This window comes from Flammeovirga sp. EKP202, assembly GCF_014534745.1.
In the GTDB taxonomy this organism is placed as follows: Bacteria; Bacteroidota; Bacteroidia; order Cytophagales; family Flammeovirgaceae; genus Flammeovirga.
Genome location: NZ_JACVVP010000005.1, coordinates 1 through 57671, shown reverse-complemented (window position 1 = coordinate 57671; position 57671 = coordinate 1). Strand labels below are relative to the sequence as shown.

Below are 57671 nucleotides of genomic sequence, written 5' to 3'. Positions count from 1 at the left end.
TTCTTCAGCAATTTCTCCACTTGTTTCGAATAGTCTTGTGCACACATCACCTGACTAATCAATAAGCCTACTACCGTAATTAATAATTTTCTCATGCTGTTACCATTAATAAAGTTGTACTGCTAGTTCGTTTGTTGGTTTACCGTCAATTTTCATAATGATTTTTCCCTTAGTGCCCGAAAGGAATTGTCCCTTGTTAAAGACCAATTGATGCATTCCTTTTGATTTAGATTTAGAGGGAAATAAAGTAGTCACTACACCATTTAAATTTTCAAATTCAAAGCTTACTTCGCCCTTATTCTCTAGAAAATAATCTAGATGGTAAGCTTTCAATTCAGGATGTCGAATTAATTGTACTCTTTGTGATATATTCTCTTTTACTGCTAGTGGAAATCCTGTTTTGTGGTCTGGAGAGTGAATCTCCATCTTTTCTTTAGCGACTTGTAACTCAGGAATTTTCTTTGATAATTCCCAAAACAAACCACTGCGGTAGTTTTCCATCATAATGACCGTTCTACCTTGATCCAAACCTAAGTAACGATCTGAATACCAATCATCTTTGATAGAATAGGCATCTTTGAACCCATACTTGTCCCAAAGTCCTTCTTTATGATTTTCATAGAAGTTTCTCAATGCCATCATGGACTGATACGGCACATAAGGAAATACGCCTAAAGCACCCGATGGCGCAATCACACCTTTGTCTTTGGAAGGCCCTGCTCTATTATTATAGCCTCCTGGAATTTGTGAAGCCGTCAGTCCCCAATCCTCTTGAGAGTAACCGTATTCCTCCGGAGCAAACTTGAAACAATACGTCCAGTTGATCAATGAATGAGCGATACTTCTTGTCCAATAAAATGTGTATTGGTCTTGCATATCTCTAGGGTCCATGGTCACAAAAGGCGTCTGTGCCAAGTACAACGGTCCACCTTTTGGCTTTCCTAAATCCAACGTATAGCCGAAGTATTTTCTACCATTGACAAAGTTCTTTCCGTTGACATACGCTTGGTACGAAGACTTTTTGATGGCATGCTTAGGATGACCTAAAGCAAGCGCATAACTCGTCATTGCCTCATTGTAGCCTTTCATCAACAGCTTCAAACCGTTATTTTCTTCCTGATTATCAGAGTGATTCCACCATAAACCATCTTGATATTCATGTACGGTATAATCTACTGCTTCCCAAAGTTTCGTAATGTTTTCTCTTAACTGCTTCTCCTTTGGTGTATTTTTATCAAAATAAGCTCTTGCTACCAAAAGGCCCATCATCATGTTGGAAGTCTCCTGAATATCAGCACCATCCTGACCAGCAAATTTGATCAGCTGTCCTGTTTCCCCATGAATCAAATGAGGAAATACTCCATGATACCTAACGGCTTTATTTTCTAAGAAATCCGTCACTTTCAAAAGGTGATCCACCACTTCTTCCCTTGTCACCCAACCTCTGTGAGCCCCAACGATAATTGCCTGAATACCAAAGCCTGAAGCTCCAATACCAATATCGTAGCGTCTATTTTTCAATGACCTTCTCGGTGTCAAGCCCGATACAGGGTGTGCCCATTCCCAAAAATAGCGGAAGGTGGCTTCATGTGTTTCATTAAAGATTCTTACGTCTTCTTCAAAACGTTTTTCTTCTTCTTTTAACTTTTTGTCTTTATCTGTGGCAGGTTCCCCCACAAACGTAAATAATGTTATCAGTAGAGTTAAGTAAGATAGTATCATCATATAATAGTGTGTCAGTAATGTATGGTTGTCAATTAGGAATGATTAAGTTCCAAAAGTTTATTTCATCTTTTTTGATTGTTGTTTCGCCTTCTTCTCCTTCAACCTCCTCATTCTAGCCTCTTTACGGTAATCCGTGTTTTTCCATGTCTCATAAGGCGGTTCCTCAGCTTCTTCCATCAAGCGAGCCAATTCTACTCTCAATGAAGCTATTTCATCTTGATACTCAGGAGCATCAATCAGGTTATTCATTTCCGAAGGATCTTTCTTTAGATCATAAAATTCGTAAGTGTCAATGTTGTTATAAAAGTGGATTAATTTATATCTGTCCGTTCTTACACCGTACTGTCTTTTGACCATGTGAAAGCCCGGATATTCGTAATAATGGTAATATACCGATTTTCTCCAATCCTTTGGTGTTTTCCCTTTCTCAGCCACTGCTTTCAACGATTTCCCTTGCATATCTTCCGGGATTGCAACACCTGCATAGTCAAGGAAGGTTGGTCCGTAATCAATGTTCTGTACCATAGCTTGAGCCGTATTTCCCGCCTTAATGGCTTTTGGATAACGCATTACTAATGGTGTTTTAAACGACTCTTCGTACATAAATCGCTTATCGAACCAACCGTGTTCACCTAAGTAAAATCCTTGATCAGAAGTATACACTACAATGGTATTCTCCGTCAAACCTTGTTCATCTAAGTAGTCTAACACACGACCGACATTTTCGTCGACTGCCTTTACAGTCGCACAATAATCTTGTAAATATCTTTGGTATTTCCACAATGCCATCTCTTTTTCCGTCATTTGAGCAGCATTCATTTTGTCATTTTTAGCACGGTATGCCTTAAACCAAGCCTCTTTCTGTTCAGCGGTTAACCTATCAAATAGATGAGGCCAGATGTCTTTTCTCCACTCGTCTGATCCTACAGCCACTGACATCTTCAAGTCATGTCCTTCTTGAGCATCTTTATAAACTACCATCTCCTGCTCTGCTGCCGCTTGACGTCCTTCATAATCATCAAAGTAGTTGTCCGGCACTGGAAACTCTACATTGTCAAATTCATTCGCATAGCGAATCGGTGGCATCCAGTTTCTGTGCGGTGCTTTATGATGAATTAATAAAGCAAACGGCTTATCTGTATCTTTCTGTTCTTTGATCCAATCTAAAGAAAAATCCGTCACTAAATCCGTTGTATACCCCTCTACATAAGTAGTATCACCATTTGAAATAAAATCAGGATTGTAGTACTCTCCTTGATCGTTTAAGATATTCCAGTGATCAAAACCCTTCGGTGTACTCTTTAAATGCCACTTTCCAATCACTCCTGTTGTATATCCCGCATCATGCAATAAGCTAATCCATGTCTGCTGAGAAGAATCAAACTTATCTGTATTGGCTCTGAAACCATTCTTATGACTGTATTTTCCTGTCAACATAGTAGCTCTTGAAGGGCCACATAAAGAATTAGTCACAAAACTCTGGTTGAACTTAATTCCTTCATTGGCAATACGATCAATGTTAGGAGTAGGTGCAACTTTTGAAACTTCATGTCCATATGTACTCACCGCCTGTAATGCGTGGTCATCAGACATGATAAAAATAATATTAGGTCTGTCTACTTTCTGGGCGAATAAACTCGCCGATAAGCCTGTAAATAGTAAGTATAGTATATATTTCATTTCAATAACGTCAGATTAGAAAAAGTGCCTTAATAAACTGAATAGAATTAGATTTTTTAAAAGCGTCTCAGTGACAATTCAAATGTATGGGGTTAAAAAATAAATTTTTAAAAAAATTATTAAAAATGTGTAAATAACATGCATTTTAAGCCAATAAAAAACACACTTTTGCATAGATTGATAACAATAATAACAGCTGTTTTACAGCTATATAGCCAAATGTAACATTATAAACGACAACTTCAATAACAGTAGTTTGTGAAAAGCAAAATTTCATTAAAAACAACCCAAATTTTAACAAACATCACCTCTTAACATTAGACACATCAAACAGCAAGACATTAGCTTTAAAGAACTTTTAGAAATGAGATTATACGACAGCATGTACTTTGAATTGAAGCAATGAATCATAGTGTGGAGTGTGGGATATTGTAAGATTCTAGTTTGTACTAGGGTATACTACGTAAAATGCAAATTACCACAAACTTCAAATCAATTATTCTACAGGCTTTTATGTCCAACTTTCAAGCTTCCTTCTTCTTCATTTTTCCATTGATGAAAAACGAAGCAAAAAATCTAGGCTTAGAAGTCAAAAGCTAAATTCCATTCCTTTCGCCTAAATGATTTTAATCTCGCTTTGCTCGAACAAGAAAATCATTTTTAACGGCTCAATACATGAAATTCTTGACGCTTTTCCCTTCAAGGCCGTGGAAAGCAGTACCAAACGAATTGCGTAGATAGTTCACTGGTGCAAATGTTAAGCAATAGCGTCGTTCGTATCCTTCAGATCATCAGAAATCTCCTGATTACTAAATACTATAAATAACGAAGACTTAGTTTACAATTAAGTAAGTACGTTCTGTAAAGCCACAATGCCTTGTGGCTCACGAACCACCACTCCATCACAAAACCATTATTTTTCAAACTACTATGATACTCCAAAATCAACACTGAAGTGATATAATGAATAAAACAATTTCGGTAATTATTCAACCTAAACCATAACTACAAAACAACTTGATAAAGCCTCTGTAAAGTGCTCTAATCACTTCAATCTCATCCAATCATACATTTATCATTTAATGCACGAAAATCGCTTAAATCGCATTCTACAAGGTCATTAACTGACCTGTTCCAAAATCAACATAATAAATTTATTAGTTTATTTTTTTAACATTTTATTGTTTATTTTTTAATCATTAATTATATTTGAGACGTAAACATCTATCTCCCTTATTGACGTACTTTAAAGAATACTTACCCACAGTCATTGCACTGTCAAATTGAAAATTGTTAAAGAGATGGGAGAAATTGAAGAACTGCAATTCGATAGAGAAGGAGAAAAGTTTAAAGAAGAATACTTGGAAGCTACAGGCTTCCCTAGTCCAGCGAAAGATTTTGCTGAAAGCGATATTTCAGCAGATGATATTATAGAAAGGGGATATAATACTTTTTTCTGTAAAATGAGTAGAGATATTCCCGAATGGAGATTAGCCACTGGAGATTATCTAGTTGTAGCCAAAGGAGAAGATTTAAAATCAGGGGATTTGTTTATAGCCTATATCAATAATGATTTTAGGATTTTCAGAATGGCAAGTGATGGTTATTGGTCTACCCCCTATTCTATCTCTAAGAAAGAAATAAAGGTATGGGGTAAAGTAACGCACAGTATTGTAAAGTTGAAAAGATAATTTTTGATGAAGAGTGAAGATTTCTTGTGGTTCGTTGTAGGGATCTAGCATTGCAACGTCTACACTGAACAACAATAGCTATTAAAATAAAAATTGGAGAAGCCTCTCGGTTTCGAAATATAAACGGCATTTATATCACATTTCGAATATCGGGAGACTTCTCCAATTATTTTGAATAAGGTTAGAACAACTCTTCATTCTTATCTAATGAACTCTATCCTACAAAATATTTACTATTTGGAAGGTAAGATAATAACTTCACTAAAATATAACTTGCAATCCAAGTCAAGGCTGTCACTAGCAAAATAGAAACAGGGGTAGATAAATTCATTGGCTGTACAACATAAGTCCACGAAAGTCCTATAAAGAACATATGAGACAAATACACACCATAACTTAATCTAGAAAGTTCTTTGACTACCTTATATACTTTTTCATTTTGATAATCGATTGTTCGGATCATTAAGAACAAACCAATCGTCATTAAAATTACATTAGGTGTACAGAAACGGAAAGGTAACTCTACAAAGTAGATAACATTGGTATGAGCCAACATTTCTCTGAATACCGTAAAAGTAATAACATAGCCAATAAGAAAAATGATCAGTCCTAAAATTCTACTTTTAGCTTTACCCAAAGTCACAAACTTTCTAAAATAAAAAGCTAGAACAATAAAACCTAAATGACCTGAGAAATAAAATAGAGAATGGAATTCATTCCAGAATACTTCACCATAAACACCTTCTGGAAAAGCAAGTTTTGCAAAGTGATGAAAACTTGTGATAAACCATAATACAAGGTAAAACTCTATAAATCGTTTAGAGGCTGTTTTTAACCATGGAGAAATAATCGGTAAAAATAAATAAACGCCCACTAACATATACACGAACCAAAGATGCCCTGATTCTAAGTTAAAGTTGTGTAGTAAGGTGGTCATTTTTCTTTGCATCACATCAAACTGATCCGCTCCCAAAAGATAAGGAACAAAGGCATAAAGTACTGACCAAATAATAAAAGGGTATAAAATCCTGGTAAACCTTCTTTTGTAAAAAACACTTGGGCTATCTTTTACAGGAACCAATAAATAGCCTGAAGCCATTACAAAAAGAGGAACACATGCTCTCATAGGGCTACTCATTAAAGCTACCCAAAAATCATCTCCGGGCTTGAATGAGATATGATCCACGGCAAGGTAAAAAATTTCAATAGCGTGTACCATCAAAACCATTGTGATGGCTATCACCCTTAAGTAATCCAGAAATACAATTCTATTCGAGGATGTGTTAATTGTTTTTGTAGTCAAATCCATTTTCATTTAATTATAAGTAATTATTTATCTAGAATTACTTATACCAACGGATATCAAAACAAAGAGTATAACAATGTATAACCTAAAAGGAAATATTAACGACTCAAACGGAAAATTTACATTCTAAAACTAATGTAAGCTCAATTTTCGAATATTTATAATATTTAGAAATCAGGAGATTTCTGATGATCTGTAGGACACGAATGACGCTAACGCTTAACATTCGCGCCAGTGAGCTTTCTACCATTTTAGTTTGGTAGTACTCCCCCGGCCTTGAAGAGAAAAGCGTGAAGAATTTCATGTATTGAGCCGTTAAAAATGATTTTCTTGTTTGAGCTTTAGCGAGTTTTAAATCATTTAGGCGAGAGAAATGAAATTTAGCTTTTGACTTCTAAGCCTTGACTTTTTTGCTTCGTTTTTGTGTTAAGACAAAAATGAAGAAGAAGGAAGCTTGAAAGTAGACTCTATAAAAGCTGGTAGAAAGATCTATTGGAAGTTAAGGCCAAAACTCTAACTTTCTGTGTCTTGCTGCTGACGCTTTACTTGAAGCAAATATTCTAAATCTTCTACAGAAGTTTCCATTGACTGAAAATACTCTAATGCTTCTGGCTCTTTCTCGTAAGTGAATTTCCCTTCTAACTCTTCTCCTATTTCAACAATTTTTTCTAATGGTACAGCAAAGAAGTCTTTTTCTAAGTTGACTTTATTGACAGAATATTTTTGTAATTTCTCTTTTAAAGTTTGATATAAGTGCTCAGCATTCGAAGCATTGATCAAAGCATGAACATCAAAAGGGAAAGGTAATGTTTCACTTAAAGCATTGATTTCTGATTGCGGATCGTCAGATTGTGTATAACCTATTTTGAAAACTTCTTCTCCAAAAGAACCATAATTTGAAAGTACATAAACAAATCCAGAAGTGGTTGAAGTAGACGATTGTTCTGTAGCTCTCTGAATATGTTCTTCTACTCTGTCTAATTTGAATTGTAATTGCTGTACTTGCTTTTCATTAGCAGCATGAATGGCATTGTGTAAATCTCTTTGCAAGGCTATTTTTTCCTGTTCCAAACGTTCCAATTCTCCTTTTACTTTTTCTTGAAAAGTACGTTCTTCTCTCATTTGATCCTTCAACTCATTCTGAGATTGTTGTTCTAGATCCTTTCTGACTAAGTCTTCAAACTTACGCTGCAAAGATTTTTGAGCTTGCTTTAATGCTTCTTTATTTTCGTAATCGTGAGCCAAACAGAAATCAAATACCTCTTCTAATTTATTTTTGGTCTCCACATAATTACTTGCTGTCACTTGCGTCGCTAAGAAATCAGTGTGGTCTTTTAGTAACCTTTCTGCTGTTTGAATTAGATTTTTCCCTTTGTGATCTCTTTCACTTTCTACTTTCTTTAATCGCTCTTCAAGCGTAAAGTATCTTTCCTTTGCTTCTTTTTGGGTTTGTTCCAATGTTTCTTCAAGGGCTTTATAACGCTCTTCTGAATCATCTCTTTTATTTAATAACGTAGTTTGACTCTTTATTTTCTTTCCTCTCTTTATACTCAAAAATAATAAGATTAAGGTCAGACAAAAAAGTGCTAGAAAAGCGGAGGCGATGTAAATAAATTCGTTCATCATAACAGGAAAAGATAATATTAAAAAGTAAAATAACCTGTACAAAAATAGTATTTCAAGTTTTGTTTTCAACCTAAAAAAAAGAAAAAAAGAGATTCATTTCAACTTAGTTTTTGAGTAATCGTATAATTAATTGGTAAGAAGTTTTACAAAATATATATTCGTAACCGATACAATGTGGAACACCACATAACTGAAAAACAAACTCTGCAGAAAGTGTCAAATTAAAATTATCAAAATGGAAATTAACGCAAAGAAAATTAAGCAAGAAGGAAAAAGTACCATTAAAGATTTCTTTCAAGTGCTCATCTTGGTATCGCTCTTCTCTTGGCTGATTGGTTGGAGAAGTGTAGTGCCCACTAGTTCACTAGAGCCTACCATACAAGCAGGAGATCACATTATTATTTCAAAATTAAGTTATGGAGCTATTACTCCTGCCACACCTTTTCAGCTACCATTAATTCATGGTTATGGATTAGATTGGATTTCACTTCCTACATTTCGTTTGCCTGGTTTTTCTGAAGTACAGAAAGGTGATATTGTAGGATTCTTTTTTCCTCCGGAAGACAAGCCTGTAGACCTTAAGACAATTTATCTAAAGCGCTGTATTGCCACTCCCGGAGATACTGTAGAACTTAAAAATGCAGATGTTTATATCAATGGTCAATTAATGTTTGATGATGTAGAAACACAACATCAGTTTGAAGTCATCACTGAAAATGGACTTTCAAAAAAGAAGTTGGAACAATTAGATCTTTATCATTATGATCATAACAACGATAAAACGTATCCTTCAGGACAACGAAATTTTGTTGTTCATATCTCAGAAAAGAAGGCTGAAGCGATCCGAAAAGATCCACATATAAAAGCCGTAAAGAGTTTAGTAAGTAGAGAAGCGGACTTTTATCCTGCTACAAGAGTTCCTAAAAAAGGAGATGTTGTCACATTAACTCCAAGTAACCGTCAGCTGTATTTACCTATCATTTTAAAGTATGAGGACAATAATGCAACTTTTGAAAACGGGAAAATTTTCATTAATGGAAAAGAAGTCAATGAATATACCGTTCAACAAGACTATTATTTTATGATGGGTGATAACCGACACAATTCATTAGACTCAAGGTTTTGGGGTTTCGTTCCAGCTGATCATATCTATGGAAAAGGAACAGTTGTACTTTTCAACTTAAAAGAATTTGATAGTAGTCGATTATTTAAATCGCTTTAATTTCTTTCATTTATATAATTCTCTAAATGAAAAAAGCACTGAAGTTTATCACAACTTCAGTGCTTTTTTATAATGCATCTTTATACACCCAATGCCCATTTTCCTTTTCAAAAGTAGACTTCTCATGAATTACCGAGGGTTTTCCTCTCTCCATGAAATAGGCTTTAAATTCTACCACTCCAAAATTATCACCTTCTAGTCCTTGTTGTTTTTGAATAATTTCAAGTCCTTTCCAATCTACTGCTTTTGCCCACTTTATAGTCTCCCTCCTTTCTCCTCTTGATTTAGGTCTTGTCTTAGAATGATGGCTTTTATGTAAATATTCGCTATCTGCTAATACATATGCAGAATAACGAGACCGCATTAATTGTTCAGCGGTAACTACATCATTGATATCATCATGAGCAATTTTACAACAATCTTTATATTGTTTTCCTGATCCACAAGGACAGTTCATATCTTTTTCCATAGAGGGCAAATTAGACTATTTTCGTTTTTGGCAAATTTACCAAAATCGTTTTCGAATAGCATTATTATTATCAATAAATCGTAGTAAACTAAGTTCTCGTCAACTTTCAACCGGCCTTTCTGCAAGCATTTAGAGGATCTAACTTTCAAGCTTTTTTCCTCTTCGTTTTTGTCTTGAAACAAAAAGAAGCAAAAAATTCAAAGCTTAGAAGTCAAAAGCTAAATTCCATTCCTCTCGCCTAAATGATTTTAAACTCGCTAAAGCTCAAACAACAAAATCATTTTTAACGGCTCATTCCATAAAATTCTTAACGCTTTTCCCTTCAAGGCCGAGGGAGATACTACTAAATGATTGTCTGATTACAGATCAAAAGACAAAGGTATTATAATTATCTTCTAAATTGCAGTTCTGTAGGGTCGTTGCATTGCAACGACCTCACGAACCACAATACACTACCATTGATCCTTTATTAAAGGAGTTACATTAATTAACGAAAGTTTATTTTACAGTGTAGTAAACTTACCCAATAAATACAATTACTATCTTAGTAGAAAGTTGGTTTATATTAAAAGAAAGGAACTTTGGCGTTTTTGGCAAAATTGCCAAAAACGAAAAAAGTGGTCTCTCAACCACTTTTTACTTATATATTTTTTTAAAACCTAACCGTTTTTTGATCTCTTCTTGAGTAACCCCCATGCGAATTAAATCTCCTAAAGATACTCCTTTTCTGAATTTTGTCTTTACATTTTTATTCGGTGATGTCGATAACATAATGATGTAATTTTAAATTCAACATACTTTTTATACGTGATGTATAGTCCTGTTGTTTTAAAACCTCACCTAATAAAATATAATGCAATGTTATAATGATCTAAAAAACGACTCTCTTAGTACCTGTAATTCTTGGTGTTCATTGAGCTCAATGTAATGACTTTCCAAGGCTACATCTACTTTTGGAGAAGGGTTAGTAGTGATAATTCCTACTTTCAGATTCTGTTTCTCTACCTGAAGTTTTGCCTCTTCTAATAAAGAATCATCTACAACAATATAAAATTTATGACAAGAAGCAGATAAATCTATTAAACTATTTAGATTCTGTAGATCATCAAAAGTAGAAACGATTTGATAACCGACCACCAAAGGAGACAGTTCTGAATCATTTAATTTGACCACTTGAACTACATCTACAAACTTACTTTGTTTTACTTCCGTATTGTTCTCTACAAAACGAATTGTAAAATCATTATAATGTTGATGAGAAGGGTTGACATTTTGAGCTTCAAAAGAAGTATCGGGATACCTAAAAGCTAAAGCTACTCTACTTACTTTTTCTACTAAAGAAGTATCATTGATTAATGCTTGTACTTGCTTTGGCGTAAGGTCTTTCTCTACTTTCTTTGTTTTTCTAGCTTTCTTTTTCTTTTCTTCAAGCTCTACCGCTCTAAGTTCAGTCCAAGCTTTATGAATTGAAAGGTAACCATCCATCACTGCATTAAGCATATCAGCAGGGCCTTTTTCAATAACCTTTTTCATTTTGGTTACATTCTTTGTAGACACGCCTGCAATCTTTGCCGCCTCCTCTGCTCTATTGATTCTTCCTTTAGGATCAATATTCAATGACTTTTTCAGATCATCCAACTCATTTTGCTCTTCAGAAACTTCAACAGGAGTAGTATCAACTTTTTTCTCTGCCGCTGCATTGAAACCTTGAACTTGACGTTTTTTCCTTTCTTTTGCTTCAATACCTAAAAACTCCGTCAACTGAAGTGCAATACGAATTTTTTCAGCATCACCAATGTTACGTCTCCCCAATTGGTTTCTCAACATCCAAATACGAACGTCATTGTGCGTACTGAATTTTAATTCCTTACAAGGGATATATTCTAAACCCAACTTTATGGCTGCTTCACAACGGTGGTGACCATCCACAACAGTATGAACTACTCTTGCACCTGTATTATCTCTTAGTGTATGGGTCCAGTATAATATAGGTTCACGAACACCTTCAGCTTTAATTGACTCCTCAAAGTTGCGAGCTTCATCCTCTGTTTGTTTACGAATCAGTTCTCTGTATTCAGGTTCAATATGAAATGCACCTGGAGATTTATAATCCACATTTGTCAACTTTTCCTGTGACTCTTTCTCTCTAAGAGAAGTTTTACCTTCTTTTAATTTTTCTTCTTCTTTCTTCTTAAATTTATCTAGGTTCAGCATAGTTCATATTTGTTCTAATACAGTGTGCGTAAAACAGGGCTTTTTTTAATCTAAAACAGGCAACAATTCATGTATTAATGAACGCACCTCTTTTGTAATATTAGTATTACTGAAATTAGTATCTCTTTGGTATTGGATTGAATCAGGAATAAAAGTATCCAATAGCTTTAATCCCATATAGCCGTCCAACTCAAAAGGCATTCTTGATTCTTTCACTGTTCTATTGACTCTATTTCTGATACCAATAATTTTGGTTGGTAGATCTAAAGAGTCCCTTACATCAGCAATATTACTGATACTTGAAATAGTTGGTCCTAATGCCGTTTCGTTGAGCGTGATAGGTACAATCACATCCGAATTTGCAATTATACTTGTCAATAGATCTGTTACTGCGACGTAACCTGCCGTATCAACTAAGATATAGTCATAAGTATATTGACTGTCTTCGATCAGCTTTCTATACTTCTCAGAAACTGCAATAGTATTCGAATCAAAACTGATGACTTCAATATTTTCGTGTCTACCATTTTCAGCATACATTGCAAGTGTTTGCTGTGGGTCAGTATCAATACAAAGAACTTTTAGGTCTGGGCATTCAGTGACAATACCCATAGTAATTTGTCTAAGTAATGAAGACTTTGTGTTTCCTCCTTTTGAATTAATAAGAGACACTACCTTTGCAGGAGGTCCTTTTACGATGTAATCCAGAGGTACTTTAAAAATGTCGGCAATCTTAGAAAGACCAGAATAAGGAATTTCTACTTTTCCCTTTTCCCATTTAATTAAGCCTTGAACAGAAATATCAATCAGCTGAGCCAATTCTTTCTGTTGCATATTATTTTTTTTTCGAAGTTTAACTATATTTTCTCCGATCATGTCTATGAAGTTATATTATTGTATAATTACAAACCTAATATAATTCTGATAAAGGTCAAAACAACACCTTAAATTATACCTTAGATTAACTTAAAAGCATTGATTCTCTAAATAAATCAGTGTGATGTTCTTACCAGTCGTTGATCATCTTCGCAAAAGTGCCTTTGTTAGGGAAAATTTCATTTCTCTGTACAGCATTTCTTAAATCTCTGATCTCTTTCTTCAAAGGTTTCATTACCTGATACTCTTCTAAGTCATTGACAAACACCTCAATAGCTTTTCGAATGATTGAATTACCAAGCCCCAATGATTTCATATCCTTATAAAATACAAAAAGTTGGTTATTGAGTTCATCCAAGTACACTTGATGCCATTCTCCAAACTTCTTTGTCGAGAAATCATAAGTACCGAAATGAGTTAGTTTCTTTGCCAATTTAGTTGAAAGTTCCTTGAACAAGGCCTGATCTGTACCATATTCAGGACAAGGAATAGCTACTGGCTCAAATTTATAAGCGGCAGTAGGTTTTGCAGGTTGAGCAACTTCTTCCTCGTTGATAATGATTTCGATATTACCAAATGCACTCTCAGCAGGCGTTTCTTTGATCGAAGAAGCCGCAGAGGCAGGAGTTGTATCAATATTCAATGATGTTTTACCATTCATAATGTAAGACAACATGTTGTTCTGTACACCAATGATAAACTTCTCTCTTGATCCACCCGCATGTTCGGTAATGATTTCACTTAGCCACTTCCCTAATATCTTCTCATTCATGACCGGGTCAACAATTTTTGCTTCTACATCCTTGTAGCAATTATTATTTAAACGATAAAGGTGAATGAAATTATCGAACGTATTTTTTAGGGTAGCATCTTGGCTAAATTCAGTATTTAGGAGCTCCATTGAAGAAGCAAAGTCATTTTCTCTTTGTTGATGATCCACCTTTCCTGAGAAAAAGAACTCCAATACTTTAATCGTTCTCCCTTGCTTATATTCTTTTAATGATACTTCAATATCTGCATTCTTATTGATGTCCTTGATAGAAGGCGTAATAACCGACTGCTTCAATCGACCATAAGATTGATACGTTTTATGTTTTTCTAAACCAAAGACAGACCTGAAGTCATCTACAGTAATTTTTCTACTCTCGTAAAAACCGATTCCTCGAGACAATAAATCGTATAGTTTTGGTCCATATTTAGAACGCATCTGACGAATATTGCCGTAAATGTAAGTCGTATAGTTACTCTTTGCATTGAGGTAAGGAAGCAAGTTATCGGAGTATTCAAAGGTCACTTTTGTCTTATCCAGCACAATTCTATCAAAAATAGAAACATACTCCTTTCGATATCCCTTGCTCAAAAGGCTCACATCGCCATCTTTACCAATAATGACCGGTAGACCGGAATCTTTATCGATAGGCGTGTAGAACATGATCATAGACGATTTAAGAAGCTGACAGGCTTTGTCTACGTCCTTTAAGTTCTGCCCTCCAACATAACGTCCATAAAAACTCGAAAGCTTAAAAGTAATTGGCTTCGAGTAGTCTTCGTTATGGAAGGTATTGGTATAAATAAATAACTTTTGTGCTAAACCAGGAATAGGAAGCTGTGTATTCGCTTCTATAATCTGATTGGGTCGCTTTACCAATTCAGCACGGGTAGTGATGTTATTTATTAAATCCATGATAGATAAAATTATTCCAAAAAATGAAGTCCACCTTAAAAATTGCGGTGCACTTAGTATATTTAAAAGTCTAATTTATAGCAAAAATTGTAAAAACAAACATTTTTTACGGTGTAAATAGTATTTTTAACTTTCGATTGCGGTTAAGATAGTATTTAAAGTCAAAAAGTGCGGTTAAGATGATATTTTTAAAAATCGAATTTCAATAATTTATTCACATTTTAAGCTGGAGAGGATTCGTAGGAAATATCAATGAATCGGTACCCTTTTCATTCTATATATACTAAATAAGACGTAAAATGAGTGATCATCAGCCTAAAAACACGAAAAAAACGTAAACCTTCATCAAAATTGCGGTTAAGATGGTATTTATAAGAAAACAGTTGCGGTTAAAACAGTATATATAAGTAGAAATACGGTTAAAATGGTATACATAACAGAGGAAAATACTGGTATTAGAGCATTATTATGGTTGAATTGATATTTTAATCTAAAAATTGCGGTTAAGATGGTATAATTAAAAAGCAACTATGGTGGTAAATGCTATGAAGTACGGTTGAAATGGTATTTATAATATGGTGTAATATCATTCCAATTACGGTTAAGATGGTATTTAAACATCCGTAAAATATTAATTATCAATAAATTACATACCCTATAAAGAATAAATAGAGATAAATAAAAGAATAAAACGCATTTTCTATTATTCTAGCGATTAAGGTTAAATAGTGGTTATACCTCAACATTTAGTGCTAAAACAGTCTGATATACGAATACTCCGCAGTGATTTATGGTTAAGTGAATACTTAAGTAGTCAAAATTGTGGTTCTAGGTGTGATTTTAGGCCATTTTTACGGTTAAATGAGGGTATTTAAATTTGTCATACGGTTAAGTAGATATATTACTATGGTTAAGGAAATATCCATACTGCGGTTGATTTGGTATCTAATTACGGTTAGTTTAGTATTTATAAGTGCCTCTTTTTTCTGATAATCAATTAGTTATGTTACCCTATAAATAATAAGTATATAAAATAATTAAATAAATAGATCTTATTATATCCTTTTAGAGATGGAATTTATATTAAAAGTTAGCATTAAGAATGCTATTAGAATTATGATGAGCTCCAATTGAAAACTTACTGATTAACGGTAAAACAGTATTTATAATTAAAAAATAAGGATAAAACAGTTTTCTCCGTAAAAATTGCGGTTAAGATGGTATATAAATAGATTTTATTACGGTTGAAACAGTATATGTGATATAAAATTACGGTTAAGTCAGTATAGATGTTGATTCAACCGTATTCATGAATAGTTTCCCTTTTAGCAATCAATCCTATAAAACCCCAGATTAATATACTAAAACTCCACTATGACTTATTTATCTCAATATTATTACGGTTAAGATGGTATTTAAAGACTAGAATTATGGTTGAGAAATGATATGTAAGTAGAAAAAAGGAAATATTTACGGTTAAGGTAGTATATAAGAAGGAATATTATGGTTTAAATGGTATTTAATCTAGAGAAATGGCTTTAAATATACTAAAACAACCGTAATCTAAAGTGATGTCAGTCTTTCTCCTTTAAAATCAGGATTATAGGTACTTTAAACACCCTTCTGATAGGAAATATTTTGTACTAAATAGACCATTCATATTTATTATTAGTGAAAAAAATACCTTTATAAGTAAAATATTACTATTCAAAGTGAAAAAAATATCTTTTTTTGTTTTTTACCTCACTTTTTTTGTGTTGATTTGTTGAGAAATTATGAAAATATCACATCATGACGCAAAAAGACATTCTAGATTTTATCAAAGACAATGATATGCTTAAGGTTTCAGTGGTCGAAAAGAAAGCTGGAATCCCTACAAGGTCTCTTCACAAAGCATTGAATGGAGAGCAGAACTTAAAAGCAGAGTATATCGAAAAACTAACACAAGTTTTAACTCCTCTTGGATTAAAGTTGAAAGACAAGTTTAAAGTGATTTCAATTATAAACAACAAAGGTGGAGTAGCAAAGACAACAACTGCTTGTAACCTTGGTGCAGCATTATCAAGATTAGGTAAAAAAGTATTGTTGATTGATGCCGATCCTCAAGGGAACTTAACTCAACATTTGGGGTATAAGGATCCTCAGTTTTATGAAGGAAAGGAATTGTCAGATATCATTGAAGGAAAGTGTGATGTCAATAATGCCATCATTCAGTATCAGGAGAATCTTCATATTATCCCTTCTACTACAAACCTGGATTTTACAAATAAAACGCTAAACAGAAACTCTGGTCCTTCTTCATACAAACTTGTGAAGAGATATGTTATTGAAAAAATTGAAGGAGAATATGATTATATTTTCTTCGATTTATCCCCTTCATTTGCTTTAATAACAAATGATTCTTGCTTGATTGCCTCTAATAGAGCCTTGATTCCAGTGGATGCTTCTGAATTTGCATTTAGAGGAATCAACAACGTATTAAGCCACATTAATGACTATAAAGAGGAAAATCCTAACTTAGAAGTATTGGGCTTCTTGTTTACTAAAACAGGTAGAACCAAAGATATGCACAAGTACAAAGAGGCATTGAGATCTACACATTATAGAGTTTTTGAAACAGAAATTGCCGTAAGAGATATGGCATATAACAAAGGTCCATTGATCGGAAAAGATATTTTCTCATTGTTTGAAGATGAATCCTTGAAGAAACAGGAAAAGGAAGGGATCAAAAAAGCAATGGATGAACACACTTATTTAGCACAAGAAATTATAGCACATGCCTAACGAAATTAATATTGGAGATTTTTTACCAGGGAGTGATCAGAAAGCTTCAAAACTGATTGATTCAAAGAAAGAAGAGATGTCGTCTGGTAAAATTCACATCATCGATGAATTAAAAAAGTGGATCAGACCACTGACAGAATCAGAAAGAAATACCCTTGAAGAGAGTATTAAAAACGAGGGCGTTAGAGATCCTTTGACTTTTTTCTATCTAGATAATGGTCAGAAAGTATTGTTGGATGGTCACAACAGATATGAAATTTGTCAGTCTTTAGGTGGTGAAGACAACGGTTATGATTTTGAAGAAGTTATTGTAGACATTGATAATATTGATGATGCAAAGCTTTGGATGATTAAAAACCAGGTCGGTAAACGTAACTTATCGAAGCGAGAAATGTCGTATTACAGAGGGCATCATTACCTTACTCACAAAGGAAAACAAGGAGAAAAAACAGGTGATGGTAAATTGTATAACCTTTTGGCAGAGGAATACAACGTAGGGAAGAATACCATTTTGAGAGATGCAAAAACAGCAGAAGTGCTAGATCAAGTTTCTGATACATTCAAGCATTCTTATTTTGATGGTGAAGTAAACGTTTCTCAAGCTAAGTTTGAGGAGGCTTTAAAAGCGATCAAAGAAGGTTTGATTGAGACAGAAGAACTAGAAGATTTTCTGCAGAACAAGTTGGCAAAGCCTGTAGAAGCTCCACAAAATACAACTTCTAGAGCTGCAGCGAATACTCCAAAACCTTTTACTTTTAATAAAATCAATAAAACGATCCGTACGCTTATTGATGCTCCAATAGATAAGGAATTAGGAAAAGTAGAAAAGCTAGCCATGGAAGAATCAGTTAAAGAATTGATTCAGAAGTTTGGTTTAGATCTATAAAACATTGATAATTTTTGGGGGCTAAGAGGTTTTTTATCTTGTACTTCTACCCTTTCAGATGATCAAACAAAGTATTGATAGACGCTCAATCTATCAAAAAAAATCAGGGTATGTATTGGCGTACATACCCTGAGAAAACATTTTTAATATCGTAGTTGGAGTATCTCACCTCTGCCAACTATGAAATGTTCAATCCAAAGATAATTAAAATAATGAAACCGTTAAAACTGATAGATTACTCTTTAGTAGTAGTATCTATGATGTACAGTTCGTACGTAACCTTTTGGTTCGTCAAGGAATACTTCCAAAACACTCCTATTGCTTTATCCATTTCGATTTTCATCGTCTTTTTATCACATCATTACACCCTTCAAACCATCTCTTTTTATCAGCATTTTAAGTCCATTAACCAATATGCAATTCTAGCAACATTACTAACCTCAATGATTTTTTATGCAGAATGGAATGGGCAATTGTTACATGCAAAAGATCAAATTGTTTCTACAAATACTTCTAGTATTGATGATCAAATCGATCAAGTACAGAATGTGATTTTAGAGAATGCGAAGCATACGGTTAACGGGAAAACAAATTGGGCCAAGTATCAAACCTTTCTAGATGCACAAAAAAATCTAAAACTGTTAGAGGAGCGAAGAGTAGTTTTAATGAAAGAAATTGCTGAACAAGAAACAGAAGCGGAGACAACAGCCAATTCGTTTAGAGCTTTTTCTGTTTTACTTTTCGTTTTAGCATTCTTAGCATCGTCAGTCCAGATGAAAGGAAACAATGTACCAAAAATCCAAAAGGTGATTGATCAGAAGACACAAAAGATCATTGGTTTGATTAAAAATGGAGAGATAAAAAGTACTGAAGTTTTGGTTAATTATTTTAATCTAACAAAAGAAGAAGCATCCTTTTTATTGAGAAAACATAGCCCATCGCAACAGATTGGGTTTTGATAGATTATTGAATTTTATATTGTATTAAGGTCCCACTTTGGGACCTTTTTTTATGGATAAGAAATGAGCACATATTATTTATTTAATGCATTGTAAACTAAGCTTTCATTACCTTATAATCGATCTTTCAACAAAATTTTATGATATCTACTTTCAAACTTCTTTCCTCTTCGTTTTTGTCTTGAAACAAAAAGAAGTAAAAAATTCAAGGCTTAGAAGTCAAAAGCTAAATTCCATTTCTTTCGCCTAAATGATTTTAAACTCGCTAAAGCTCAAACAGCAAAATCATTTTTAACGGCTCAATACATGAAATTCTTAACGCTTTTCCCTTCAAGGCCAAGTAAAGAACTGCTATCCTAGAAGAATGGAAATTCCACTGGCGTGAACGTTAAGCAATAGAGTCATCTGTGTCCAACAAATCAGAAGAAAAGTAGCAATCAAATGTGAAGTTTATAGAATAGAGAATAAAAAAACAAAGGTCCCAATTTAGGACCTTTGTAGCTTAAAGAATGGAATGTAAATATATGGAATGAGTTTTTGACAGATGTAGAACTTATTTTCTAAGACGATTTTGGGAACATTGAATATTTAATCGAGTAGCATTACCTTCAATTACCGTAAAACGTTGTTTTCCTTTTAGGGTTAATTCGCTGTTTTCTTCGGTTCCAGAAGAATAGGCGTAGACATCATACTGCCCTTGTTTTAACTTAAGAGTAGAAGGAATATCATGAAGATGAGAGAACGTAATCACCTCTTCCCTATCAGTGGCGCTTTCAATTCGTAGGGCAAATAGATCAGTGTTGGTGATACTCAAATCCGTTGTAAAAAGATTGGGTTGTGTGACTTCAATAATAAAAGAAACATCTCCAAAATGCTGCGGACGTTGATAGTAATCTTCACACCCAATAAGTAATAGTAGTAATGAAACTAGTAGAGTTTTTAAGCCAAAATTCATCTTCCTGAGATAATTGATTCAAAGGCAATTTACAAAATCAGATCAACTATCGTGAACCATCAAATAATACAATATGTAACCAATACAGAAAGTTTTACCTAATAAGTTGAAAAAGAATTGTAACAACAGAAACCTTACATTTACTTTGGGGGTAAAGAAGAAAGAAGAAACATCACTCTCGAAAAGAAGTGGAAAGGAATGATGATTTTAAAGAACAAATATTACATACTCTAACAAATAGAGAAATGTACATCTTTCGGAAAACTAAAAATGGGCACAATTGACTTTTGTCCTAATAGTTATAATAACATAGACCATAATTTCATGTTGAATATTGTAATCGTATTCATTTTATCTTTTATCACGCTGACAGGTTTTGCTCAAAATAATATAGAGAGTGATTCCATTTTAAAACAAGGAGATTTTCTTGAACCAATAATGGTGAGGGATTTAAAAAACAACGACCATATTACCCCATTGATTGGAGAAAAAGTGGTCATGATTTTTTATGCTGATCCAGATACACCGGATGCAAATGAAAACTTTGTCAAGCAAGTAAAGCAATGGAAGTTCAATTTGGATGAGTTTAAAGCGTATGGAATTGTTAACCTAAAAGATTCAAAATATCCTAATGGAATTGTTAGATTTATGATAAGAATGATCAGGAAAAGATCTAAAAGAGAAGCCAACGCTTTGATACTAACAGATCCAAAAGGAACTGTAACAAAAAAATGGAATACGGGTGATTGTAATAACAGCATCGGTATTTTACTGGTAGATAAGACAGGTGAAGTTCTTTTTTGGAAAGCAGGAGAATTGACAGAAGAGGAAACGGCTTTTGTCATTCAGCAAATATGTGATCATACAACCAATTACAAGAAACTGACATCGGAGGAATTAAAAGAGTTTGATCTTTAATTCGTTCATAACGATAAATAATAAAGAAGAGGATAACTATTTCGGAATGTAAATGAATTTGACTAAAAACATTCAGAATAGGGATCCTCTTTTTATTTTACCCTTTTGATAAAAAAACTCCTTGAAAGGCTCCATATATAAACAAGATAATGAACATATCAGAGAAAGAACAACAACAGATTTATACTATTCTTCAAGAAGAAATTGTACCCGCGGAGGGTTGTACTGAACCAATTGCAATAGCATTTGCGGCAGCGAAAGCAGTAGAGATACTAGAACGTAAGCCAGAAGCAATTAGAATTTATGTTTCTGGGAACATATTGAAAAACGCTAAAAGTGTGATCGTTCCGAATAGCGGAGGGATGGCAGGCATAGAAGTAGCGGCAGCTATGGGTGCACTGGCTGGTGATGCTTCTAAGGATTTGTTGGTGATCAGTAATGTGTCAGCCCAAGATATGTTGGGAGTTCGTGAACTGATAGCAACAGGAAATGTGACATTGGAGGTAGTTCCAAATAATATCACCTTGTATGTGATGATCGAAGTGCAAGCAGGAAATGAAACGGCAAGTGTAGAAATCAAACATACGCATACTAACATTACCAAAGTAACAAAGAACAAGGAAGTTCTGATTGATCAACCTTGTAACGATACAGATTTTAATTCCTCTTTGACCGATCGAAGTGTTTTGACCATTAAGAAAATTGTCGAAATGGCCAATCAAATTGACATAGAATTAGTCGCTCCCCTATTCGAAAAAGTCTATCAGTTTAATTCGAGAATTGCAGAGGAAGGATTGACCCAAAAATACGGTGTAAATATAGGTGCCTGTATACAGGAAAATATCAAAAAAGGTATTTACGGAGATGACCAAAGAAACCGATCCGCAAGTTATGCTGCAGCAGGAAGTGATGCCAGAATGGGAGGATGTGCTTTGCCAGTCATGACAACTAGTGGTAGTGGAAATCAAGGAATGACAGCTTCTCTTCCAATCATCCGTTATTGTATTGATCAGAATAGAACCAAAGAAGAAATGTACAGAGCATTGATGGTCTCACATCTTTCAACAGTACATATTAAAACTAATGTGGGTAGGTTATCGGCTTATTGTGGAGTGATGACGGCTTCGGCTGCAGTTAGCGGAGCTTTGGTATATTTAGATGGAGGAAGTGTAGAGCAGATTCAAAATGGCATCATAAATACACTTGGAAATGTTTCAGGTGTAATTTGTGACGGTGCAAATGCTTCATGTGCTTCTAAAATTGCTTCAGGAATTTATGCTGCTTTTGATGGAGCAATGCTTTCCCAAATTGGAAATGTATTTACAAGTAATGATGGTATTGTAGATACGTGTTGCGAGGAAACAATCCAAAATGTAGGAACATTAGCCCAACAAGGAATGAAAGGAACGGATAAAACGATTTTGGATATCATGACCAAATAAGTAAATGTAGTATTCCTCAAATTCCTACCAGCATTTATAGGATCGACTTTCAAGCAGCTTTCTTCTTCATTTTTGTCTTAACACAAAAACGAAGCAAAAAAGTCAAGGCTTTGAAGTTAAAAGCTAAATTCCATTCCTTGAGCCTAAATGATTTTAAACTCGCTACGCTCAAACAGCAAAATCATTTTAACGACTCAATCCATGGAATTCTTAACGCTTTTCCCTTCAAGGCCGAAGGAGTTACTACTAAATGATTGTCTTATTATAGACTAATAGAATAGTGTTTTGTAATCATCTTCTAAGATGTAATGCTGTTTTACTAAAACGTTCTCACGAACCATAATACAAAAACATCTACTCTACACTTCATTACAAAACGAGATATCAATAGAATGAAATGGCAGTACGGTAGAAATTACTTGTACTGCTTTTTTATTAAAAAAGAGTAGAACTGATATGAAATCTATAAAATACGGTTGAGTTGGTATATTTCATTTTGCTGTAGTTCTTGATAAATCTTCCAATAAAATAAAAACAACGATTTTCTCTTTTACGGTTAAGTAGGTATTTTAAAAAACGATATAAAGGTTAAACTCTATTCCTATTCCCTATCGACACTATCTAAGTGCAAGAAATGCATTCATAAAAAATTTATATAAAATCACTCGCTTTTGACCTTTTGATTTACTCTGTAATACTTTAAATACCAACTTAACCGCAAATTATGAAATATACCAAAACTCCGTAAATAGAAAATATATTGCCTATTTCGTTAACAAACTAGAATGGACTGAGACCTGAATATAGTTACAACGTTAACAAAACAGACATTACCTTTAGTCCTGAGAAAATGAAAATGATATTTAGCCTGCTCTTCCTACTATTCAATTATCAATCTATGGTTTCAACACCCTTTGATACATCGACTGAGATCACAAGTTTTATCTTGGAGCAAGAGACCATACAGTGGACCACTTCTAAGGAAGTTGATAACAAAGCTTTCATGATAGAATCATCTATTGACGGAAAGAATTGGACCATGGTAAATTATCAGGAAGGTGAGCACTATTCAGATATAGAAAGACAATACAGTTTTGCGTTAGAACAACCTAAAGTCACCACTTATTTCAGATTGAAAAGAGAAGATATGGAAGGTACTAAGCAGACGTATGAAAAAGTATTAATTTATAAAGTCAAGAAGGTTCCTCCATTCCTGAAATATACAGTGGATGGAACAAAGGTGTCTTTCAAGACGAATGATGGAAAAATCAATGTAAGTATACTTGATGCCTTAGGAAATGAAGAACATCAAGTCTATACAAAAGATGGAGATACCATTGAGTTGAATGAAGGCGTACATTTTATAAAAATGACCTCAGCTCATCAAAATCTCTTTGAACAAGTGAAAATTGAACAAAGAGATTAGAAAAAGCATTAAACCGTTATTATCAATCAGCTACAACGATTCTACTATGATAATGCCACACTTTGGATAGTGTGGTATTTTTTTTGTCGAGATAAAAAAGTACTGGTGCGAGTACTAAAGACAAAAGCAAGGTTAAAAGATAAACGCTGTTTTCATACTACTTGGAGATCATGATGTGATTGTGATCCCTTTATTTATTGATTTAAAATTATCCTCTTACTTTTTTTCTAGTACTTAATATATTTTTATTTTTGCATCAGCGACTGTTATGTTTCTAGTAAATTGAAAATTACCTCAATGTTCGTTGACAACGAATAGAAACTATTAACTTGACACTTTTAGACCAAACTTTTTTATCAGGTTCTTCACTTAATAATTAAATCTGTAAAACTCAGTTTTTATGAATACTTTAATACGGACTTTATTCATCGGTTTCATTAGCTTGCTTTCTATTACAACAACAACCTTTGCACAAGGACAATACAGAGGTGGATTGAAAACAAGTGCGAGTACACAAAAAAAACTTCCTGTACAGTCAGAAGCTTATGCATTAATTGTAGCTACTGACGAATACGATAACTTCGAGGATCTTAACAACCCTATTTTTGATGGTAAAGGGGTGGCAGAGGTGCTTAAAAACGATTATGACTTTCATGTGGAACTATTACTCTCTCCTACGAAAGAAGAGCTACTAGACGCATTGAGAGGCTATCATAGCAAACTACGTAAGAATGACCGCTTCTTGTTATACTTAGCAGGTCATGGTGATTACGAAGACAAATATTACGAAGAGGGCTTCTTGATCCTAAAGAATACAAAATCAAGAGGAATGGACCCAAGTCTTATTTCTTACCTTCCATTTCATAGATTAAAATCGTTGACAGAAAACTTACCTTCGCAACAAGCATTAGTAGTAGTAGATGTTTGTTTTGGAGGTTCTTTTAATGATAAAATCAACAAAGGAAGAGGAGCTTACAATAATCAATACAGCATTACAGCAGAAGACTTTTTACGTTTTCAATTAGAAGAAAAAAATAGATACGTATTGAGTTCTGGACGATTGACTGCGGTAGCAGATGGTAAAAAGGGAGAGCACTCTCCATTTGCCGGAGCCTTGATTCATTCATTAAAAGACCATAAAGCAGACAGTATTGTCACTGCAGAGACGTTGAAGTATGATTTGAAAACACTTCCTTCTCATCCTATTTTAGGTTCATTTTCTGAATCTGTAGGTAATACCGAATTTGTATTTAAATCAAAGTCAGTTGGTACTTCAACTTCAACTCTGATGGAAAGAGCTATTGACCAATACATGACTTATCAAATGAACTTGTCGAAGTACAAGTTAGAAGAGCCATTTGTTAGAAAGTCGAAAGAGTTAGCAACAATTGCAGGAATTTTTGATGATGCGGCAGTGATCGATGAAAATATAGAGGGGATGTTTTGGAAGCTGTTAATGGAAAATCAGCACGACCAAATTGAAATGACAGACTCTGAGAGAGATTACTATGCTAAGCAAGTGGTTACAGCCTTCCAAAAAGAACAACAAGAAGGTGTTAATACTCACTTATGGCAACTTGCTACAATTCAAGCTTTGGGTATTAGAAATTTTGCAGACGACGAAGAAATTTATACTTTATTCCGCAGAGCAATGGGGCAACATAGCTTAAAAAGCTTCTATTTTGGAGGTAAATATGCTTTGAGAAAAGGTAATAAAAACAAAGCCTACACTTTCTTTAAACAAGGAGCCAAAGAAAATGACCCGTTCTGCTTGTATGAGCTAGGGAAATTGAAATATGAAAACTTGGATACATATGAGTTAGATAGACCTTTAGAAGGCTATAGAACTGATTTAGAAAAGGCTAGTGATTCAGGTCTTCAAAGAGCAACAGATTTGTTATTGACGATTGATTAATCAGTAAGCTTTTAAATACCAAATCTCCATATATACCAAAACTCCTTAATTTGACACCTAAGTCTAAATTAAGGAGTTTTGGTATTTAAAGGGTAATATAGGCATGAAAACGAAAGAATAACGGTTAAGTGAGGTACTTTGAATTAGAAATTACCTTTATGGTTCATTGCTGTTATACCAAAACTCCATCATTTGGACCTTTATATAGTAACTATACCAAAACTCCGTAATAGGTAAGGAGTTTTAGTATAGTTAAGAGTTGAAGATTGAAATACCAACTTAACCGTAATAATCGATGAAATAGAAAAGGTTCCACGTGGAATCATTTGGAAAGTGAGCATTTTCTAATGATAAATTGATGTTCATCATTGCTGAATCTTAATTTCTCACACTCGACAAATAATAAATTCCATTCGTCTTTTTTTTGTATTTTGCAGTTTTAGATTGAAGAAATCTACTACCTGCTGAAATGAATTAAATCTTTATGACCTATTTTTTAAATAAAATATCTGTTGTCCTCTTATTATTATTCTTTTGTATTACTACCCTTGTAGGTGCTACCCCTATTAAGCTGCCCAATTTTTCTGGTGCAGTGACTGGTATTATACAAGATAAAGAAGGATATATATGGTTTGCCTCTTGGGATGGACTATATAAATACGACGGGTATGAAATCACGGTATTTGGAGAAAGAGATTATCAACCGTTATTAGATAAAAAGATTTCGGTGATCATGGAACATTCCAATGGTCAGATCTGGATTGGTACAGACAATAATGGCATTTTCATTTTTGATAAAAAGACAGACTCTTTTGAGCACCTTACTCAAAAATCTGAATCAGCAAGAACATTGAATATTCAAAGAATTACTTCTTTTTCTGAAGATGAAAACGGTAATGTATGGATAGGTACGCAGGGCAATGGTCTTGCTTTTTATAATTGGAATGAAAAGATATTTAAATCTTATACGCAAAGAGAACTAGGAGACCTTTTTGACCGTCAATTGTTTCAAGATTTGGTGATCTCAGTACACTTTGATCCTAATGGATATGTTTGGTTTGGGACCATGCAAGGGTTGGGCTGTTTTAATGTGAAAACAGAAGAGGTCGCTTTATTGATCGGTGATGCTTTTCATGGGGTGTACAGTATCTATCAGACCGATCAAAATGAAATTTGGTGTTCCAATACACAAGGAGTTTTTACAGCAGCATTTGAGCAGAAGCAGTTAAAAGGAAAAGTGGTCAAAGCATTGATCAATAACAATAAGTCTTACCTCCAGCCCTCTCCTTCCAAAGATGGAAAACTTTGGTTTATGACGGCCAATAATGTGTATACTATTGACCTGAAAACAAAGGAAATTGAATTAAATCAGGAGTATACAGGAAAGAGTGGTTTCTCTGCCATTTTTGAAGATCGGGCAGGTGTACTTTGGGTAGGAACTCACTTTGGGGCCTACACATTGGATCTTTATAAGAAACCTATTCGTCACCTTTTACCAAAGACAATTGATCCGGTAGTGGCGGTTGAAGAGTATAAAGGTAAAGTATGGTTAGGTACAATCAACGGTAAATTATATTACGAGGCTTCGCACAATAGTGATGGTTCAGGAAACTATGTACAGCACGAGTATCGTTTTGAGCAAATAACAGGTATAGTCAGCGAAGCCAATAATACGTGGGTTAGTACTGCAGGAAAAGGTGTTTATCGATTAAATGCAGCAACGGCGGCTATTGAAGAAATATATAAGGTCAGCGACAAAATTACGAATCCTTATGTGATGTCGGTGACCAAAAGTGAATATGATGGTAGTCTTTGGGTAGGCTTTTGGGATGCAGGTTTGGCGTATTATAATTCATCTACAGATCAGTTTGTGTCTATGACCAAAGGAAAAGGCCGTGTGCTGTTAAACGTACCAATCATCAAAATCTACCCAGTTAGCAAAACTGAAATTTGGTTAGGAAGTAGAGGGCAAGGTTTGTGGAAAGTGGTCTATGACAAGAATTTTACAATCACTAAGATTGAACAATTTAATGTCCAAACCCCAACGATGAATACTTCATTGGTCTCGGATATTGTAGAAAAGGACAATCAGACGTTATTGGTAGCGACTGAAAATGGCCTTTTTGAATTTATAAAAGATAGAAATCATTTTTCTCAGAAGGGCATTCCTCACAAGCTATTAAAAGCGACAATCAGTAGTATTTTAAAGACTCCTGATAATAAAATATGGGGTACAACCATCAATAATACGTTTGAGTGGAAGGATGATAAATATTTCACTTATACTACAGAAGATGGTTTGTTAAATGAACGATTTTATAATAAATCGAGGAAACTGACTTCCAAAGGTAATGTGTTGTTTGGTGGAGAAAAAGGGGTTGATCTGCTTCAAATACCCGCTTTCAAAGATAACCCGTATCAAGTGAAACCTGTCATCGCAAAGTTTTATTTGAATGGAAAAGAAGTACACCCCAATGAAAAGGTAGATTCTAAAGTAGTATTAAAAGATGTGATTCAAAATATCGGTGAGATCAATTTGAACCACGATCAGAATACCTTCTCCTTTTACCTTTCCACTTTGAATTATACAAAAGGAGATAAAAAAGTATTCCGTTATAAGATGGAAAACTTGGATAAGGACTGGATTGAGACTACGGGAGATAAGCATATCATCTCTTACAACGGTTTAATGCCAGGAAGTTATACATTGAAGGTAAAAGCAGCCAATGTTGATGGAGAGTGGGGAGAAGAAGTGAAAACATTAGAGATCAATATTATTCCGATATGGTACAGATCATTAGCCGCCTATATCATCTATGCTTTGGCACTTGTGGGAATTATGGCCTATGTAATGGTTTGGTGGAGAAGAAAAGTACATTCGGCCAATGAAGAGAAATATGAGCACCTCAAAATGCGTGATGAAAAAATTGAGTACGAAAGGAAAGTGAATTTCTTTACCAATCTATCACACGAATTAAGAACACCTTTAACGTTGGTATTAGGCCCTATTGAGCAAATTGCAAAAAACAGTACCGTAGCTACTGAGATGCAAGAACCTTTGGGCATTGCTTATCGAAATGCTCAGAGACTTTTGAGACTGACAGATCAATTAATGTTTTTGACCAAAAGCCAACACGGTCAGATGCGTTTAAATGTGAAAAAAGAAACAACAGATGCCATCATTAAAGATGCTACGGATGCGTTTAAACATGTGGCAAAGAAGAAAAAAGTCAACTATACGATCAATTTCCTTCCTGAACTCCAAGAGGCTGTTTACATCGATAAAGTGATGTTGGAAGCGGTGTTGTACAATATTCTTTCGAATGCATTCAAATACAACGTAGCTAATGGAGGTGTTTGGGTTACTGTCTCTACCGTTGAGTTTGGAGAAGTACAACCAAAGTTTGTGAATTATAAAGGGAATTTACCTCAGAAGTATTCACGAAACTATTTATCCATTGAAGTAAAAGATTCCGGAATTGGGATCAACAAGGAGGACTTGGAGATTATTTTTGACCGATTCTATCAGGTAAAAACCAATAATGATGTAGGGTCGGGTATTGGTTTGGCATTTGCAAAGTCGATCATCGAAGCGATGAAAGGGATGATTTATGTAGAAAGTGAGCCTTCATTAGGTTCAAAATTCACTTTAATTATACCTTCAGATGATGATTTCTTTTCGATGGAAGATAAAGAAAATGAGTCTTCAGAACTTGTACCAAAATTGTTGTATTCGAATACAGAAAAGCTTCAGTTTGATAGTAAATCTTCTGTAGAGGATACGAAAACAAAAGTAGAGAAGGAGGAGCTGATTTTGATTGTAGAGAAGTCGGAGGAGATCAGAGAATACATAGCGAGCATCTTAGAGAAAGACTACAAGATTATGTATGCCGAAAATGGTTTGGATGCTTATGAGAAAGTATTGAAATACTACCCTTCGCTGGTGATTGCTGAGATTTATTTGGAAGGGATGAGTGGTCTTCATTTAGCCGAAAAGATTAAATCAGGAGAGAAAACGAAACATACACCACTGATTCTTCTTTCTTCCAATCCTGATACACAAGAGCGTATTAAGGCGTTGGAAGCAGGGTCAGATTCCTTTATCGCGAAGCCTTTCTCTCCAAAACACATGGAAGTAAGGGTAAATCAGCTGTTAAAAATGAGATCCAACATTTTGGATATTGATAAAGGAGAGCAAAAAACAAAGAAGAAGAAAAAACAGGTTACCGAAGTTTCCTTTGAAGATCAAGCTAGAAAAATCATAGAGCGTAATATTTCCGAGGCGGAATTTTCAGTGCCCGAATTAGCGAAAGAAATGGATATGAGTAATATTCAATTCTATAGAAAAATGAAAGCGGAAACGGGAATGCCACCTGTCGAATTTGTCCGAAATATACGTCTTCAAAAAGCATTGGAGCTACTTAAAACAAGTGAGCTTAATATTTCTGAAATTGCGTATGAGGTAGGATTTAACGACCCTCAGTATTTTAGAAAATCATTTAAGAAACAATTCGGGCAGACACCAACACAGTATAGAAAGCCCATAAAAAGTTAAGGACTTGATGGTATTTAGAAATCAGAAGATTTCTGTTGATCTATAGGATGTGAATGTAGCTATCATTTAACATTCGCACCTGTAGGTCAGTATTTTTTTAAGCAGACTAGATTTTTATGAAAAATAAGCTGAAAAAATATTCAATACTCTTATTCCTATTTAGTTTCAGCATTATAACAATCCTTGTTCTTTTTTTTCTTGCATATATCATTATGCATGATAAAGCCATTGGATATTAAATAGGATTATTGAAGCTAATTGTAGGTCAATGTTTCAATTTCTAGAATGATTGTTCCTTTTAAAGTTTGGTTTACTGTATATTTTAATGACAAAAGGCCAGCCTGAATTCACAGACTAGCCTTGTTAAGTTTGTCAAAACACTGTATGTGTTTACAGCATTTTGGAAAGTAGAGAGAGTTAGCGACTATATATTTTTAAACTTCAGCAGGAGCCTCCGTTAATTTGTTCTTGATTTTGTCTTCGAATGCAGAAAGTGCAGCTTTTGAACCTTCGCCCATCGCAATGACAATTTGCTTGTAAGGAACGATAGAAACATCACCCGCAGCATAGACACCTGCAACTGAAGTACGGTTATGAGCATCAATCTCGATTTCACCCATACGGTTTGTTTTTACAATATCCTTGAAAGAGTCACTGTTGGCTTTTAGACCAATTTGTACGAACACACCATCAGTAGTGATCGATTGTACATTGCCCGTTTCTCTATCGTTATATTGGATAGCTGTCACTTTGCTTCCGTCACCGTCTACACTTAGTGTTTCCGCATTAGTTACAACTGATACATTAGGCAGATTGTTTACTTTATCTTGTAATACCTGATCACCTTTTAGTGTGTCCATGTATTCTAAAACAGTTACTTCAGAAGCGATAGCAGCCAAGTCAATTGCAGCCTCTAAACCAGAGTTACCACCACCTACTACAACTACTTTTTTGCTTTTGAAATAAGGAGCATCACAGTGTGTACAGAAAGCTACACCAGAACCGATGTATTCTGTTTCACCAGGAACACCTAATTTTCTCCAGCTAGCACCTGTTGCCACGATTAAGGCAGGAGCTACGAATTTCTCACCCATTGAAGTAGTGATTTTCTTGTAACCGTCTACTACTTCTACCTCTTCCACCATACGGTTTTCTAAGATATCGATAGGATAATCTTTCAAGTGACTGTACAAGTTAGCTGTCAACTCAGCACCTGTCGTTTTTGTAATTGAGATCATGTTCTCGATACCTACAGTTTCTTTTACTTGACCACCAATCACACCGGCAATTACCGCTACTTTAAACCCTTTACGAGCAGAGTAAACTGCTGAAGAAACACCTGCAGGGCCACCACCTACTACAATAACGTCATATTCTTTTTCTACCGCAGTAGAAGCATCAAAGCTAGTGCCTGCAATACCTTCTATTTTACCTAATAACTCACCCAATGAAGCTCTACCAACGTGAAGCTGTTCACCGTTTGCCAATACCGTTGGTACCGCCTGAATACCTAGGCTTTCTACTTCTTCCTTGTTGATACCACCATCCACAATATGATGCTCAATATTTGGGTTGTAAATCGCCATTACGTTTAAGGCTTGTACTACCTCTGGGCAGTTGGTACAAGTCAATGAAATGTAGCTTTTCACCACTACTTTTTCATTAATACCTTTGATTTTAGCTGTAACCCCTTCATCCGGCAAGTTTTTACCAATACCCTCCATATTCAGAACAGCCATCAATAATGTAGTGAACTCATGTCCTGTAGGTACAGCTCTAAAAATGATATTATTAGCTGTTTCTCCGTTTTTACTAATTGTAAAAGAAAGACCTTCACCCTCTTTTACTTCTAAGGAAACTTTATCTGAACAAGAAGCTACATCTTCCAGTAAATCTAAAAGTGATTGTTTGCTAGAATGATTAGCTGCCACTTCTACATTGAAAGTATATTTGTTGTTTAGATTATTGAAAAGTCCTACTACTTGGTTTTTTAATGCTTGTTCTAACATGGATTATTTGGTTTTTATATTTTTATGTCCTTTTATCATTGTTGATGGAACAAATGTAAGACGACTTTTAGGATAAGTAAAATTGATTGTTCCTATGTTGGTATAAATAAATCTTATGCTACCAAACCTTCCAGTTATTCTCTAGTGTTTCATTACGGCTTGTAGGCTGTTGTAGGCCATTCGTGATGTCTTTCACTTGTTGACTGACAGCTTCTCTCAGTTCAGAAACGGTGATACTCTCTTTTTCCATCATTTGGTGAAGAATACAATAGGTAAACACACCATTTTTAAGATCTCCCCTTTCTTGTGCAAACTGAGTACCTGCCGCCGCTGAAATGACTGTGGTTCCTGTCGATCGGTCGATACTATTGAAAAGCTCTTTCATCAATTCGAAGCTGTTTTTTAGTCCGATCTTCGTTGTTTTATTTTCCACAAGGATCAATCCCTTAAGCCCTTCTTTCTCACTTTGAATACGACTGATTGATGCTACTTCCTCTTTATCCACTTCACCACTATGACAGGCATCGATTAATAAAAGTTTTTTTCGGGAAGGAATGCCATCCAACAAGTATTCTAAGTCATCGTAGGGTAAACCATTTTCTTGGGGCTGATCAAAATTTACATTATAAGTGGCCAAATAATAATCAAGGTCTTCAGAAAGTAACCCATGTCCTGAGAAGCTGATCACCACTTTATCATCGACAGATGTATTTTGTAAACGGGACTTGAGCTGACGAATATTTTGAGTAGTTACATTTTCATCAAATAAAGTATCAATGACAATACGATCTCCATATTTTACTTTCAATTGTCGTGTGAGATCCCTGATGTCTTTGACTGAATATTGGAGATCGTGCCCTTCTTGACGGTATTGATCCACTCCAATTCCTACAAAAAACAATTTCTCTTCTCTGAGTTTTGAAGGTGTATAGTTGACTTTCAGCGGTAAACGATAACTTTCGATTCCATTAGTATTAAAAACAGAAACCTCTATCTTATTCATGCCTTTTGATAGGGAAATATTGATATTTTTCTCTAAAGTATTCGTTTGTTTCTTTTTTATCGAAACACCTTTTTCTCCAAAAACAGGCACTTCATTGACCCAAATGTTATAACGATCCAAGAGGTAAAGGCTATCTAATGCCTTAATATGTAATTTTAATTTACCTTGCGTTTGTTCGTAAGCAATGCTACTTCGGTTTTCAATATCACACTCAGGAATGGAAAAACCCGTATCAAATCTGCTGGTATCAATTTCTAGTTTTTTGATCCTTTTTTCCCATGCTTTTTGATAAGCCTTAATCATAGTGGTATCTACACTACCCGAAATCTGATTTAGCACTGCCAATACTTTATCCGGTCGGTTGTACTTTACATCCAACTGTTCAAAACCTACTGTCTGTAACCCTTTCTTATAATAGAGTTTTTGGGCAGAGGCTTTTGTGGCTAAATAATAGCCATTGGGAAGCAACCATATGGGGTACTTTTGGTTGAAAGTAAATTGTTTGATCAAAGGAAGGCCAGTTTTGAGATCCCAAAAAATAGTACTTCCATCAAAAGAAGAAGAAACCATATAATGAGTGTCTGGAATAAATTGGATGGAAGAAATGTAGTCTTTATGTTCAGTCAACTGATACAATAGTTGATTGGTAGATGCGTCATAAACGTTCAATATATCTTTATCTAGATCATTAACTACTTTGTAATGAGCATTGATAATTTCTACTTTTTTTTCTTTTAAAGCAGGCCATTTCAGCGAGAGTATTTCCTTTTGTTTCGAAATCTCCCATAACAGTTGTTGCTCATTGTCAAATACAAAAAGGAGTTGGGTATTTTCTTTTAAAAACTGAGCATGTTTTACTTCTAAAATAACGTCTGAAATTGTGCTAAGTGTTTCTCCAGTTTTTGCATCCCATACTCTTATCGTTTGATCTTTTGAAGCCGTAAGGACCATTTTTTGATCTTCACTTAATGCCTTAAAATAGACAGTGTCAGTATGCCCCACAAGATCCATATAAGAGGTCATCCAACCATTTTCATCTTCTTGATTGAGGTGGACTATTTTTCGGTCTTTATAGTCTACTTCTACCAAATCAAATGCCGTTTGATGGTAATTGCGGTTATACTGCCTTTCTTGAATATATACCAATTTTCCTGTTTCAGTATCCCATATCCATTGAGAATCTTGATTCACTATTTCAGCTCCCATATCACTGCCCGTATCAATGGCTCTTTGATCGGAATAGGTAGACAAATACTTCCCATTCGGAGAAAACTGAGAACCGAAAGCATATTCTGTCCCTAAGACCTGTTTTAATTCCCCATTACTTAAATCAAAAAGGGTAGAGGAGTAGGAATGTGTAATATTGGAGAGGTATTTTTTATTGGGGCTGACCGCACAAGACATCAATTCATCCACACTTGAAAAAAAGGCATTGATATACTGACCGTTTTGAGCGTTAAATAAAAGAAAGCCATTGTTAGAACCAATTTCAGCTACATAGTCATTAATGGAGGCGCAGTCTATAATACACAAATACTTATGATCCGGACTGATTTGATAACCACATACACCATGATGAAACCCACCAATCTGATACAACTCTTTTTGATCACTCAAGCGGAATGCGACTACTGTATCATCATTTAAATGAAGGGAGGTCGTTTCTCCTTTTTCATTTTGACTGAAACTGAGAATGTCGGATTGAAAAAAAGAGATAGGTTCACTTGTTTTCTTTTTCTGATTGAAAATTTTAGAACTATCATTTTCAAAGTTTACCCCCCAATAGGTGTCGTTTTCATCAAAGACTAGATCTTCAATTGCAGTAGAAAAGGAATAGCGTTGTAACAGTGCACCATCCGATTTCTGATGAAAAGCGACATTAAACTTTCCCGTTTTTACTACAAAATAATCTGAATCTTCTAATAGCTGAAAAGATTGACGTTCTGTTGTCGTTTCAATCTGATATTTTACTTCTAAAGTGTTGATATCGTTAACTTGATAATGAGAAGTCTGAATCATAATTGATTCGTTATCTACAAACCCAACAAAATACCCTTTCAATTCACCCTTTTTCGTTAAGGTTGCAGTGTCCCAAATTTGAGTGATTCCATAGTAGTAGGAATAAGTGACGATCCATTTTCCATTAGGAGAAAACAGCGCTTTTTTTCCGCTTAGTTCTTTCACTAGTTTCCCCTTTTCAATATCCCATAAATGTATCTTGTAGTTTTTTTGATTGAGCGTCATGACAAAAGTACCCAAAGAGGAAGAGTGGTAATCCTGAAAACGATACTGTTGCTCATCAATTTTTTTGACAAAACGCCCAGTATACGTTTCCCAAAGTAGCGTACCATCATAAGCCGTAGAGATAATGTATTGACTATCGTCCGTAAAGGTTGTGTAGGTAATCGGCGATTTATGCCCCATAGGTAGACCCAATTCTAATTGTTGAGCAAACAACGGGAGAATAGTGATGTAGCAAAAAATGAAAGTAAAAAAGTGAAAGAGTCGTTGTTTTATCATTGGATAGTAAAATGTAATAAGAGGATCTATTGATATTCTTTCATAAATCCGATAAGGGACTTATGCGTAACTTTTCTAAGGAAGAGAACAAAGATCTAAATTATTTAGTTTAATCGAGTTGAAGAATACTTTAATCCTTCTTTTTTATCTCGCATTCTTCATCTCTATCAAAAACCATGGTATCAATAATGGCTTGTAAAAGATAACTCACTGGGAAAAAACGCATAAACCATCCTAGAGAGGCATACCCCAAATGAATATGTTCTAATGCTTGTCCTATGGCATTTACGCCATTTTCAACATTGCCATTGCTGTCTACATAAGTAACTTTTGTAAGCGGTTGTCCGGGATAAGTACTAGCAGACTTGATCTCTAAATTAATACAGTTTTTATTTTGAAACCATAATTCTACCTGAGAACATTGATGACAATTTCTATCAAAATAGATAACTCCCCTAGGAATAGAAGAGGGAACCCAAAGAAAATACCATTTTGGGACTTCTTTTATATAGTTGGACCAAGCGGAGCCAAATCGTTGTTCCATGTCATCGTATTCTTGAAATTCTGAAACACCCACTACATAAGCGATAGAGACGATACATCCTATCAGAAAAATAGGACTTTGATGATAATACGCTAATGGTAAAAATATCAATGTCATTGACCACTGAATGGGATTTCTGCAATAAGCATAGACGCCGTTTCTAACGAGTTGCTTTGTGGGATCATAGGGAAATGGAGTGCCATGACCTTTGGTGACTAAATCTTGTACCGCCATAAAGGCGGGAAAAGCAATAATGAATAGAATTTGAAATTGTATCGATGACCAATGGTAAGAGGGATAAGGCAAGAGTTGGTACATGTAAAGTAAGAAAGGGAGAATAATAAAGATCTTGAAGGTGACGATCAAAACTTGAAATACTGCTCTTATTCCGTTCCATTTTTGATGGTAATAGATGTATGACCAAAAATAGGCAGGGAAGAAAACTAAGACCATCATTATGATTTCCCCAAAAATCCAGTGCTTTTGTAGTTTTAAAATCCCATACTTTTCTAACTCCGGCATAAGTAATAAATCCATCCAAAGAATAACGAGGGAGATGAATTTAAAATCATTTTTCTTTAGAAACAGTGGAGGAATGATACCCCACAATACTGTCCAGATAAAGTAGAGGTCATAAGGCATTTTGATTTCATTTTCATCAACAAAATTCCAGAAGCCTTGTTCTACTAAAAGATAATTTACCAAGGGCAGGGTAGTACCAACATAAATAAAACTATTAAAAATAGCCCAATTACGTTTTACTTCCTGTTTCTTTTTTAATGCGAGCCAACCCAAGAAAAGAAACGTGATGACAATTGAGATGGATCTAATGATTGCTATTTCCATTAAAATAAGAATGGATTAAATGTTCATTCATCACATTGACTACTATTTCCTCCATAGGTCCAAAATACCATTGAGGCCCTAAATCACAAGTATAATTAGAAGTCCATGTTACAATGCTTTGGTCACCTTGATGTTCAATTTCTACTTTCACTTTTTGCCAAGTCAACCAGTGATTGATATGCGTATCATCTGCAATGATGTCAAATGTCACTGAATGTTGTGAAACAGTATCAATGACCAAACTTAAAGTTCCTATCCCTTTTGTTTTTGAGAGAAATTGAATGTGCCTTTGATCACCAACATCTAAACCGTTACCCGTAATTTTTTGTGGTGTGGGGAAACCCAATTTAAAAATGGAAGGGTAATCTCTTAAAAAATTAGGTTGCTGTTGAAGTTGTGAAAGTGAGGCTTGATGAGGAATTAATTTTGACGTACTCACCGAATATACTTTTGGTGTAGACAGGTATTGATTCGGTTGAAAAAGAACAAGAATTAGAGGTATTACCGCTAAAGTATACGCCTTATTTTTTTTACGTTTATTGATTTGAGAGATGATAAAAATGATCAGAAATGATACCCCATAAAAAATAGGTGCCGAAATAATAATACAAATCGTTCCTTCTCCAAATAATATTGAAGCCATCAAAAGAAATAAAGTGATGACCTGAAAGGCAACCCCATAGGCAGTTTTAGGAGTTTTGGAATATTGAATAACCATCAAAGTGATCAGTGTTGGTATACCAATAAATAAAAGCGTAGTCTGCTCAATATGATTGTGATTGATAAATTTCAGTACAACGCTTGTTATCACTAAAATTCCAGTGATAATGAAGAGTCTTTTTTTTGCTTTTTGAGAGGTAGTGTTCATAAGTAATGTAGTCCAGAAGTTGATTCTAATCTAAAGTAAATACAAATAAAAGCAAGAACAAGAATTAATGCTATTGAAGATCTTTTTCCATTAGACCTAAAAACACTAGAATGACCTCAATATTGTAAATAAATACAAAAAAGTAGTGTTATCTATTTTATAAATGATCTACTCATTTTGCTTTTGAGTCTTGTGTTAAGTTTCATATAATCAAGTTTTTAGTGTTAAATAGGATCTACTATTTTACTACTAAGTGTATGAGATACATTTTTTAACTATCAACTTTGTATTGTTCGATAAGCTTCAGCTGACTATGTAATACATTACAGTTTATCGAATCATGAAATGAAATTTTTATCTGTTTATTTTGACTTAGAAATGACAAAATTTTTAACTGCTTATTTTTTGGAGAAAAGTAGTATACTCTTACTATTATTCTCTCTGCTACTCTTCGGAGTGACCGATGCGTCAGCACAAAATACTATTAATGGAAAAGTCACTGATCAAAATGGTGATGGTATACCAGGAGTAACAATCCTGATCAAGAATACATCTACTGGAACAACAACAGATTTTGGAGGTGAATTTAGAATTTCAAAAGTGAAACCTGAGGACATTTTAGTCTTTAGCTATATTGGTATGGTTACCGAAGAAGTTACAGTAGGGAGCCAAAGTGTCATCAATATCACGCTAAAAGAAGATATGGTCCGTTTAGATGAATTAGTAGTCATCGGTTATGGTACACAAAACAAAAAAGATGTAACAGGTTCTGTAAGTGTGGTGGGAAGTGAAGAAATGGAATCACGCCCTAATACACAAGTAGGTTCTCTGATTCAGGGTAAAGTAGCAGGTGTGCAAGTACAAGCTTCCTCTGGAAAACCTTCACAAGGTATTTCAATGCGTATTCGTGGTACAAACTCTATCAATGCAGGTTCTGAGCCGTTGTATGTAGTGGATGGCGTACCCACCACTGACACAAGATCTTTAAGCCCATCAGACATTGAAAGTGTTTCTGTATTGAAAGATGCGTCTGCTGCAGCTATTTATGGAGCACAAGGTGCTAATGGCGTTGTGCTGATCACGACCAAAAAAGGTACTTCTACTAAACCAACAGTATCATTAGATGTTTATGGAGGTGTCAATGAAGTTTGGAGAACTCAAGAAGTATTAAATGGGGAGCAATACCGTGATCTGATGACTGAAATGGGATACAATACCGATTGGGAGTTGTATCAAGAAAATACAGACTGGCAAAATGAGGTATTCCAAACAGGTTATACTCAAAACTATCAACTTGCTGTTTCTGGAAAAGCGGATAGAACAAATTATTATATCTCTGGGGGGTATACTTCTTCTCAAGGAGCTGTAAGAAGTGCAGAGATGAACAGAGCCAACTTCAAAATCAATTTGGACCAAGAAGTGAATGATTGGTTAAAAATAGGTACTAGAGTTTCGTATGTAGACTATAATGATGTGGATGTGAATGATAACAATGCCATAAACCAAGGTGGTGTTATCTTGGGTGTGTTAACTACTCCCGCAGTCATTGGTATTTATAATGAAGATGGAACATTTACTTCTAATCCTTTCCAAGATTGGGAAAACCCAATTTCTAGTACAGATGCTTCACAAAGAGGGTACAACAACAAAAGACTTTTAGGTAATCTTTATGCAGAGGTGACTTTCCTCAAGGATTTCAAATTCAAGACTAATTTTGGTATTGATAACAATACTGATAAGTTCAAATCGTTCCTAGACCCTTTCCAAACGTCTTATGGTAGAGCATTAAACGGACAGTCTATTGTATCACAAAACAATAATACCTACTTCATTTTAGACAATACTTTACAGTTTGACAAGCAGATCAACAAGCACAAAATTCAGGCGTTGGCGGGTGCTATCATTCAGAAATACCATTGGCAGAGTAGTCATATCGAAAGAAGAAATTTTGCATCAGATGTGATTCATACACCAAATGCAGGGTCAGAAATTGCTTCGGCAACGGCTACAGAATCACAAAAGACCAATGCATCATTTATTGGCCGTGTGAACTATGCCTTCAATAACAAATACTTACTTACGGCTAATATTCGTGTAGATGGGTCAAGTAAGTTTGGACCGAACAACTTATGGGGTGTCTTCCCTTCGTTCTCTGCTGGTTGGAGAATTTCTGAAGAGGAATTTTTGAAAAGTGTAGATGTGATCTCAGATTTAAAATTGAGAGCAGGTTACGGAATTGTTGGTAACGATCAAATTGGTAGCTCATTTAGAGGAACAGTAGGGAGTGGAGGAAATTACCCAATCGGAGGAATAGCGATGCCGGGGACTTACCCTGGTTCATTGGAAAATAAAAGTTTGAAATGGGAAGAGTCGGCACAAACCAACATTGGTTTTGATCTAGGTTTGTTACAAGACAGAATTGAGTTGACAGTAGATGCTTATATCAAAAAGACCTATGACCTTCTTTTGGATGCACCTTTACCTAGAACAACAGGCTTCACATCAGCAATTCAGAATGTGGGTGGTATAGAAAATAAAGGTATTGAATTTAATTTGAATACTGTAAATGTAGACAAAGCCGTTCGTTGGTCTTCTAATTTTAATATCTCATTCAACAGAAATAATGTAACAGACATTGTAGGGCAAGAAATGTATTTAGGTTCAATTGCTGGCAGGGGAGAAGCGATTCAAGTCAAAGAAGGACAGCCTCTTGGAATGCTTTATGGTTATGAATTTTTGGGAGTAGATCCTACTACTGGTAATGCTTATTATTTGGGTGGAGATGGTAATTCAACTTTCAACCCAACGGCAGATGATCGTAAGATTATTGGTAATGCAAACCCTGATTTCATTTATGGCTTTACAAATACCTTAAGTTGGAAAGGCCTGACATTGAATATTTTCTTCCAAGGAGCCCAAGGCAACGATATGTTGAATGCAACAAGAATCAATACAGAGGGAATGATTGATTCTAAATCACAATCTTCGGCAGTGTTAAGAAGATGGAAGCGCCCAGGTGACCAGACAGATATTCCTAGGTCTAGCCCAGGTAATACAGACAACTCTAGAATTTCGACTCGATTTGTGGAAGATGCTTCTTACCTAAGATTGAAAGCACTGACGTTAGGATATCATCTTCCGGAAAATGTAATCAAAAAATTAAGTATGAGTGCCTTTAAAGTTTATGTGACGGGTGAAAACTTATGGACATTGACTAATTATACTGGTTTTGATCCTGAAGTAAACCAAGGTGGAGGTTCAAATACAGTCATCGGTATTGATTATGGGACTTACCCACAGACGAGAAGTATCATTTTTGGTGCTAACATCACATTCTAATCCAAAGTCAAAGAAATCATGAAATTGAAAAAATATATCGTAGCGGCAGGAATTGCATTGGGTACTATGTCATGTAATGCATTCTTAGATGTTCAGCCTATTTCAGAGGAAACAACAGACAATGCCTACAATAAAGCTTCTCAAATTGAAAGTGCGTTAGTAGGTGTTTACGAAACATTTCAGTCTGCAGAGTACTATGTGTGGGACCATGTTATTTTTAGTGATATTCGTTCCGATAACGCCTACGCAGGAGGGGATAATCCAGAAGTATTTGAGGCCGACTTATTGACCATCACACCCATTAATTCCCGTTTGTTCAAAAATTGGTCTCAAATATATAATGGTATCTTAAAGGCCAATACTGTCATTGAAAAAGCAGAATTGGTGGATGATCCAAAGATGACAGAAGAACGAAAAGCGGAGATTAAAGGGGAAGCATTATTCCTTAGAGCTTATTATTATTTCACTTTAGTCAAATTACACGGTGGTGTGCCATTGATTCTTGAGCCTACAAAATCAACGCAGCCTGAAGATGTAAGAGTACCAAGAAATACGGTAGATGAAGTGTATCAACAGATCATTACTGATTTAACCGATGCGGCAAATTTTCTTCCAGATTTTTATACGGATGAAAATGGTAATGACTTAGGTGGTTCTACCAATAAAGCAAGAGCGACAGCAGGTGCAGCCAACGCATTATTGGCAAAGGTCTATGCTCAACACCACGAGTGGGACAATGCGTTAGTGGCAATTGATAAAGTAGAAAAATCAGCAGCAGCTTATACTTTACTATCCAACTATGCTCATCTTTTTGATGGAGAACATTATAATAACGCGGAATCAATTATTGAAGTGCAATACTTAGGAACAGATGAAGGAAACTTCGCTCCACAACTTTTGCTTCCTCCGTCAATATCAGGTGATTCTTGGAGAAAATTTGTCACGCCATCACAAGACCTCATCGCAGCTTATGACGCAGAAGGTGATGCGACAAGAAAAGGAGCATCGGTTCTTTTCGAAGAAGTAAATTGGGTAGATGAATATTGGGGAAATTCGACAGGTTCAAGCATTCCGTTTTCTTATAAATGGAAAAAAGCAATGGGCTGGGCCTCAACAGACAGACCTTACTTGATTCGTTTTGGAGATATTGTTTTACTAAAAGCGGAAGCCTTGAATGAAACAGGTCAGAGCGGTGCCGCAGTGATTGAGTTAAATAAAATCAGATCAAGAGCCAACTTAGAAGCAGTAAGCGGAGGTTTATCAAAAGAGGAGTTAAGAACTAAAATCCTTTTGGAAAGACGTTTGGAATTGGCACAAGAAGGACACCGTTGGGATGATTTAGTAAGACACAATATTGCGGTGAGTACAATGAACAATCTCGTGGAAATTGATCTTAGAACAGGTCAGGCAGTGGATTATAATATGACGGAAGCGAAAATGTTATTACCAATTCCTCAACAAGAGTTGGATCTTAATCCTGAATTAGAACAGAATCCATTATAGACGCTAAACTTTCAAGAAAATGAGTAAAAATACAATAGCAGTAGTACTTTCATTTCTGTTGGCTTTGGCTTTCGGGTGTACTACAAAATCGAATATGCAACCTGAAGGAAATTGGGATTTATCAGTTCCCACTTCCATCCTTCCTCAAGCAAATGCAACGATAGAATTAGATGAAATTTTCCCATCAGAGACCGTTGATTTTGAATGGGAAGCCGCTGTTAATACGGCAGATTATATTATTACTTACTCGGTGGTATTGGTCAGCGATACTTCTTCTTCTTATGATAACCCATTGTTGGAAGTAGAAGCAGATGAAAATGGGAGAGGCCTTACTGCAAGTGTTTCGTATCAAGAAATAGATGAGGCCTTAGCAAAAGGATGTTATGAGAAAGGTGTTGCTTCAACATTAAAATGGGGCATAAAAGCGAATTCTCTATCAAGAATATCTTATTCATCTTCACCGATTCAATTCAAACGTTTTTCTACTGATCCAATTCCTAATGAAATGTATTTGTTTGGGGCAGCCACTGAAGTTGGAAATGTAATGGCTGACGCGATCCCAATGAAGGCCTTTAAAGATGGGGACGGAAATACGACATTCTTTGAGACCATTACAGCACTGACAAAAGATGAGACTTTTGAGTTTGTTAGCGCACAAGAGGAGCCGGCATTGCATTATGGTGTGGAAGACAACAAGGTAAAGCTTTGTGGAGGTATGGTCACTGCTATAGAAAGTGGTATTTTCAGAGTAGCATTAGACCTTAAAAATGAAACTCTTTCATTAGAAAAAATCGATCATATCGGAATCGTAGGTACACCAATTGAAGGTGAATGGGGCGGTGATGTAGCCTTAGCTTATCAAGGAAATGGTTTATTCCAAGATACCGTTTCTTTACTGAAAGAAGGTGGTTTTGTATTAAGAATTGACGGAGATTGGGGACGTATGTATAAGCAATCACCTGGTACAACTAATTTACTTTATGAACCTTATGCAGATGCAGTAGGACTGTCAAAAGAAGACCTTCAGAATGCAAACATAGGCGATTACATTGTTTCATTTGACTTCCTAGGATCAGCCTATACTTACACTTTTGAAGAGATAGAATTAGACATTCCAACACCAGGACCAATCGAAGCTCCTGAAGCGTTATTCTTAATACCTGGCGATGGATCAGAAGTAGTTGAACTGATTAAAGATGGAAATGTGTTTACTGCACCACATTATTTTGCGTTGCAAGCTTCTGTCAACTACACACTAAACTCAGCTTCAGATGGGACCGGTACTGCGTATTCATTATTAGGTCAAATTGGAGAGACGGAAACTCCAGATGCTAATAATGTAAAAGGGGCTCCTTATTTTATAGAAGGAGAAGGTGAAATTACTGTAGCGAGAGATCAAGCTTACCAATTAAAGGTGGATTTTGACGCACCGAAAGTAGAGTGGCAGTATTACAACATTTTATTATTCCACTGGATGGATGGTACAGGTTGGGATGACCGTGAAGAAATACCTATGACTTACGAACATCCATATACTTTTAAAATTACAGACCAAAATCTTACAGGAGGACATGACTCAAAATTCAATTCTCCATGGGATGTAGAGTTTGGTGTTTCAGATGCGGCAGGGTCAACTGATGATGCAACGGCAATGTCTGGCAGTGCAACAAATAAAGCTTCAGTAGAAGAGGGTGTGAATGTGGCAAACTTCAAGTTTATAACTTCAGATGGGACGTATTCCATCACATTGGAAGTTGCTAAAGATTACAAAACAGCAGCTTACACAATTAACTAAACTATAGAGAGCATTCTTTGTTGATGAACTTGCGTATTGGCAATGGAGTGCTCTCTTTAATATTCTAAATAATGATGAAAAAGGGAAATATGAATACATTACTAGGGATTGTTTTAATGATGATAACATCATTTGGGAATACATCATGTACGGAGAAGGCAGATAGTATAGCTATTCCTCCTCCACCAACAGGCGATGTGTCGAATCTTCAACTGTATATCACATCACAAGATGATGTTAGAGGTCAAAAAAATCAAGGACTTCGTTTAATCGAGGGGGCATTTTCAATAGGAGATGATAATACATTTTCGACATTAAGAGTCGATAAATCACATACCTACCAAGAAATTGATGGTTTTGGCTTCACTTTGACAGGAGGTAGTGCATTGCACTTAAATAATATGTCTTCAGCGGCTAGAGCCCAACTTCTTCAAGAACTGTTTGGTAATGATGAAGGAGAAATTGGCGTTAATTATCTAAGAGTGAGTGTTGGAGCTTCTGATTTAGATGCTTACCCTTTCTCTTATGCTGAAACAGAAGATGAAAGTTTAAATAATTTTTCGATCCAAAAGGACAAAGAAAACCTAATTCCAGTACTGAAAGAAATATTGGCCATTAATCCATCAATAAAAATATTAGGATCTCCTTGGTCGCCACCTACATGGATGAAAACCAATAAAGATTACAAAGGAGGATCGTTAATGACCTCACTCTATGGTGTATATGCAGATTACTTTGTAAAATATATTCAAGCTTACGCCGCAGAGGGAATTACTATTGATGCAATTACAATTCAAAATGAACCCCTTCACCCTGGTAATGTACCGAGTTTATTGATGCATGCAGATGAAATGTCAGCGTTTATAGCAGGGCATTTAGGACCAAAATTCCAAGCAGCAGGTATTGCCACTAAGATCATCACGTATGACCACAATTGTGATCGTCCGGATTATCCAATTAGCATTATCAATTCTGACGCCAATCAATACATCAATGGTTCTGCATTCCACCTATACGCAGGTGATATCTCAGCGTTATCCACTGTTAAGGCAGCAGATCCATCAAAAGCAGTTTATTTTACAGAACAGTGGGTTGGCTCCAACGACGGTGATTTTGGAGGAACATTGATGTGGCACTTTGAAAATATGTTTATTGGTGCAACAAGAAACTGGAGTAGAACGGTTTTGGAGTGGAATTTAGCTGCTGATTCAAACCAAGAACCTCATACAGATGGAGGTTGTACTTTGTGTTTAGGTGGATTGACAATTGACGGAAATACTGTACAGAGAAACGTGGCTTACTATACAGTAGGTCAAGCTTCTAAATTTATTCCTACAGGTTCGCATAGAATTAAGTCCAATGAAATGGGCGATTTACCAAATGTATCTTTCCTAACGCCAGAAGGTAAAATAGTGACACTTCTAATGAACTATTCAGAGGCACAAAAGAAGATCAATTTTAAAATGACAGGTGTCGATAAATCTTATATTGTTACAATTCCAGCAAATTGTGTAGGGACAATGATTTATGACGCAAATGCAACGCTTTAAATAGTGTAATACGGTTATAGATGATAGAGTAAGGTCCATTTGCTAAAATGGGCCTTATTGCATTATAAATTAAATTTTCGACTATTTGTGGTTTTTAGAAATCAGGAGATTTCTGATGATCTGTAGGTCACGAATGCTGTTATCGCTTAACATTTGCACCAGTGAAAGAACTACAAAATGATTACTTAAATACATATTATAAGGTGAATGCTTTGTGAAAATCTTCTTTTGTAGGGTCGTTGCATTGCAACGACCTCGCGAACCACAATACATAACCATTTACTATTCATAAAAAATTACGGAATTAATATAAGATCGGATTATATATAGCTCACTTTTTTATATACCAATTAGTAATAAGTTTAAATTCTCAAGACTAATCTTCTTTTCTTACGTATAATAACATTATAAAGAAGATATAGAAATGGAAAGTAAAATTCAAAAATCGTTTCAAAATGGTCCCTTTGCTGATGCGGTAACGTATAAATCAGTGAAAGGAGAGATATCGTTAGTATATCCATGTTATGTCCAACACGGGAAGTATGAAATATATGATCTAAAAGGAAATCTATTCGGAAAGACAGAAACTTATTCTTCAGTGGAACAAGCAGAGAAAAGAATTGAAGATCTGCTCAGTTAACTGGTCTTTAACAATAAATGACAAACAACGGAATCCTACATTTTATGTGGGATTTTTTTATGCAAAATTGAAAAGGAGGGGCATCATTTCTTTTCATTATTGTGTCGGTCATTCCAAGAATCTCCATCAAACTTTAGTTTTTTATCCCCCCCTATTTTATCAGAGTATTTTTTTGATGCAAAGGATCAAATTGGGTTTTAGTGTAAAAAAGGGTAAATGCACTCCAGTTTCTATCCCAATCATTGGGTCGAAACTTTGGAAAAGTGAAATGACATTTACCCAATCCTTACCTTACATGATAAACCAATATTATCATTACAAAAGTATTGGTTTACATCTTTTCTTTTTGTTGCTAATCTTTCATTATTACTATTTAATTCTATAATAATCTCTCCTTTTGTATTAAAAATGACGCTTTCACAAAGAGAAACAGTGACAAGTAGCCACTTTCATTTTTTTGTATAGGTTTCACTGTATACTAATTACATTGTAAACTAAGTTTTCGTTAATCAATGCAATTTCTTGTATGAAGGATAAATAGTAATGTATTGTGGTTCGTGAGGACGTTTTAATAAAACGTCCCTACAGCACTACATTTTAGAAGATTATTATAAAACCTTTATCTTTTGATCTGTAATCAGATAATCATTTAGTAGTAACTACCCCGGCCTTGAAGGTAAAAGCGTTAAGAATTTCATGAAGTGAGCCGTTAAAAATGATTTTTTTGTTTGAGCTTTAGCGAGTTTAAAATCATTTAGGCGAGGGGAATGAAATTTAGCTTTTGACTTCTAAGCCTTGAATTTTTTGCTTCGTTTTTGTTTCAAGACAAAAATGAAGAAGAAAGAAGCTTGAAAGTAGATCTCATAAATTCTGCTAGAAAGCTCAATTGAAAGTTGACGATAATTTTGTTTATAGTGTAGTTGCTCTGTAAATCAATTGTTTGTGTAATATTGAATTTTAATCTAAACCTTATCCGAATATTCTGTTATAAGAAATGAAAGATTAGAGCATACCTGTAAAAGATCAACATTTTACCTTTAAGTGTGATTCAAAACAATTTGATTAACGCGATTAGTCCGTGAAACAAAGAGACTAGTCATCCAACGATATTTTTATTATTTTAAAGAGGTTTGAAATGAAAGTTCAAAAGAAATTATTAGCATTAGGAACGCTTCTTATTCTTAATGCAGGTGTGTATGCTCAAACTGAAACGACTCCAGCAGAAGTAGAAATCATGAAAGGAAAAAGAGTATACCTCAACGGAAAGGATGCTCTAACGAATAGTCAATCCTATTGGAGAGTAAATGAAGACAAAGCGGTAAGTGGTGAGAAATTAAGTATTCAAGGCGTTGAGTATAAAAAAGGTCTTGGTGTACACGCTCCTTCAAACTTAACATTTAAAGTACCATCAAAAGCTCAATATTTTTATGTGGTTCCAGGCGCGGATGATGCACATCAAGGGCCTTTTAAAATGACCATAAAAGTAGACAACGAGGAGGTTTTTAATTCTGGTGTCATTTCAAGTAAGAACAAAAAATATACTCCAAAACTGAACGCAATTGATGTTACTGGAGCGACAATAATCTCTTTACAGGTAGATGCTTTAGAAAACCAAGGGGGAGACCACGCAGATTGGGCTGAAGCGTTTTTTGTGGAAGGTAAAAAAGAAAACAAACCAAAGAATCCTGGTCTTTTGGCCAAGTTAGAAGCAGAATTAGCAGATGATGAGTTACCGGGTGAAAAAGTATATCTAACGAAAGAGTTAGCCTCAACGGTAGACTCTTACTGGAGAGTGATGAACAATGAAGGGATTGAAGGCGGAAAGATTAGCTTGAAAGGTAAGAAATTCAACAAAGGTGTAGGTGTTCATGCTCCATCCACTTTGATTTATCCTGTAGAGTCTAATTACAAGCAATTTGTAGTAACGCCAGGTGCCAATGATTCTAACGCAGGCACAATCAGAATGCGCATCTTGGTTGATGGTCAGGAGGTATTTAACAGTGGAGCAATCAAGTCTACGAAGCAAAAGCCGGAAAGACTGGTACTTGACGTGGCAGGAAAAAAAGAGGTGCAACTAATTGTTGACGAGGAAGATGGAGAAAAAGGGGGAGACCATGCAAGTTGGGCGAGTGCTTATTTCTTACTTACTGGAGGATCGAAATAAACTAAGTTTTCAAATAGTTAGAAATCGGGAGATTTCTGCTGATTTATAGGACACGAATACCGCTATCGCTAAACATAGTGACAGTGGAATTACAACTTATAACGATAAAGCCTTCTCGTAATTTTTTACAGGAAGGCTTTTTCATTTTTTATTCTCCAATCTTCATGACATATTCTTCAAAACGGTCACGGTCTACGGTGGCTTTGTTTTTAATTTTCACCCTATAATTGTAAATGGTAGTGACAGAATTGCCCAAAAGCTTTGAAATTTTTGCACTGTCTGAAATTCCCAAACGCACCAAAGCAAAGATTCTCAGTTCGGTATTGAGAAGGTCCTTTGCTTTAATTTTGATAGGGTCGTTAGGATCAAGAAGCTTATTAATTTCTTTTACAAAATCGGGATAAATATTCAAGAAGGTTTCATCAAAGTTTTTGTAAAATTGCTTCATTTCCACTTTCCGAATATCCTGGTTTTTAATTTCATCTAATAGCACACCATACTTCCTGCCGATCAACATTTTTTGGGTGTGCATAGCTTGACTTTCCAGTTTGTCAATGTAATCGGAACAGATTTTTAAGAATTCTCCAATATATACTTCTTTGACATGGTTGGTTTTTGATAGGTCAGAGTGAAGTTTTTTCAACTGTTCATTGGCTTCAATTAATTCTGAATTAGAAAGCTTCAATTGAGCGTTTACTTCTACCATACCGTTACGAGCTTTACGGATACTCTTGACCTGCCTCCAGATGAAGAAGAAGGCAATGATAAGAATAATAGATAGTAAAGAGGAAACAATAATAAAAATTTGAAGACTTTGCTTCTGTTCAACTAATTGATCTTCATATGATTTTGAGATCAATGGAAGAATATTAGCGATCTGTATTTTCCTTAAATCAGAATTGTAAAAGTTAGCGTCTTCATAAGAGATATTTATGTATTTATAAGCCCTTTCAATATCTTGATTCTTTGCTAACTTTTCAGCTAAAATAGACAATGATGCATTGTCTTTAATTGTTCCTTTGATATCTGAAATGGCAGAAAGTGCAAGATATTTCTGTTGATTGATATAATCATTTTCAAACTCATAGGTAATGGAAAGGAGGAACGTGATTTTTGAATAATTTCTCTGCCCAATTTGTGTTCTGGATAGTCGTAAAGCATTAATTCTTCTAGCTTCTTTGATGTCTCGACGATCCAAGGCCGTAATTTCTTTTATTTCTAAAGAAGCATCCGAATTCTCAGGCAAAAGTGCTAAAAGGATCTCGCTATACTCCTTATATTTCATTAAATATCCCTTTTTGAGGTGTTGTACTCTGCTATAAAAGTAAAGCTGATAGTAAAGTTCCTTGTAGACTAAATTGTAAAAAACGAATTGGGCATTGGTCAACGAATTTTTATCAATATCAGAAAGAATTTCTTGAGACTCAGAGTAAATACCGGCTCTTATTAGCAAGTTGGCAAAGTTGAGATAAGTGTCATTGATCAATTCTAATTCATCAAGTTCTTCAGAAAACTTTATCGCTTCATTGATGAAATAAAGTGCCCCATAAAACTCAAATACTTCGTAGAGTTTGAAGATCTCCATGGATAGAAAATATTTTTCACGCAATGAGATAGTACTATCATTTTCTAGTCTGAACCTGAACTTATCAATTTCTTTATTTTTTTGAAGATCCAATTGAGGACGTAATTCAATGACCTTATCCAATTCATTGTATAACGAATCAAGTTCCTTGCTAGCAAACGATGAAAAAGATAGGATAAGCAATAGGAATAGTGGACTAAAAAATTTCATTATTAACGTAAAAAATCATGTTTACAGTAGTAGTTCAATACATTGTAAATTAAGTTTTCGAATATTTATGGTATTTAGAAATCAGGAGATTTCTGCTGATCTGTAGGACACGAATGACGCTATCGCTTAACATTCGCGCCAGTGGACTTTCTACCCAATTCATTTGCTACTTCTTCCCTTCAAGGCCGGGGTAGAGTTACCTAACTAAAAGAGTAGTAATTCTACACGATCGAATGTCAACGATAGTATCATTTATACCTTATAGACGAGAAATCTTCGGATTTCTAAAAGTATAAACATTCGAAAAATCAGCTTACAATATATTCTAATTTCAATGATAAAATTAGGAAAAAAATAGCCCCTAAAAAAATGTAATATCGATGATCTATATCGCCTTATTCCCTTTGATTTGAGATGTTAGAAACCAGGATATTTCTGTACTGTACAGAGGAAAGAGAGTATACTTTACTTAAACCTCATATTCTCAGTTTGTCTTTTATGTCCTCCAAAATGAACTATTGAAGCTAACGAAAATAGGGGTTACTGTACTTATTCTAAATAGGATATAGTACCTAATTTAGGATTATGGATGATCAAATTGATATGATAATAGCTACCATAGTTAAATTGCTGATGAGTATAATTGACAATGAAATGACAGTCTCTATGCAACCCTTTAAAAGTTCCATTTTTACCTTGCCCTTCTCTGGTCATATCTACTCTGAAATAATGTTTAATGGCGGCAATAAATTTCTGAACTTCAGCTTTGGTCATTAAGGTGGGAGTACCACTTTTTTCGGGTTTAAAAGTGATGCTATGAATCAGCCCTTGGTTATTTTGATTTGCTTCAAAATGTCCGTAATGTCCCGCAAAAGCCATTTTTGTGGAAGAGACTTTATTATTAGGGATGTCGTTTCCGATTACGTATCCTTTGAAATTGATTTGAGAAAATGCAGTAAAGCTAGTGAGGAGAAATGTAATGCAAATGAGTGAACGAAACATAAATAACTGATAATTTAGGATAAAACATATTTAAGGTAGAAGGTCGGTTTGTAGTTTTTTTATTTGATTTAGAGTCTGGTATTAATCATAATTTACTTAAACCCGATTATGTTTCCAATATTTGCAGAAAAAAATAAGGTCCAATGTAATATTAAATCACATTGAACCTTCAAAACTTAAGGTATTCATTGTCAATAGTGTAATTAGATATGCTGATCAATTAGGATTTGATTTCCATCAGGATCAGTAATCATAATACTCCCCGGGCCCTTAGTACTTTCATCTACTTCTGAGAGCAATTCAATATCTTCTTTTTTAAGATGTTGTTGAATTGCTCTTACATCCTTAAAGTTTTCGATGTTGTTGGCATCCTGATCCCAACCAGGGTTGAAGGTAATAATATTCTTTTCAAACATTCCTTGAAATAAGCCAATGTTTGTTTGGCCATTTTTCATGATATAGTAATTCATTTCAGCTGTACCTGCAAATACACTGAAACCTAACTTCTCATAAAATGTTTTGGAAATTTGAAGATCTTTGACAGTAAGACTGATGGAAAAAGCACCAAGATTCATAGTAATTAAATAGTTAGATTAAAAAGAATAAATTCCTAATCACCAATATAAAACATTGTGAGGACTCTCTTATTAATAATGCACTATTTACTATTCATCATTATTTCAGCAGCTTGACTTTTATATTTTGATTTCCAAGTTTCATTTCTTCACCTTGTTTCTTTCCAATGATCGATTTGTAAATGGGAGCATCTGCAGCTACACCTGTTACCTGTTTTCCTTCAAATTTTACAGGCGGAAAATGGGTGCCCATGATCAAATACATCACAGGAGTTTCAATGACACTGCCTCCTCTCACTTTATCTTCAGTGTGTTCCTGTTTAAGGCTCTTTTTCAGTGCTTGAACGGTATCAGAAAGTGCGTCAATACTGCTATTTGCGATGGTAATACTACTGATTTCGTCTTCAGTATTACTTTCATATAGTTTTGTATCAGAGGAGTCTATTGTATTTTGGATTGACTCTTCACTTTCTTTGTGGAATGCATCGATGGTTTTTTGAAATTCATCAATAACGAATTGGATAATATTGTTTCTTGTTGCCATAGTGTTCTGAGTTATAGTATGTAATATCAAATTTTTAGACATGTAGTGCAACAAAAAGGTTTCAACCCCCGCAATATTCTTGGAAATTTCCAATACTATAAAGCACCTAGTCCATAAATTTGGCAATTTGGACTAGGTGCTTTCATTACTTTTTTATTGAGAATTTAATTCATCAACTATTTTTTTCTTAGCCTATTTTTACTGTAAAAATGCCTTACTTGTCAATTCATCAAATGGACGTTCTTCAAAAGAAAGTAAAGCTTCACGTAAAATCAATCGGAGTTCTTTTGCTTTTTCTGGGTGCTCGTTAAATATGTTTTTAGTTTCTTTTGGATCGTCTTCTAAATTGAAAAGTTGATCTTTCTCAAAGTAGAGAGGGTTACTACTACTAGCGTGATGCCCTAAGTGTTGATTTCGAACATAAAAAGGTTCAGGAATCTCTTCATTTCGATACCCTTTGAAAGTCCCACCTTTTGCTATTTTATCCTTGATAGCATTAGGGTACCTAACGGCTATATATTTCCAGTTTTCTGCCAGAATACCTCTTGCAAAACCAATCTCAAAATAGAGGTAATCGTGAATTTTTACAGTATTATCTTTAAAAGTGGGGGCAAGACTTTTACCGTCTATTTCCATCTGCTTTTTGACTTTTACTCCCGCAACATCCAAGAAGGTAGGTGTGAAGTCAATGTTTTGAACCAATCCGTCAAATGAACTTTCAGGAGCAATTCCTTTTGGCCAATGCATCATAAGTGGAATTTTGACACCAGTTTCATAAAGTGTCGTTTTCCCATAGTGATAGGCACCATGATCGGAAGTGATAACGATCAAAGTATTTTCATACTGTCCCTTTTCCTTCAGCTTCTTTACCATCGCTTCTACACTTCGATCAAACCATCGGAGCCAGGCCTGATCTTTTCTTAAAGAATCATTTGCAAAAACTTCCGCTTTAATATCACCACGTTCCGGCATAAAACTATAGTCTTTTTCAATGTAGCCTTCACCAGTGATGTTGGGATCTGCATCTAATCCAAAATTATATTTCCCTTTAGTTTGTCGCCAAGGTTCAGGGCCATGAGGAACGGTAGTGGCGTAGTACAGAAAGAAAGGATCATTTTGATCGCTACTAGTTGTAATAAAATCCAAAGCGGCAGATGTAGTCCACTCAATATTATGTGCGTTAGCCGATTTAGAGTGAAGTTCAAGAAGGTTTCCGCCATAAACAGCGTTAGCATAATCAAAACCTCTTTCTTTAATCATCTTAGACCATTTGGCATGGTTGTGTGCCATTGCACTACTTACTTCTTGCTTCTTGATATCGGCTGTTTTTTCGTATTCTTCAAAACCATTTTCTTTGAATTTTTTTCGATTGAGTTTATCATTTTCTACAATATGACTTTTTCCCACAAAGCCTGTTTTGTAGCCATTTTTTTGAAGAATTTTAGCCACGTTCATTCTGTTGCTCTCCAGCTCAGTATTATTTTCAACTCTGGTCATTCTACCTTCAGGATGCAATCTCATAAACTGAGGGCCTGTACACCTTCCGGCATATCTTCCTGTCAGTGAGGTATATCTACTAGGAGAACACACCGAAGAAGATACGTAAGCATTTTTATAGATTATGCCTTCCTTAGCTAATTGGTCAACAAATGGAGTGAGTACGTGCTGCTCACCGCAGAAACCGAAAGTTCTCGTTTCTCTAGCCTCCTCTTTTTCCATTGGAAATGGACTCATATCATCCACCACGATATAAATAATATTTGGCCTTTTTTGAGCCATGGATTGCACACTTATAAGTAGACTTATTGATATAAAGATTTTAGTTAATATTTTCATTTCAACTTTTTTATAAAACTGACCAAAGACACATAACATGGCCCAAAAAATTATAGGTAATAAAGTTACGTGGAGTGCTTAATAGGTTCTTAATTAACGATTAACGGGTATTATTATCAATTTTTTTAGAGGATTAATGTAGAATTAATGTCAAAATAAACCACAATTAAGTCACTGCTCTAAATTTGAAGTACAACATAGAGACATAGTTGGAGCATCCAATTTTTAAAAGTCTCACGAGTATTTACTATACAAAATGTCATAGAACTCAATGATTAAATACACTGTAAACTCAATTAAAGTAATTCCCTTTATGAAGGATAAATGGTAATGTATTGTGGTTCGCGTGAGGTCGTTGCAAAACCAACATGTTTCAAGTGTTAAGCGCTAGCGTCACTTGGAACTGATCATTGGTGAAGTCTCCTGACTTCGAAATAAATACCATATTTTCATTCATTTCGAAGTCGGGAGACTTCGCCAATATGTAATCACAAGTGACGCCTATCGGCTTAACACTTGCGACATGGTGAATGAAAAAAGGTTTTGCGACAGCCCCCTACAGCACTGCATTTTAGAAGATAATTTAGCTTACAGAGTGTTAAATCTAGGCATTTTACAACTATTATTGAAGTAGGGGTGTGTTTCTCGCATGCCCAAAATATTAGATGAATTATGAAACTTTTTAGAATAACTCTTTTCTCTTGCCTTCTAGCATGTTTTGCATTTTACTCATTTCAAGCAAAAACAAAAGAAGAAAAAAAATACGTTTTCGCAATTAACAACCTGAGGTTTCTCAATACGCCAGAGTATGGAATTTTGTCCCATATTAATGCAGAAAACTATCATTTTGATCAAGACAACAAAAACTGGGTCAAAAACAACGAACTTTTTTATCCTATAGATACAGATTTGGTATCGCCACTTACATTGGAAGATGCTGTTGATCTAGAAATTAATTTAGCGATGAAAAGTGGTATTAATGGTTTTTCATTGCTCTATATTCTTTCTGAAAATAGGAAGATATTGGATCTCTATGATCATATTATTGATACCTATGTAAAAGTCATTCAGAAGAAAGGGTATGACTTTAAACTGATGATTGCCATTAAGTTTGAGTTTGGAGCGGATGTACATCAAGGAATTTATGAATGTGGTACGAGGTTGGCCAAAATTTATGATCAGTCCAAAGACTTTAAAAATTGGTATACCATTAATGGTAATAAAGCTTTGATGTTTTATAAGTCCAAGGGCCTAACATCACTCAAAGAAATCAAGAAGTGGGAAAAGTCTAAAGATAGTGAGTTAGATATGAGTGGATACTTTGACAGAATCGATGAGATTACTTCGTACTTGAGCAAAGATATTTCTGTGATTTACAATGCTTTTTGGCCGGGTAGAAAGAGAGAAATTGAGTTGGCTTTAGAAAGGTTCGAAACGATTTACTTTGAGAAATCACGAATGTTGCGACAGAAAAAGATTGATCTTTTGGCTTCGATCCTAAAGTCGAAACAACGTCCTTTTATCCAAACTGTGATGCATAGTGGTATATCGAGTTATTTTGTACAAAATAGTGATCAGAAAAAGAAACCCGTTCGACATATTACCTCCAACAAAATGAAAATCGATGAATGCTACAAAGAATATGACAACCTGCATTTGTCAAGAGGTATTAGAGATGGCTTTAAAAGTGCAATGAAACATGATGCGGAGATCGTCATGTTAGATTCATGGAATACCTTTTTGGAGCATTCTCATTTTAGACCAAGTTATAACAATGGTTGGGGGCTTTCGGTCATACTGAATAGTTACATTGATGAATTCAATCACAAAACACCTGAGGAATCTATGGTGATGGTTTATTTACCCAAACAAAATGTAGAAGATAAAAACTACTTGATGTATAAAAATAGAAAGGGTTATTCTTACAAAAACCCTGATTTTGAGAAAGAGAACATTGAGATCGTCACTTATCTAGAGGCACCTGCTGAGTTGTATTTTAGAAATAGCTATGTAAAAACAATTCCAGAAGGAAGGCAGGTAACTCATTTGCCGTGGAAAGGTGGTAGTACAGATGCTTTCTTAAAAAGAAATGGCACAAGGTTGATGGATATAAAATCACCAAAGAAAGTATGTTCTGTGAAGGATCGAAACAATCCAGCAAAGGTGTATTTATCGGATAAAGATCCTGAGTTGTACGCCAACATGATCTCAATGCTTGCAGAAAAAGAGGTAAACTTCTTCAAGCATAGATTTCTTCTTTCTGATTTTAAATATCAAATGTGGGTGGAAATTGAAAAAAAGAAGATGGAGTATTACATCTCTAACTTGATTGAAAATGAGAAAGAGATGAAGGTCGCTTTTTCAAAAATCAAAAAATATGAAAAGGGTTACAGAGCCAAAATCAAAGACCTTTTGTCCCCTTTCAATTATAAAATTTGGGAGGAAATCATCAGCGAAAAAATGGAGTATGCAAAGCCTTTAGAAGACTATGATATCTATGATTTTGAAAACTCTTACAACCTTTTACAAGCGTATTAGTTATGCTTTTGTTGACTTTTCAATTCATCTTTCTACAAGACTTGATAGAGCCTACTTCCAAGCTTCCTTCTTCTTCATTTTTGTCTTAACACAAAAGCGAAGCAAAAAAGTCAAGGCTTTTCCCTTCAAGGCCGAGGGAGATACTACTAAATGATGGTCTGATTGTATGTTAAAAGACAAAGGTTTTATACTAAAATGCAGTTCTGTAGGGGGCTGTCGCAAAACTAAGATTTGAATAAATAATCATTATGTTTAACTTATAACATA

The 57671-nt window shown here is 35.0% G+C and carries 37 protein-coding genes (1 of these 37 running past the window's edge); 17 read left to right on the top strand and 20 right to left on the bottom strand.

The features are described from left to right. The 3 genes in view from IC221_RS04245 to IC221_RS04235 are tightly spaced (at most 57 nt apart) and all read right to left on the bottom strand, a layout consistent with a single transcriptional unit that may run on beyond the window. Positions 1-95, bottom strand: partial view of a glycoside hydrolase family 3 N-terminal domain-containing protein gene (locus IC221_RS04245; RefSeq protein ID WP_188167767.1) — the start only. The gene continues 2152 nt to the left of window position 1, outside the view; 95 of the gene's 2247 nt are visible here — the first part of the coding sequence; it begins with the start codon at positions 93-95; the stop codon falls past the left edge of the window. Positions 96-105: 10 nt separating this feature from the next. After that, positions 106-1725: a glucoamylase family protein gene (locus tag IC221_RS04240; RefSeq protein ID WP_188167766.1), complete on the bottom strand. Its 1620-nt coding sequence runs from the start codon at positions 1723-1725 to the stop codon at positions 106-108. A gap of 57 nt (positions 1726-1782) precedes the next feature. Further along, positions 1783-3405 (bottom strand): sulfatase, encoded by a 1623-nt coding sequence (locus tag IC221_RS04235; RefSeq protein WP_188167765.1) that lies wholly within the window; start codon positions 3403-3405, stop codon positions 1783-1785. A 1283-nt stretch (positions 3406-4688) separates the two neighbouring features. On the opposite strand from IC221_RS04235, the gene IC221_RS04230 reads away from it, so the two are divergent. Then, positions 4689-5096 (top strand): LexA family transcriptional regulator, encoded by a 408-nt coding sequence (locus tag IC221_RS04230; RefSeq protein WP_188167764.1) that lies wholly within the window; start codon positions 4689-4691, stop codon positions 5094-5096. A gap of 214 nt (positions 5097-5310) precedes the next feature. Here IC221_RS04230 and IC221_RS04225 read toward each other — a convergent pair whose 3' ends face one another. Both IC221_RS04225 and IC221_RS04220 read right to left on the bottom strand, forming a co-directional pair. Then, positions 5311-6405, bottom strand: coding sequence for an acyltransferase (locus IC221_RS04225; protein WP_188167763.1), 1095 nt, complete (start codon positions 6403-6405; stop codon positions 5311-5313). 510 nt (positions 6406-6915) lie between these two features. Continuing rightward, on the bottom strand, positions 6916-8028 hold the full coding sequence (locus IC221_RS04220) for a GIY-YIG nuclease family protein (RefSeq protein ID WP_188167762.1): 1113 nt from the start codon (positions 8026-8028) through the stop codon (positions 6916-6918). A gap of 235 nt (positions 8029-8263) precedes the next feature. On the opposite strand from IC221_RS04220, the gene lepB reads away from it, so the two are divergent. After that, complete coding sequence (gene lepB / locus IC221_RS29475; protein WP_223241295.1) at positions 8264-9250, top strand: signal peptidase I; 987 nt, start codon at positions 8264-8266, stop codon at positions 9248-9250. Positions 9251-9317: 67 nt separating this feature from the next. On the opposite strand, the gene IC221_RS04210 is transcribed toward lepB, so the two are convergent. The 5 genes from IC221_RS04210 to IC221_RS04195 form a co-directional block, all read right to left on the bottom strand. Next, positions 9318-9719, bottom strand: coding sequence for a YchJ family protein (locus tag IC221_RS04210; RefSeq protein WP_223241294.1), 402 nt, complete (start codon positions 9717-9719; stop codon positions 9318-9320). A 636-nt stretch (positions 9720-10355) separates the two neighbouring features. Then, positions 10356-10490 carry a hypothetical protein gene (locus tag IC221_RS29730; protein ID WP_255516002.1) on the bottom strand — a complete coding sequence of 45 codons (135 nt, stop codon included), beginning with the start codon at positions 10488-10490 and terminating at the stop codon, positions 10356-10358. Between the two features lie 90 nt (positions 10491-10580). Next, complete coding sequence (locus IC221_RS04205) at positions 10581-11933, bottom strand: ParB N-terminal domain-containing protein (protein ID WP_188167761.1); 1353 nt, start codon at positions 11931-11933, stop codon at positions 10581-10583. Positions 11934-11978: 45 nt separating this feature from the next. Beyond that, the gene (locus IC221_RS04200) at positions 11979-12809 is read right to left on the bottom strand and encodes a helix-turn-helix domain-containing protein (RefSeq protein ID WP_223241293.1); all 831 of its coding nucleotides are present in this window, start codon (positions 12807-12809) and stop codon (positions 11979-11981) included. 130 nt (positions 12810-12939) lie between these two features. After that, on the bottom strand, positions 12940-14493 hold the full coding sequence (locus IC221_RS04195; RefSeq protein ID WP_188167759.1) for a replication initiation protein: 1554 nt from the start codon (positions 14491-14493) through the stop codon (positions 12940-12942). 1791 nt (positions 14494-16284) lie between these two features. On the opposite strand from IC221_RS04195, the gene IC221_RS04190 reads away from it, so the two are divergent. The 3 genes from IC221_RS04190 (at position 16285) to IC221_RS04180 (ending at position 19122) form a co-directional block, all read left to right on the top strand. Beyond that, entirely contained in the window at positions 16285-17277 is a 993-nt protein-coding gene (locus tag IC221_RS04190) for a ParA family protein (protein WP_062621538.1), read from the top strand. Then, positions 17270-18163, top strand: a complete 894-nt coding sequence (locus IC221_RS04185; protein WP_188167758.1) for a ParB N-terminal domain-containing protein — start codon at positions 17270-17272, stop codon at positions 18161-18163. Before IC221_RS04190 ends, IC221_RS04185 begins: the two co-directional genes overlap by 8 nt. 212 nt (positions 18164-18375) lie before the next feature. Then, positions 18376-19122: a hypothetical protein gene (locus IC221_RS04180; protein ID WP_188167757.1), complete on the top strand. Its 747-nt coding sequence runs from the start codon at positions 18376-18378 to the stop codon at positions 19120-19122. 553 nt (positions 19123-19675) lie between these two features. Here the strand turns inward: IC221_RS04180 and IC221_RS04175 are convergent. Beyond that, positions 19676-20077 (bottom strand): DUF4493 domain-containing protein, encoded by a 402-nt coding sequence (locus IC221_RS04175; RefSeq protein ID WP_188167756.1) that lies wholly within the window; start codon positions 20075-20077, stop codon positions 19676-19678. Positions 20078-20401: 324 nt separating this feature from the next. Here IC221_RS04175 and IC221_RS04170 point away from each other — a divergent pair, with 324 nt between their 5' ends. The 5 genes from IC221_RS04170 (at position 20402) to IC221_RS04150 (ending at position 30333) form a co-directional block, all read left to right on the top strand. Then, complete coding sequence (locus IC221_RS04170; RefSeq protein WP_188167755.1) at positions 20402-20995, top strand: YtfJ family protein; 594 nt, start codon at positions 20402-20404, stop codon at positions 20993-20995. A 149-nt stretch (positions 20996-21144) separates the two neighbouring features. After that, positions 21145-22437, top strand: coding sequence for a serine dehydratase subunit alpha family protein (locus IC221_RS04165; RefSeq protein WP_188167754.1), 1293 nt, complete (start codon positions 21145-21147; stop codon positions 22435-22437). An 850-nt stretch (positions 22438-23287) separates the two neighbouring features. After that, complete coding sequence (locus IC221_RS04160) at positions 23288-23863, top strand: hypothetical protein (protein ID WP_188167753.1); 576 nt, start codon at positions 23288-23290, stop codon at positions 23861-23863. A 400-nt stretch (positions 23864-24263) separates the two neighbouring features. Then, positions 24264-25778: a caspase family protein gene (locus IC221_RS04155; protein WP_188167752.1), complete on the top strand. Its 1515-nt coding sequence runs from the start codon at positions 24264-24266 to the stop codon at positions 25776-25778. Between the two features lie 484 nt (positions 25779-26262). Next, a complete protein-coding gene (locus IC221_RS04150; protein WP_188167751.1) occupies positions 26263-30333 on the top strand; it encodes a two-component regulator propeller domain-containing protein in 4071 nt (1356 codons plus the stop codon). A 434-nt stretch (positions 30334-30767) separates the two neighbouring features. Here the strand turns inward: IC221_RS04150 and ahpF are convergent, their stop codons facing one another. The 4 genes from ahpF to IC221_RS04130 all read right to left on the bottom strand — a co-directional run bounded on the left by ahpF (position 30768) and on the right by IC221_RS04130 (position 38123). Continuing rightward, positions 30768-32342 (bottom strand): alkyl hydroperoxide reductase subunit F, encoded by a 1575-nt coding sequence (gene ahpF, locus IC221_RS04145; protein ID WP_188167750.1) that lies wholly within the window; start codon positions 32340-32342, stop codon positions 30768-30770. A 118-nt stretch (positions 32343-32460) separates the two neighbouring features. Next, positions 32461-35769 (bottom strand): caspase family protein, encoded by a 3309-nt coding sequence (locus IC221_RS04140; RefSeq protein ID WP_188167749.1) that lies wholly within the window; start codon positions 35767-35769, stop codon positions 32461-32463. Positions 35770-35995: 226 nt separating this feature from the next. Further along, complete coding sequence (locus tag IC221_RS04135; protein ID WP_188167748.1) at positions 35996-37255, bottom strand: isoprenylcysteine carboxylmethyltransferase family protein; 1260 nt, start codon at positions 37253-37255, stop codon at positions 35996-35998. Then, positions 37236-38123, bottom strand: coding sequence for a hypothetical protein (locus tag IC221_RS04130; protein WP_188167747.1), 888 nt, complete (start codon positions 38121-38123; stop codon positions 37236-37238). Before IC221_RS04130 ends, IC221_RS04135 begins: the two co-directional genes overlap by 20 nt. A 378-nt stretch (positions 38124-38501) precedes the next feature. On the opposite strand from IC221_RS04130, the gene IC221_RS04125 reads away from it, so the two are divergent. The 6 genes from IC221_RS04125 (at position 38502) to IC221_RS04100 (ending at position 49114) form a co-directional block, all read left to right on the top strand. After that, positions 38502-41462 (top strand): TonB-dependent receptor, encoded by a 2961-nt coding sequence (locus tag IC221_RS04125; RefSeq protein ID WP_188167746.1) that lies wholly within the window; start codon positions 38502-38504, stop codon positions 41460-41462. 18 nt (positions 41463-41480) lie between these two features. Further along, positions 41481-42965, top strand: coding sequence for a RagB/SusD family nutrient uptake outer membrane protein (locus tag IC221_RS04120; RefSeq protein ID WP_188167745.1), 1485 nt, complete (start codon positions 41481-41483; stop codon positions 42963-42965). Positions 42966-42984: 19 nt separating this feature from the next. After that, positions 42985-44760, top strand: coding sequence for a SusE domain-containing protein (locus IC221_RS04115; protein WP_188167744.1), 1776 nt, complete (start codon positions 42985-42987; stop codon positions 44758-44760). 74 nt (positions 44761-44834) lie between these two features. After that, positions 44835-46310, top strand: a complete 1476-nt coding sequence (locus IC221_RS04110) for a glycoside hydrolase family 30 beta sandwich domain-containing protein (protein WP_223241292.1) — start codon at positions 44835-44837, stop codon at positions 46308-46310. A 424-nt stretch (positions 46311-46734) separates the two neighbouring features. Next, entirely contained in the window at positions 46735-46950 is a 216-nt protein-coding gene (locus tag IC221_RS04105; protein ID WP_188167743.1) for a hypothetical protein, read from the top strand. A gap of 1135 nt (positions 46951-48085) precedes the next feature. Next, positions 48086-49114, top strand: a complete 1029-nt coding sequence (locus tag IC221_RS04100; RefSeq protein ID WP_188167742.1) for an NPCBM/NEW2 domain-containing protein — start codon at positions 48086-48088, stop codon at positions 49112-49114. A 148-nt stretch (positions 49115-49262) separates the two neighbouring features. Here IC221_RS04100 and IC221_RS04095 read toward each other — a convergent pair whose 3' ends face one another. The 5 genes from IC221_RS04095 to IC221_RS04075 all read right to left on the bottom strand — a co-directional run bounded on the left by IC221_RS04095 (position 49263) and on the right by IC221_RS04075 (position 54809). Continuing rightward, entirely contained in the window at positions 49263-50909 is a 1647-nt protein-coding gene (locus tag IC221_RS04095) for a DUF6377 domain-containing protein (RefSeq protein WP_188167741.1), read from the bottom strand. Positions 50910-51458: 549 nt separating this feature from the next. Beyond that, positions 51459-51911 (bottom strand): hypothetical protein, encoded by a 453-nt coding sequence (locus IC221_RS04090; RefSeq protein ID WP_188167740.1) that lies wholly within the window; start codon positions 51909-51911, stop codon positions 51459-51461. A 203-nt stretch (positions 51912-52114) separates the two neighbouring features. After that, entirely contained in the window at positions 52115-52486 is a 372-nt protein-coding gene (locus IC221_RS04085) for a VOC family protein (protein WP_188167739.1), read from the bottom strand. A 100-nt stretch (positions 52487-52586) separates the two neighbouring features. Continuing rightward, a complete protein-coding gene (locus IC221_RS04080) occupies positions 52587-53030 on the bottom strand; it encodes a hypothetical protein (RefSeq protein WP_188167738.1) in 444 nt (147 codons plus the stop codon). A 198-nt stretch (positions 53031-53228) separates the two neighbouring features. Then, on the bottom strand, positions 53229-54809 hold the full coding sequence (locus IC221_RS04075; RefSeq protein WP_188167737.1) for a sulfatase: 1581 nt from the start codon (positions 54807-54809) through the stop codon (positions 53229-53231). Between the two features lie 729 nt (positions 54810-55538). Between IC221_RS04075 and IC221_RS04070 the strand changes: the two genes are divergently transcribed. After that, complete coding sequence (locus IC221_RS04070) at positions 55539-57404, top strand: hypothetical protein (protein ID WP_188167736.1); 1866 nt, start codon at positions 55539-55541, stop codon at positions 57402-57404. The last annotated feature ends 267 nt before the right edge of the window (positions 57405-57671 follow it).

Bases quoted from the DNA above. Each gene is read 5' to 3' on its own strand.
- IC221_RS04080 (WP_188167738.1), bottom strand. From the start codon at position 53,030: ATGGCAACAAGAAACAATATTATCCAATTCGTTATTGATGAATTTCAA.
- IC221_RS04155 (WP_188167752.1), top strand. From the start codon at position 24,264: ATGAATACTTTAATACGGACTTTATTCATCGGTTTCATTAGCTTGCTT.
- IC221_RS04100 (WP_188167742.1), top strand. From the start codon at position 48,086: ATGAAAGTTCAAAAGAAATTATTAGCATTAGGAACGCTTCTTATTCTT.
- IC221_RS04105 (WP_188167743.1), top strand. From the start codon at position 46,735: ATGGAAAGTAAAATTCAAAAATCGTTTCAAAATGGTCCCTTTGCTGAT.
- IC221_RS04090 (WP_188167740.1), bottom strand. From the start codon at position 51,911: ATGTTTCGTTCACTCATTTGCATTACATTTCTCCTCACTAGCTTTACT.
- IC221_RS04160 (WP_188167753.1), top strand. From the start codon at position 23,288: ATGAAAATGATATTTAGCCTGCTCTTCCTACTATTCAATTATCAATCT.
- IC221_RS04070 (WP_188167736.1), top strand. From the start codon at position 55,539: ATGAAACTTTTTAGAATAACTCTTTTCTCTTGCCTTCTAGCATGTTTT.
- IC221_RS04120 (WP_188167745.1), top strand. From the start codon at position 41,481: ATGAAATTGAAAAAATATATCGTAGCGGCAGGAATTGCATTGGGTACT.
- IC221_RS04240 (WP_188167766.1), bottom strand. From the start codon at position 1,725: ATGATGATACTATCTTACTTAACTCTACTGATAACATTATTTACGTTT.
- IC221_RS04220 (WP_188167762.1), bottom strand. From the start codon at position 8,028: ATGATGAACGAATTTATTTACATCGCCTCCGCTTTTCTAGCACTTTTT.
- IC221_RS04140 (WP_188167749.1), bottom strand. From the start codon at position 35,769: ATGGGGCATAAATCGCCGATTACCTACACAACCTTTACGGACGATAGT.
- IC221_RS04180 (WP_188167757.1), top strand. From the start codon at position 18,376: ATGAAACCGTTAAAACTGATAGATTACTCTTTAGTAGTAGTATCTATG.
- IC221_RS04150 (WP_188167751.1), top strand. From the start codon at position 26,263: ATGACCTATTTTTTAAATAAAATATCTGTTGTCCTCTTATTATTATTC.
- IC221_RS04125 (WP_188167746.1), top strand. From the start codon at position 38,502: ATGACAAAATTTTTAACTGCTTATTTTTTGGAGAAAAGTAGTATACTC.
- lepB (WP_223241295.1), top strand. From the start codon at position 8,264: ATGGAAATTAACGCAAAGAAAATTAAGCAAGAAGGAAAAAGTACCATT.
- IC221_RS04235 (WP_188167765.1), bottom strand. From the start codon at position 3,405: ATGAAATATATACTATACTTACTATTTACAGGCTTATCGGCGAGTTTA.
- IC221_RS04175 (WP_188167756.1), bottom strand. From the start codon at position 20,077: ATGAATTTTGGCTTAAAAACTCTACTAGTTTCATTACTACTATTACTT.
- IC221_RS04190 (WP_062621538.1), top strand. From the start codon at position 16,285: ATGACGCAAAAAGACATTCTAGATTTTATCAAAGACAATGATATGCTT.
- IC221_RS04085 (WP_188167739.1), bottom strand. From the start codon at position 52,486: ATGAATCTTGGTGCTTTTTCCATCAGTCTTACTGTCAAAGATCTTCAA.
- IC221_RS04135 (WP_188167748.1), bottom strand. From the start codon at position 37,255: ATGGAAATAGCAATCATTAGATCCATCTCAATTGTCATCACGTTTCTT.
- IC221_RS04170 (WP_188167755.1), top strand. From the start codon at position 20,402: ATGTTGAATATTGTAATCGTATTCATTTTATCTTTTATCACGCTGACA.
- IC221_RS04075 (WP_188167737.1), bottom strand. From the start codon at position 54,809: ATGGCTCAAAAAAGGCCAAATATTATTTATATCGTGGTGGATGATATG.
- IC221_RS29730 (WP_255516002.1), bottom strand. From the start codon at position 10,490: ATGTTATCGACATCACCGAATAAAAATGTAAAGACAAAATTCAGAAAA.
- IC221_RS04185 (WP_188167758.1), top strand. From the start codon at position 17,270: ATGCCTAACGAAATTAATATTGGAGATTTTTTACCAGGGAGTGATCAG.
- IC221_RS04200 (WP_223241293.1), bottom strand. From the start codon at position 12,809: ATGATCGGAGAAAATATAGTTAAACTTCGAAAAAAAAATAATATGCAA.
- IC221_RS04195 (WP_188167759.1), bottom strand. From the start codon at position 14,493: ATGGATTTAATAAATAACATCACTACCCGTGCTGAATTGGTAAAGCGA.
- IC221_RS04210 (WP_223241294.1), bottom strand. From the start codon at position 9,719: ATGGAAAAAGATATGAACTGTCCTTGTGGATCAGGAAAACAATATAAA.
- IC221_RS04095 (WP_188167741.1), bottom strand. From the start codon at position 50,909: ATGAAATTTTTTAGTCCACTATTCCTATTGCTTATCCTATCTTTTTCA.
- IC221_RS04165 (WP_188167754.1), top strand. From the start codon at position 21,145: ATGAACATATCAGAGAAAGAACAACAACAGATTTATACTATTCTTCAA.
- IC221_RS04225 (WP_188167763.1), bottom strand. From the start codon at position 6,405: ATGGATTTGACTACAAAAACAATTAACACATCCTCGAATAGAATTGTA.
- IC221_RS04115 (WP_188167744.1), top strand. From the start codon at position 42,985: ATGAGTAAAAATACAATAGCAGTAGTACTTTCATTTCTGTTGGCTTTG.
- IC221_RS04205 (WP_188167761.1), bottom strand. From the start codon at position 11,933: ATGCTGAACCTAGATAAATTTAAGAAGAAAGAAGAAGAAAAATTAAAA.
- ahpF (WP_188167750.1), bottom strand. From the start codon at position 32,342: ATGTTAGAACAAGCATTAAAAAACCAAGTAGTAGGACTTTTCAATAAT.
- IC221_RS04110 (WP_223241292.1), top strand. From the start codon at position 44,835: ATGAAAAAGGGAAATATGAATACATTACTAGGGATTGTTTTAATGATG.
- IC221_RS04130 (WP_188167747.1), bottom strand. From the start codon at position 38,123: ATGAACACTACCTCTCAAAAAGCAAAAAAAAGACTCTTCATTATCACT.